Below are 57,671 nucleotides of genomic sequence, written 5' to 3'. Positions count from 1 at the left end.
CTCGGGAGTTTCGGTAAGAATAACGGCCCCGCGCCTCCGGCATGAAACCGGCGGCACGGATTTGACCGGAATCACAGCCGATGTGCCGCGAGGGGTGGTCCCCAGGCTCGGGGGCCACCCCTCACGGTCACTCAGCTGCTACCGGCCGCGATTACTTCTTCGCCAGCTCGGCGGCGTTCTTCTCGAGGTCCTCGATGCCACCGCACATGAAGAAGGCCTGCTCCGGAACGGAGTCGTACTTGCCGTCGGCGATCGAGTTGAAGGCCTCGATGGTCTCCGACAGCGGCACGGTCGAACCCTCGACACCGGTGAACTGCTTCGCCACGTAGGTGTTCTGCGAGAGGAAGCGCTCGATGCGACGGGCACGGTGGACCGTGATCTTGTCCTCTTCGGACAGCTCGTCCATACCGAGGATGGCGATGATGTCCTGGAGGTCCTTGTACTTCTGCAGGATCCCCTTGATACGGACGGCCGTCTCGTAGTGGGTCGCCGTGATGTACCGCGGGTCGAGGATGCGGGACGTGGAGTCCAGCGGGTCGACGGCCGGGTAGATGCCCTTCTCCGAGATCGGGCGCGACAGAACGGTCGTCGCGTCCAGGTGGGCGAAGGTGGTGGCCGGGGCCGGGTCGGTCAGGTCGTCCGCGGGGACGTAGATCGCCTGCATCGAGGTGATCGAGTGACCGCGGGTCGAGGTGATGCGCTCCTGGAGGAGGCCCATCTCGTCGGCCAGGTTCGGCTGGTAGCCCACCGCGGAGGGCATGCGGCCGAGCAGGGTCGACACCTCGGAACCGGCCTGGGTGAACCGGAAGATGTTGTCGATGAAGAGGAGCACGTCCTGCTTCTCGACGTCACGGAAATACTCCGCCATGGTCAGCGCGGAGAGCGCGACGCGCAGACGGGTGCCCGGCGGCTCGTCCATCTGGCCGAAGACCAGCGCGGTCTTGTCCAGGACGCCCGAGTCGACCATCTCGTCGATGAGGTCGTTGCCCTCACGGGTGCGCTCGCCGACACCGGCGAACACCGACACACCACCGAAGTTCTCGGCGACGCGGTAGATCATCTCCTGGATCAGAACGGTCTTGCCGACACCGGCACCACCGAACAGACCGATCTTGCCACCCGTGACGTACGGGGTGAGCAGGTCGATGACCTTGATGCCGGTCTCGAACATCTCGGTCTTGGACTCGAGGTCCTTGAACGCGGGGGCCTTGCGGTGGATCGGCCAGCGGACCTCGACCTGCTTGTCGAACTCCGCCTTGTCGACGTTCAGCACGTCACCGAGGGCGTTGAACACCTTGCCCTTGGTGATCTGGCCGACCGGCACCGAGATGGCGGAGCCGGTGTCGGTGACCTGCGAACCGCGGACCAGGCCGTCGGTCGGCTGCATCGAGATGCCGCGGATCAGGCCGTCGCCGAGGTGCTGGGCGACCTCGAGGGTGAGGGTCTTCTTGCCCGAGCCGTCGGGGTTGTCCACCTCGACGTGCAGGGCGTTGAACATGTCCGGAATCGCGTCGACGGGGAACTCCACGTCGACGACCGGGCCGATGACCCGCGCGACGCGGCCCGTCGCCGTGGTCGGCTCAACAGTGGTGGTCATACTCATTCGCTCCCGCGGCTAGCGTCGGCGAGGGCGTTGGCGCCGCCGACGATCTCGCTGATTTCCTGGGTGATCTCGGCCTGACGGGCCGAGTTGGCAAGCCGCGTGAGCGACTTGATGAGCTCGCCGGCATTGTCCGTCGCGCTCTTCATCGCGCGGCGGCGGGCGGCGTGCTCGGAAGCGGCCGACTGCAGCAGCGCGTTGTAGATCCGGCTCTCGACGTACCGCGGCAGCAGCGCGTCGAGCACGCCCTCCGCCGACGGTTCGAAGTCGTACAGCGGGAAGATCTCCGACTTGGCCGGCGACTGGTCGCTGAGCTGGACCTCGTCCAGCTTCAGCGGCAGCAGCCGCGCCGCGACCGCGTCCTGCGTCAGCATGGACACGAACTCGGTCGAGACCACGTGGAGTTCGTCCACGCCGCCGGTCTCGGCCGTGAAGGCCTCGATCAGCTCGGCCGCCACCGTCTTCGCGTCGCCGTAGGTCGGCTTGTCCGAGAAGCCCGTCCACGAGTTCCCCACCGCCAGGTTGCGGAAGGTGTAGTACGACAGACCCTTCCGACCGACGATGTAGGTCACGACGTCCTTGCCCTCGCCGCGCAGACGCTCGGAGAGCGTCAGCGAGGCCTTGATGGCGTTGGACGAGTAACCGCCGGCCAGGCCGCGGTCCGCCGTGATCAGCAGGACCGCAGCGCGGGTGGCGTTCGGGTTCTCGGTGGTGAGCGGGTGCTTGGCGTTGGACCGGATGGCCACCGCCGTCACCGCCCGGGTGAGCTCATCGGCGTACGGAGCGGAGGCCGCCACCGCGCGCTGCGCCTTGCCGATGCGCGCCGCGGAGATCATCTCCATCGCCTTGGTGATCTTCTTCGTCGCGGTGACAGAGCGGATCCGGCGCTTGTAGACCCGAAGCTGTGCTCCCATGGGTCGTTACGTCCTTTCCCTCGCTACCGGACTCAGGCCTGCTCGGAGAGCAGCTTGCCGTCGGCGGTCTGGTACCCCTGCTTGAACGACTCGATCGCGCCGGTCAGGGCGTCGACGGTGCCGTCGGCCAGCAGGCCGGTCTCGACGATGCCGGCGAGCAGGTCCTTGTGCTGCAGGCGGACGAAGTCGAGGAACTCGCGCTCGAAGCGGCGGATCTCCGCGACCGGGACGTCGTCCAGCTTGCCGGTGGTGCCGGCCCAGATGGAGACGACCTGCTCCTCGACCGGGAACGGCTGGTACTGGCCCTGCTTGAGCAGCTCGACCATGCGCGCACCGCGCTCCAGCTGGGCCTTGGAGGCCGCGTCCAGGTCGGAGCCGAAGCCGGCGAAGGCCTCCAGCTCACGGTACTGGGCGAGGTCCAGGCGCAGACGGCCGGCGACCGAGCGCATGGCCTTGATCTGGGCGGAGCCACCGACGCGGGAGACCGAGATACCGACGTTCACGGCCGGGCGGATGCCGGCGTTGAACAGGTCGGACTCCAGGAAGCACTGGCCGTCGGTGATGGAGATGACGTTGGTCGGGATGTACGCCGAGACGTCGTTGGCCTTGGTCTCGATGATCGGCAGACCGGTCATCGAGCCGCCGCCGAGGGCGTCGTTCAGCTTCGCGCAGCGCTCCAGCAGGCGGGAGTGCAGGTAGAAGACGTCACCCGGGTAGGCCTCGCGCCCCGGCGGGCGGCGCAGCAGCAGGGAGACGGAACGGTAGGCCTCGGCCTGCTTCGACAGGTCGTCGAAGATGATCAGGACGTGCTTGCCGTCGTACATCCACTCCTGGCCGATGGCCGAACCGGTGTACGGCGCCAGGTACTTGAAGCCGGCCGGGTCGGACGCGGGAGCGGCCACGATGGTGGTGTACTCCAGCGCGCCGGCCTCCTCCAGGGCGCCGCGGACGGACGCGATGGTGGAGCCCTTCTGGCCCACGGCGACGTAGATGCAGCGGACCTGCTTCTCCGGGTCGCCCGAGCGCCAGTTGTCGCGCTGGTTGATGATCGTGTCGACGGCCACCGCGGTCTTGCCGGTCTGGCGGTCACCGATGATCAGCTGACGCTGGCCACGGCCGATCGGGGTCATCGCGTCGATGGCCTTGATACCGGTCTGCAGCGGCTGCTTGACCGACTTGCGGGCCATGACGCCGGGGGCCTGCAGCTCAAGGGCGCGACGGCCGCTGGCGGCGATCTCGCCGAGGCCGTCGATCGGGTTGCCCAGCGGGTCCACGACGCGGCCGAGGTAGCCGTCGCCGACCGGAACCGAGAGGACCTCGCCGGTGCGGCGCACGGTCTGGCCCTCTTCGATACCGCCGAACTCACCGAGGACGACGACACCGATCTCGCGGGTGTCGAGGTTCAGCGCGAGGCCGAGCGTGCCGTCCTCGAACTTCAGCAGCTCGTTCGCCATGACCGAGGGCAGGCCCTCGACATGCGCGATGCCGTCCGCCGCGTCAGTGACCGTGCCGACCTCTTCCACAGAAGCGGCGTCCGGCTGGTACGACTGGACAAAGTCGGCCAGCGCGTCCCGGATCTCCTCCGGACGGATCGTAAGCTCCGCCATCAGGCTTCCCTGCTCTCCTAGTTTGCGATCCTCGGCCCGCCGTTGAGGGCCGGCCGCAAGTACTCGACTCTCGGCCGGGTCGTATGAACCGGCCGTACGTTTTGCCGACTCCTTGGGGAGCCGGTTTCCCGACCGAGGGTCGGATGTGCTGCTCGGTCCTGCTCAGCCTTCGAGCGACTGGCGAGCGCCTTCGAGGCGGCTCGACACGGTGCCGTCGATGATCTCGTCGCCGATCTGCACCCGGACACCACCGACGACCTCGGGGTCGACGTCGATGTTCAGGTGGACCTGGCGGCCGTACATCCGGCCCAGAGCACCGCTGAGGCGCTCCTTCTGGGTGTCCGACAGCGGCACCGCGCTGGTGACCAGGGCCACCATGCGGCCGCGGCGCGCGGAGGCGAGCTTCGAGTAGGACTCGAGGCCCTGCTCCAGGCTACGACCACGCGGCGCGTTGACGAGGGCGGTGACCAGCCGCACGGTGCCGGCGTTGGCGCGGCCGCCGAGCAGCTTGTTGATCAGCGCGGCCTTCGCGACGGCGCCGGCCTTCGGCTCGGTGAGCGCGGCGCGCAGCTCGTGCGAGCCGCTCACCACCCGGCCGAAGCGGAACAGCTCGTCCTCGACGTCGTCCAGGGCGCCGGCCTTGTCCGCGGCGATGACCTCGGCGTAGGCGGCGAGCTCCTCGGTCGCGTCCACCAGGTCACGCGCACCCGACCAGCGGGACCGGACCAGGCCGGAGACCAGGTCGACGGTCTCGCCCGAGACCTGACCGGTCAGCAGCGAGGTGACCAGCTGGGCCTTGTCCTGACCCGACCGGGACGGGTCGGTCAGGACGCGGCGCAGCGACACCTCGCGGTCCAGCACGACCGTGACGGCGGCGAGCTCCTCGGCCAGCTTGGCCGCGTCCACCGAGGTGGAGTCGGTCAGGCTGTCCAGGTTCTTCCGGCCGGCGGCGAGCGCCTCGCGGCTGGCGCCGATCACTTGGCCGCGCCCTGAGCCACGGTGGCCTTGGCCTCGAGCTCGTTCAGGAAGCGGTCGATCACGCCGCTCTGCCGGGCGTTGTCCTCGAGGGACTCGCCGACGATGCGGGAAGCCAGCTGGGTGGCCAGCGAACCCACGTCCTGACGCAGGGCGGCAGTCGCCTGCTTCTTGTCGGCCTCGATCTGGGCGTGGCCGGCGGCGACGATGGCCTCGCGCTGACGCTGGCCCTCCTCGCGCATCTCGGTGAGCTGGGCGGCGCCCTGCTCGCGAGCCTGCTCGACGATGCGGGCGGCCTCGTGGCGCGCCTCGGCGAGCTCGGCGCGGTACTGCTCAAGCAGGGCCTGGGCCTCGGCCTGAGCGGCCTCGGCACGCTCCATGCCGCCTTCGATGGCGTCCCGACGCTCCGACAGCACCTTCTCGATGCTGGGGAGGAGCTTCTTGCCGAGCAGACCGAAGACGATGAAGAAGCAGAGCAGGCCGATGATGACCTCGGGCCACGCGGGAAGCAGGGGGTTCATCTTCTCCCCCTCCTCCGCGAGGTTAGCCACGAAACTCATATCTGGACCTTCCTCGAAAGGGTCTAACGGCGGGGAATTACTTGCCGGCGCCGAAGACGAACGGCATGACGATGCCGATGAGGGCGAGCGCCTCGGTCAGCGCGAAGCCGATGAACATGTTGGAGCGGATCAGGCCGGCAGCCTCGGGCTGACGGGCCATGGCCTGGACACCGTTACCGAAGATGAGACCAACACCGATGCCGGGGCCGATCGCGGCGAGGCCGTAACCGATCGAGGCGACGGAACCGTAGACCTCAGCGAGGTTCTGCATTTCAGCTTGTCCTTTGCGGGGTGGTGGACCGGTGGTGGTTGGCCACCGGGCGTTCGGGAGGGGAAGCAGCCGGGGCTGCGAGGCTCAGTGCGCTTCTTCCAGGGCACCGGCGATGTAGCTGCTGGCCAGCATCACGAAGATGTAGGCCTGCAGGAACTGCACCAGCAGCTCGAAGGCGGTGAGGCCGACGGCGACCACGAAGGAGGCCGAGCCGTACAGCGCGCCCAGGGTCGGGCTGAGCAGGTACCAGGAGGCGACGGAGAACATCACGACCAGCAGGTGGCCCGCGAACATGTTCGCGAAGGCTCGGACCGCCAGGGTGAAGGGGCGCACGAAGATGTTCGAGAAGAACTCGATCGGGACCAGGATGAACATGACCCAGCCGGGGATGCCCGACGGCCAGCAGAGGTTCTTCAGACCGCCGACGAAGCCGTGCTTCTTGAAGGTCAGCGTCATGTAGGTGATCCACACGACCGCGGCCAGGCCCGCGGGGAAGGCGATCGACGCCGTCACCGGGAACTGCGCGAACGGGATGATCGACATGATGTTCATCAACCAGACGAAGAAGAACATCGAGACCAGCATCGGAACGTACTTCTCGCCGTTCTTGCCGATCGTCTCCATCACGATGGAGCGCTTGACGAAGTCGTAACCGATCTCGCCGACCAGCTGCAGCTTGCCGGGGACCAGTCGCGGCTTGGCGAAGGCGGCCCAGAAGAACACGACGACCAGCAGCGCGACGATGATCGACAGCAGCATCGGCTTGTTGAAGTCGATGCCGCCGACCGAGAAGATCGGCTTGAACTGGAACTCGTTCAGACCCGGGGCCGGGAAGCCGCAGCCAGCGTCCCCGAAGTGGCAACTGCCTGAGGCGAGGGACGTGAGTTCAGCACTCACCACGGACTCCTTCGTCGTGACGCATGGTTACGGCAACCTCGGTGTGTCGGCGTGGCCTGCGACCACGGAGCGGCACTGGAACTTGATGGGTATCTCGCCGACCCCGCACGACGGCGCGCTGCGCTGCTGCGGGATCATCGAAGACTGCGCGGGTCCGGGGGGCGATCAGTCCGCGATCCGGACAGACCAGGCCTCTTCCCGTACTCCGTTGTTGCGACGGACGATAGCAGCCCGTCAGTGCGGCATAAACACCGCCCCCCTCGTTGGGGGGACAGTTGGGCCTCGTCACTGTTGACGACCCTTGTCGGAGGGCTTGTCACCCTTGCTTTCCGAGGCGTGAGGGTCGACGTAGAACATCTTGGCCTTGAGTGCGCCGCGCACCTGGAAGCCGGTGAAGATCAGCACGCAGCCGATCAGCGTGAACGCGAAGGTCTGCCGGTTGAAGAGGTCGGTGTCCTTGAAGACCGCCAGGACGATGCCGACCAGCAGGATCTGGGTGGTGTACACCAGCAGCGCCGCGGCCATCATGATCTGCGGGTTCGACCTGGTCAGCCGGTCGAGCGCGATCTGGCCGGAGCTGAAGAAGGCCAGGACGAGCAGGGCGCCGAAGAGGGCGCCGAGCAGGCCCTTCCCACCGGCGACGGCGAAGGAGATCGCCATGGCGATGATCCCGGCGACCGCAGTGGGAATCGCGGCGCCTCGGAGGACCCGGGCGTCGGGGGACGGCATGTCGGCAGCTCCGGCGGCATGTCGATGTGGCGGGGGACGGGCACAGATGGTGGCGGGGTGACACCGGACCGAGTGGCCGCCGCCGGACCGCCCGCGGTGAGCGGCGGATCCGTCGAAGGAGACCGACCAGGGACGGAAGTCCTCCACCTGTCAGGTCTTTCGGCGCGTTCTCGGTACTCGTGAACGGTATCACAAACTATTTGATGAGAGCTTTACCATGAATGTGTGGCTCCTGTCACACCGATGGCGCAGCGAATCCGCCGTACGGGTGAGCCCATTTGACGGATCGTCAACTTCGGTGTCACCGGCGGCCGGTGGCCTTGCGGTGGTCGGTGGACGCGGAGGACCCGTGGCCCGCTTCACCCAGAAGTTGCTTGTCCTTCGCCGACAGTTCGGCCATCGGGGCGGACGACGAGCGCCGGCGGTACCGCGGCGGGACGAAGGACTGCACCGCCCGGGGCGCCCGCGGCCGGAACCGCGGCGTCAGCAGGACCACCAGGCCGACCAGGCACAGCCCGGCGAGGGTCAGCACCACCGTGCGGCCGGTCTTGGTCACCGAGAAGGCGACCGTGCCGAAGGCGATCAGCGCGGCCCAGAAGTACATGATCAGCACCGCCCGGCTGTGCGAGTGCCCGACCTGGAGCAGCCGGTGGTGCAGGTGGCGCTTGTCGGCGGCGAACGGGGACTGGCCGGCCCAGGTGCGGCGCACCACCGCGAGCAGCAGGTCGGCCAGCGGCAGCGCGATGACCGTCAGCGGCAGCAGCAGCGGGATGTAGATCGGCACCAGGGTGTGCACGGTGGCGGTCTGCGAACCGGTCTCGCTGTTGATCAGGTCCGGGTCGACCCGGCCGGTGATCGAGATCGCGGCGACGGCCAGCATCAGGCCGAGCATCATCGAGCCGGAGTCGCCCATGAAGATCCGCGCGGGGTGCATGTTGTGCGCCAGGAAGCCCAGGCACATGCCGATCAGCAGCACGCTGAACAGCACGGCGGGGGCCGCGTCGGAGATCGTGTAGCCGTACCAGAGGCGGTAGCTGTACAGGAAGAAGGCCATCGCGGCGATGCAGACCATGCCGCCCGCCAGGCCGTCCAGCCCGTCGATGAAGTTCACCGCGTTGACCATGACGACGACCAGGGTGACCGAGATGACCATGCCCTGGGTCGGGCTCACCGCGACCGAACCGACGCCGGGCACCGGGAGGCTGATCACCGTGACGCCCTGCCAGACCATCACGCCGGCGGCGATCATCTGGCCGCCCAGCTTGACCAGGGCGTCCACGCCCCACTTGTCGTCCAGTACCCCGAGCAGGAACATGATCCCGGCGCCGGACAGCAGCGCGCGGATGTCACTGCCGCCGTTGAACACCTTGCTCAGGTTGTCCAGCTGGGAGGCGACCAGGATGCCCGCGCACAGTCCGCCGAACATCGCGATGCCGCCGAGCCGCGGAGTGGGCTCGCGGTGCACGTCGCGGGCGCGGACCGGGGGCATCGCGCCCGCCGCGATGGCGAACTTCCGGACCGGACCGGTCAACAGGTAGGTGACGGCGGCGGTGCAGAACAGCACCAGCAGATACTCACGCACCACTGGCCTCCTGCATCACTGTCGAACGGGGAGGTACCGAAGGTACTCCCCTGCCTTCCCGGGGTTCGAGGTGCGTCGCCACGGCACACACCTTATTGAGTCGGACGCCCGGGGCGTGCATCGCGGTTCGCCCTCCCGGGTAGGAGATCCGAATACCTGTGGACGCGCGGGCCTCAGACTCCCCCGGCGAAGGCCGCCGCCAGCTCCCGGACCCGCGCCGCGACCGGCCCCGGGGCCTCCCCGGCGAGCAGCCGGGCGATCAGGGCGGCGATCGCGGTCAGCTCCGCCTCCCCCATCCCCTGGCTGGTCACGGTACCCGTGCCCAGCCTGATCCCGGAGGTGTCGGCGGCCGGCGCCGGGTCGTACGGCAGTGCGCACTTGCCGAGCAGCAACCCGGCCGCCGCGCAGCGCCGTTCGGCCTCCGCGCCGGTCACGCCGAGCGGGCTGACGTCGGCGGTCACCAGGTGGGTGTCGGTACCGCCCGTCAGAGGGCGCATTCCGGCCTCTGCGAGCCCGCTGGCGAGCGCCTGCGCCCCGGACACCGCCCGCTGCGCGTACGCCCGGTAGGCGGGCGTCCCGGCCTCCGCGAGTGCCACCGCCTTGCCGGCCACCTCGTTCATCGCCGCGCCGCCCTGGCTGAACGGGAACACCGCCCGGTCGATCCGCTCGGCCAGCTCCGCGGTGGACAGCAGCAGACCGCCGCGCGGGCCGCGCAGCAGCTTGTGGGTGGCGGCCACCGTGACGTCCGCGTACGGCACCGGGGAGGGCGCCACCCCGGCCGCGACCAGGCCGGTGGTCTGCGCGACGGAGGCGATCAGATAGGCGTCCACCTCGTCGGCGATCTCCCGGAAGGCCGCCCAGTCCGGGTGCCGGGGGTGGGAGATCGAACCCGCCACGATGGCCTTCGGGCGGTGCCGCCGGGCCAGCTCGCGCACCTGGTCGAGGTCGATCAGGCCGTCGTCCGCGCGCACGCCGTAGCCGGTGAACTCGAACCAGCGGCCGGAGAAGTTGGCCCGCGAGCCGCAGCTGAGGTGGCCGCCGTGCTCCAGCGACATCGCCAGCACCCCGTCACCGGGCCGCAGCAGCGCCGCGTAGGCCGCGAGCATCGCCGAAGTCGCCGAGCGGGGCTGGACGTTGGCGTGCGGCGCGGCGAACAGCGCGCGGGCCCGGTCGATCGCCAGCAGCTCCGCGGCGTCCGCCAGCGCGCACCCGGTGTGGTGCCGGCGGCCGGGGTAGCCCTCGGCGTACTTGTCGATCAGCGGCCCGGTCAGCGCGGCCAGCACGGCGGGCGTGGTGAGGTTCTCCCCCGCCAGCAGCTGGATCGTTTCGGCGCGCCGCTCGGACTCGGCGGCCAGCAGGTCGGCGATCTGCGGATCCGCCCGGTGCAGCGCCTCGGACGCCCAGGGGCGCCCCGTCGTCGTGGTCGAGCCGGTCGCGGCATCGGTGACGGTCATGGCAGGGCTCCCGGGCGCGGCAGGGACGGTGCCCCCAGCGTAGGACCGTCGCCCCCGTACGGCCCGCCGAGAAGGGGCCGTTCGGCCCCGTTATCCGGCGCTCGGCTCGGGCGGCTCGCTCGGGCGCGTCAGCGCGGCGCGGGAACGCCCGTCAGCGCGGTGACCACCGGGTCGACCGCGTGGAATATCTCCTCGCCGCAGTTGCGGAACATGCCGATCGGAGCGCCGTACGGGTCGTCCACCTCGTCGGACTCCGGGGTCGCGGCCAGCAGCCAGCCGCGCAGCGCGGCGGCGGCCCGCACCAGGGCGCGGGCCCGCTCGGTGACGTCGGCGCCGCGGCGCGGGTCGGGCAGGGTGCCCGGGTCGATCGTCCGGACCAGCCGGGTGAACTCCTTCATCGTGAAGGTGCGCAGGCCCGCCTCGTGGCCCATCGAGATCACCTGGGCGCGGTGGTCCAGGGTCGCGGTCAGCACCAGGTCGGCCTCGACCACGTGCTCGTCCAGCAGTTCCCGGCCGGTGAAGCCACCGCTGTCGGCGCCGTACTCGTCGAGCACGGTCGCCGCGTGGTCCTCCATCGGCGCCCCCACGTGGCCCCAGGTGCCGGCGCTCTCCACCAGAATCCGCCCGGCCACCCGGGGACTCAGCCGGGTGTCCAGCTCACGCCGGGTGAGCCGCTCGGCTATCGGCGAGCGGCAGATGTTCCCCGTACAGACGAACAGGATCCGGAAGTGGTCCAGCGGCCTGGGACCCACGCTCAGGTACGGCGCTATGCCGGGCCCGTCATGGAGCGAGGCGGTGGGTGTCAACTTCCGGCCTCCAGGTCGGGGACGACCTCCCTCAGCTGCTCGATGCTGATCGCCCCGGCCCGCAGGAGCACGGGCACCTTGCCGGTCACGTCGACGATGGACGAGGCGGTGGCGTGGTCGGCCCTGCCACCGTCCAGGTAGACCGAGATCGCGTCGCCCAGCTGGGTCTGCGCCTCGTCACAGGTCGCCGGGGACGGGCCGCCGGTCTTGTTGGCGCTGGAGACCGCGAGCGGGCCGGTGCTGTTCAGCAGCTCGATGGCGACCGGGTGCAGCGGCATCCGGACCGCGACGGTGCCGCGGGTCTCGCCGAGGTCCCAGCGCAGCGAGGGCTGGTGCTTGGCGACCAGGGTGAGACCGCCGGGCCAGAACGCGTCGACCAGTTCCCAGGCCTGCTCCGAGAAGTCGGTGACCAGGCCGTGCAGGGTGGTCGGCGAGCCGACCAGGACGGGCGAGGGCATGTTGCGGCCACGGCCCTTGGCGGCCAGCAGCTCGCCGACGGCCTCCGGGGAGAAGGCGTCCGCACCGACCCCGTACAGGGTGTCGGTGGGCAGCACGACGAGTTCGCCGCGGCGGATGGCCGATGCGGCCTCCCGCAGGCCGGTGGCGCGGTCCCCGGCGTCGGCACAGTCGTAGCGGCGGCTCATCGGTGCGGTCCCCTTCCGGAAAGGCTCATGACGTTCACGGCGAGCTTCACAGCGCGACCCTTCGGGCGGTCGTGCTGTGCTCGATCGTTCACAACCCGACCCTTCGGGCGGTTGTGAAGCGCGGTCGGTTGTTCAGGTCGCGGTGGTCGGCGGTGTCCGTCCACCCGCGTTCCTCGTTGAAGATCCACGGCACCTGGCCGCCCTGCTGGTCGGCGTGCTCGATCACCACCGCACCGCCCGGGCGCAGCAGCCGGGCGGCCACCCGCTCGATGCCGCGGATGGTGTCCAGGCCGTCCTCGCCGGAGAACAGGGACATCTGCGGGTCGTGGTCGCGGGCCTCCGGCGCGACGTACTCCCACTCGGTGAGCGGGATGTACGGCGGGTTGGAGATCACCAGGTCGAAGCGGCCGTCCCAGGAGCGGTCGTCCTCGAAGGCCTTGGTGGCGTCACCGGCGTGCAGGGTGACCCGGGCGCGGTCCGGGCTGGCCTCGATGTTGCGCCGGGTGTACTCCAGCGCCCCCTCGTCCAGCTCGAAGGCGTGCACGGTCGAGCGCGGCAGCTCCTGGGCCAGGGCGAGCGCGATGGCGCCGGAGCCGGAGCACAGGTCGACCACCAGCGGCTCGGCGACGTCCATGTCGCGCACGGCGTCTATGGCCCACTCGACGACCGTCTCGGTCTCCGGCCGGGGCACGAACACCCCGGGGCCGACCGCCAGTTCGAGGTAGCGGAAGAATGCCCGCCCGGTGATGTGCTGCAGCGGCTCGCGGGCCTCGCGGCGCGAGACCGCCTCCCAGTAGCGGGCGTCGAAGTCGGCGTCCTGCACGGTGTGCAGCTGGCTGCGCTTGACGTTGTGGACGTAGGCGGCGAGTTCCTCCGCGTCGAAGCGCGGCGACGGCACGCCGGCCGCGGCCAACCGCTGGGTGGCCTGGGCCACCTCGGCGAGCAGCAGGTTCATCCGTACGACCTCATGTTTCTGCGCTCCGGCTCCGGTCTTGCGTCGGGCTGGGGCGCGCCGGTCTCAGTTCTCTTGGGCCGCGGCGAGCTTGGCCGCCGCGTCCTTGTCGACGCAGGACTGGATCACGGCGTTCAGGTCGCCGTCCAGGACCTGGTCCAGGTTGTACGACTTGAACCCCGTGCGGTGGTCCGAGATGCGGTTCTCCGGGTAGTTGTACGTCCGGATCCGCTCGGAGCGGTCCACCGTGCGGACCTGGCTGCGACGCGCGTCCGAGGCCTCCCGCTCGGCCTCCTCCTGCGCGGCGGCCAGCAGCCGCGAACGCAGGATGCGCATCGCCTGCTCCTTGTTCTGCAGCTGGCTCTTCTCGTTCTGGCAGGACGCCACGATACCGGTCGGCAGGTGGGTGATCCGGACCGCCGAGTCGGTGGTGTTGACCGACTGGCCGCCGGGGCCGGAGGAGCGGTAGACGTCGATCCGCAGGTCGTTCGCGACGATCTCGACCTCGACCTCCTCCGCCTCGGGGGTGACCAGCACGCCCGCCGCGGAGGTGTGGATGCGGCCCTGCGACTCGGTGGCGGGGACGCGCTGCACGCGGTGCACGCCGCCCTCGTACTTCAACCGGGCCCAGACGCCCTGGCCGGGCTCGCTGTTGCCCTTGGTCTTCACGGCGACCGAGACGTCCTTGTAGCCGCCGAGGTCGGACTCGTTGGAGTCGATGATCTCGGTCTTCCAGCCGATCCGCTCGGCGTAGCGCAGGTACATCCGGAGCAGGTCGCCGGCGAACAGCGCGGACTCCTCGCCGCCCTCACCCGCCTTGATCTCCAGGATGACGTCCTTGTCGTCGCTCGGGTCGCGCGGGACGAGCAGCAGCCGCAGTTCCTCGGTCAGCTCGTCGCGGCGCGCCTCGGACTCCTTCACCTCGGAGAGGAACTCCGGCTCCTCGGCGGCGAGTTCGCGCGCGGCCTCGATGTCCTCGCCGGCCTGCCGCCACTGCCGGTACACCCGGGTGATCGGGGTCAGCTCGGCGTACCGCTTGGCCAGCTTGCGGGCGTTGTTCTGGTCCGCGTGGACGGACGGGTCGGCCAGCCTCGTTTCGAGGTCGGCGTGCTCGACGAGGAGCTCTTCGACTGCCTCGAACATGGGGTGGCCTTCTTCCCGGTGACTCGGATCGTGCGGAGGGCGGAGCTGTGCGGAGGGCGGAGCTGTGCGGAGGGCGGAGCTGTGCGGAGCTGTGCGGTACGCGCTGGGACGCGAACGGCGCCGGCCCCCAGCGCCCCCGACAACGAGTACGGGGGCACCGGGAACCGGCGCCGAGGGAGCGCTAGGCCTTCGCGCTGTGCTGCTTGCCGAAGCGGGCCTCGAAGCGGGCCACGCGGCCACCGGTGTCGAGGATCTTCTGCTTGCCGGTGTAGAACGGGTGGCACTGCGAGCAGACCTCGGCGCGAATCACGCCGCTGGTCTCGGTCGAGCGGGTGGTGAACTCGGCGCCGCAGGTGCAGGTCACGTTGGTGACCACGTACTCCGGGTGAACGTTGGACTTCAAGGGGTTCTCCTAGTTTTCGGGAGGGCACCGGGTCGGCGGCTGGGAATGCCGCACGTGAACCGGGACCGACGGACCAGTCTGCCAGGACCGGCCGCATCTTCCCAAACCGGGGCCCGCCGCGGCTTATTCCGGGGGACATTCCGGATGCTTCGGACCGGCCTCCCGGACGGTGGCGCGGGCGCGGGCGGGCCGGCGGCTCAGCGGACGGCGGAGGCCTTCGCGGTGGGCTGCGAGGACGACTTCACGGACGGTTTCACGGACGGCCCGGCGGCGCCCGCCGCCGGGGCCGTGGGGGCCGCCTGGGCGGGGTTCTCCGGCTGGGCCGAGACGACCGCCTGCGGGAGGGGCCGGTCGGCCTTGAGCGCCGCCCAGACGTTCCCGGCCTGCGGCTGCTGCTCGACCACCCGGTTGGGGTCGCTGGGCGCGGTCACCACCGGCAGGGTGACCATGGACAGCTGGTCCGGCCCGATCCCCTTGAGCTCCTGCACCAGCCCGACCAGGGAGTTCACCGAACCGAGCGCGGAGTCGGTGGTGACGCTCTTGGTCATGGTGTCGCCGATCGACCACAGCTTGACCGGGTTGGAGAACAGTCCGATCCCGCCGGCCTGCTGGAGCAGCGACTTGACCATCTGCTTCTGCAGCTCGATCCGGCCGAGGTCGCTGCCGTCGCCGACACCGTGCCGGGTGCGCACGAAGGCCAGCGCCTGCTGCCCGTCCAGGTGGTGCTCGCCGGCCGGCAGGTCGAGCCCGCTGTCCTTGTCGTGGATGGCCACCGTGGTCGTCACGGTGGCCCCGCCTATCGCGTCCACGACCCGGGCGAAGCCGGCGAAGTCCACCTGGAGGTAGTGGTCCATCCGCAGCCCGGTGAGCTGCTCGGTGGTCTTGACGGCGCAGGTCGCGCCGCCCGCCTCGAAGGCGCTGTTGTACATCGCGCGCTTGGCCGCCGGGACGGCCTTGCCGGCGCCGTCGGTGCACTGCGGGCGGTCGACCAGGGTGTCGCGCGGGATCGAGACGATCGAGGCCCTGGAGTGGTCCTGGTAGACGTGGACCACCATCGCGGTGTCGGAGCGGGCGGAGTCGCCGGTGTCCCCGCCGGCCAGGTCGCCGTTCTCGCCGACCCGCGAGTCGGAGCCCAGCACCAGGATGTTGAAGGAGCCGTCGGTGGCGGCCGGGGGCCGCGCCTCGCCGAGGCGGGAGTCGATGTCGACGCTCTTGATGTTGCCGTTGAGCTTCAGGTACGCGTACGCCCCCGCGCCGCCGCCGGCGACGACGAGCGCGGCGACCGCGCAGGCGGACCACCGCAGGACCTTGCGGCGGCGACTCGGGACCCTCTTGTGCTCGGCCATACGGTCCAGAGTAAATCGGACAAGAAGATCAAATAGTCCCAAGCTGTCCCAACTCTGGAACAAAGCGGCCATGAACGCACGGAACCCCGGACCGCTCGCGCGATCCGGGGTTCCGTGCTGTGCAGCGGAGTCCGCCTACGGTCAGTCGCCCGAACCGGGGGTGGTCTTGGCGATCTGCATCAGGAACTCGGCGTTGCTCTTGGTCTGCTTCATCTTGTCCAGGAGCAGCTCGATCGCCTGCTGCGAGTCGAGCGCGTGCAGCACCCGGCGCAGCTTCCAGACGATGGCCAGCTCCTCGCTGCCGAGCAGGATCTCCTCCTTGCGGGTGCTGGAGGCGTCCACGTCGACGGCCGGGAAGATGCGCTTGTCCGAGAGCTTCCGGTCGAGCTTGAGCTCCATGTTGCCGGTGCCCTTGAACTCCTCGAAGATCACCTCGTCCATCCGCGAGCCGGTCTCGACCAGCGCGGTGGCCAGGATGGTCAGCGAGCCGCCGTTCTCGATGTTGCGCGCGGCACCGAAGAACTTCTTCGGCGGGTACAGCGCGGTCGAGTCGACACCACCGGACAGGATGCGGCCGGAGGCCGGCGCCGCCAGGTTGTAGGCGCGGCCCAGGCGGGTGATCGAGTCCAGCAGGATGACCACGTCGTGGCCCAGCTCGACCAGGCGCTTGGCGCGCTCGATGGCCAGCTCGGCGACGGTGGTGTGGTCCTCGGCCGGACGGTCGAAGGTCGAGGAGATGACCTCGCCCTTGACCGACCGCTGCATGTCGGTGACCTCTTCCGGACGCTCGTCGACCAGGACGACCATCAGGTGGCACTCGGGGTTGTTGTGGGTGATCGCGTTGGCGACCGCCTGGAGCACCATGGTCTTACCGGTCTTCGGCGGCGCGACGATCAGACCGCGCTGGCCCTTGCCGATCGGCGACACCAGGTCGATGATCCGGGTGGTCAGCACGCCCGGGTCGGTCTCCAGGCGCAGCCGCTCCTGCGGGTACAGCGGGGTGAGCTTGTTGAACTCGGGGCGGCCGCGGCCGGTCTCCGGGTCCATGCCGTTGACGGAGTCCAGCCGCACCATGGCGTTGAACTTCTCGCGGCGCTCGCCCTCGCGCGGCTGGCGCACGGCACCGGTGATCGCGTCACCCTTGCGCAGGCCGTTCTTGCGGACCTGGGCGAGCGAGACGTAGACGTCGTTCTGGCCCGGCAGGTAGCCGGAGGTGCGCACGAAGGCGTAGTTGTCGAGGATGTCGAGGATGCCCGCGACCGGGATCAGGACGTCGTCGTCGCCGATCTGCGTGTCGACCGCCGGACCGGCCTCGAAGCCGTCACGGCCGCGACGGCCCCGACGGTCGCGGTAACGGCCCCGACGGCCGCGACGGCCGTCGCCGAACTCGTCGTCGTCGTAGCCGCCCTGCTGGACCTGCGGCTGCTGGGCCTGCTGGCCCTGGCCGCCCTCGCGGCGCTGCTGGCCGTCGCCCTGGGCCTGCTGCTGGCCCTGCTGGCCCTGGCGGTCGGTGCGCTCGCGGCGGTTGCGGCGGTCGCGACGCGACTCGCGGCCGTCGGCGTCCTGCCCGGCCTGGGCCTCGCCGGCGTCCTGACGCTCGGTGCGCTCGGTGCGCTCCGTACGCTCGCCGCCGTCCCGGCGGTCACGGCGCTCGCGGCGGTCGCGACGGGTCTCGCGACCCTCCTCGCGGCCCTCGAAGGCGCGGGTCTCGGCCGGACGGTCGGCCTGCTTGGGCTCGGCCACCGCGACGGTGGCGGCCTCGGCGGCGGCCTCCGCGGCCGCGACGGGCGCGGTCGGGGCGCCGGCGGCCGAGGTGGCGCGGCGGCGGGTGCGCTCGGCACGGGCCGGCGCGGCGGTCTCGGCGGCGGCCTGGACCGGGATCTCGATCTGGGCCTGCGGCTCGGCGGCCGGGGCCGCGGCAGCGGCGGCGGCGGCCTTGGTGCGGCGGGCCGGCTTCTCGGCCGGGGCCTCGGCGTCCGCCTTGGCGGCGGTGCGCTTGGCGGCCGGGGCGCCACCGGCGGCGAGCAGCGGGTCCCCGCCGCTCTTCTCCTTGATGGTCTCGATCAGCTGGCTCTTGCGCATGCGTCCGGTACCGGTGATGCCCAGGTCCGCGGCGAGCTTCTGCAGCTCGGCGAGGACCATGCCGTCCAGGCCCGCGGCGGCACTGCGGCGGCGGCGAGCCGGGGCAGCGGGGGCGGCGGTCGCGTCCGACGCTTCGGCGTCCGGGCGCGCGCCCATCAGATCGGTGGAGTCGCTCACTAAGGGTCCTTCCCTGGAGCGGACGTCGGCCTGTCTGGCTCGGCGACCGGTTGTGCTGTCCTGACCAACGCTCGACTGCGTCGGTCCGAGGCGGTGATCCCTCGAATGGCGGGAGCCCGTCGAGGGAGAGCTGCGAGGTGCGGTGCGTGAAGCACGGTGGTGCTGAGGTGGCGCGTGGGCCGGTCGTGTGTCGACCTCCCCAGAGGGCGTTGCGCCCACGCTGCCTGCGAATCCCGGGCCCCCGTCGCGTGACGGTGGCCCGCGCTCCGCCCGTCCTGGCCCCTAGTGGGAGGCCGCGGGTGGGAGTCAGGTGCCGTCACGGCTTCGGGATGCGACCGCTTGTCGCGCAGGCAGGCTGCGTACGCGCTGCGGTGGGCTCCCGGAGAATCGTCGCCCCGGACCTCGCGGCGGTTCCACGGCAGTGGAACGCTGGGATCGGGACGCGGCGCACCTAGCCCCGGAGGGCACCTGGTGCAGCAATGAGGTTAACACTACCGACCCCCTCAGACATTCCCCGACCTCGAGCTTGCCAATCGTGTCCGGACGGCCCGGCTCTGCGCCGGGCCGAACCGGCAGCTCAGACGCCCAGTGGGAGCACGGTGGCCCCGGTGCGGTCGACGTCGAGCCGGTGCGCGGCGAACGCCGGGTCGCCGCCGTGGCCGTGGTGCCCGGCGAAGGAGAGCACCTTGTCGACGCCCGCCTCGTCGGTGAGCGCCAGCACGGTCGGGCCGGCCCCGGAGATGACCGCGGGGACGCCCTCCGCGCGCAGCGCGCCGACCAGCGCGGCGCTGTCCGGCATGGCGGAGGAGCGGTAGTCCTGGTGCAGCCGGTCCTCGGTGGCGGCGAGGAGCAGTTCGGGGCGCCTGGTCAGGGCCTCCACCAGCAGGGCGGAGCGGCCCGCGTTGACGGCGGCGTCGGCCAGCGGGACGGTCTTCGGCAGCAGGCCGCGGGCGGTCTCGGTGAGCACCTCGCCGGCCGGCACGAACACCACCGGGACGACCTGCGCGGAGGGCTCCAGGGCGACCGCCTTGGCCGACTCCTCGTCGGTCCAGGCGATGGTGAAGTTGCCGCGCAGGCAGGCCGCGACGTTGTCCGGGTGGCCCTCCAGCTCGGAGGCGAGGGCCAGCAGCGCGTCGTCGTCCAGCGCGGACGGGCCGCCGATGGTGACGGCGCGGGCGGCCACGATCCCGGCGCAGATGGCGGCCGAGGAGGAGCCCAGGCCACGGCCGTGCGGTATCCGGTTGGCACAGACCACTTCGAGGCCGCGCGGCTGACCGCCGAGCCGGTCGAAGGCGGCCCGCATCGAGCGGACCAGCAGGTGGCGCTCGTCCCGCGGCAGCGTCTGCGCGCCCTCGCCGGCGATGTCGACGGAGAGGCCGGAGTCGGAGACCCGGACGACGACGTCGTCGTACAGGCCCAGCGCGAGCCCGAAGGCATCGAAGCCCGGGCCGAGGTTGGCGCTGGTCGCGGGAACCCGGACCCGGACGGCGGCGGCACGGAACGCAGGACCGGCCATGCGGTGGACTCTCCTGGGGAAATCGGGCGGCGCGGAGCGCGTCGTCGGTGCGAGGTGGGGAAAGGGCCGCGGCCTCTCGGGCCTGGCGGTCGCTGTCGTCGGCGCGGCCCGTACCAGGACGGGCCCGGGGCATGTGCCACACGGCCGGTCCCAGAGTATCGAAGAGAGGTTCCCCAGTGGTACACCCCGTGGGCCTTCGATCTGGTGTGTTGCCGGTTCTGGCCGGAATGCGCACCCCCCGCGGTCAGGGAGTGGGGTGGAATCGGATCGGAATGCGCAGCGGAATTGACACAAAAGTGTCACCGGAGAACTGTGACGGGCCGACCCCCGAAAGGGTCGGCCCGTCGAACTGTCAGGCCCCGCCGTCAGTCCAGCAGTCCGAGCCGCTGGGCCGCGGCCTCCGGGTCGACCGGGACGACCTGCGGCTGCGGCGCGCCGGCCACCGCCCAGTCCGGGTCCTTGAGGCCGTTGCCGGTCACCGTGCAGACGATCCGCTGGCCCGGGTCGACCAGTCCGGCCTCCGCCTTGGCCAGCAGGCCGGCCACCGAGGCGGCCGAGGCGGGCTCCACGAAGACGCCCTCCTGCGCGGCCAACAGCCGGTAGGCGGCGAGGATCTGACGATCCGTCACCTTGTCGATGAGGCCGCCGGACTCGTCCCGCGCGGCGAGCGCGAAGTCCCAGGAGGCCGGGTTGCCGATCCGGATCGCGGTGGCGATGGTCTGCGGCTTGAGGACGGGCGCGCCGTCCACGATCGGGGCCGAGCCGGCGGCCTGGAAGCCCCACATCCGCGGGGTGCGGGCGGCCATCCCGTCGGCGGCGTACTCCCGGTAGCCCTTCCAGTAGGCGGTGATGTTGCCCGCGTTGCCGACCGGCAGGACGTGGATGTCCGGGGCGTCGCCGAGCATGTCGACGATCTCGAAGGCCGCCGTCTTCTGGCCCTCGATCCGCACCGGGTTCACCGAGTTGACCAGCGCCACCGGGTACTTCTCGGACAGTTCGCGGGCGAGCGTCAGGCAGTCGTCGAAGTTCCCGTCGACCTGGAGGATCTTCGCGCCGTGCACCAGCGCCTGGCCCATCTTGCCCAGGGCGATCTTGCCCTGCGGGACGAGCACGGCGGAGACCATCCCGGCCCGCACCGCGTAGGCGGCGGCGGAGGCCGAGGTGTTGCCGGTGGAGGCGCAGATGACGGCCTGGGCGCCCTCCTCCTTGGCCTTGGAGATGGCCATCGTCATCCCGCGGTCCTTGAAGGAACCGGTCGGGTTGGCGCCCTCGACCTTGAGGTAGACCTCGCAGCCGGTGCGCTCGGAGAGCACCTGGGCCGGTACCAGGGGCGTGCCGCCCTCCAGCAGGGTGACCACCGGGGTGGCCGCGGTGACCGGCAGGCGGTCCCGGTACTCCTCGATCAGGCCGCGCCACTGGTGGGTGTGCGCGCCTCGGACGACGTTCTCGGCAACGGCGTTCATGGCTGGTTCCTTATTCCCCTTCGACCCGCATGATGCTGGCCACGTCCCGCACGCTGTCCAGCGCGCGGAGCTTGTCGACCGTCGCCGACAGCGCGGCGTCGGTGGCACGGTGGGTGACCACGACGAGCGAGGCGTCGCCGTCGCGGCCCTGCTGGCGCACGGTGTCGATGGAGACGCCGTGCTCGGCGAAGACGGACGCGACCTGGGCGAGCACGCCCGCACGGTCGTCCACGTCCAGGCTGACGTGGTAGCGGGTGACCACCTCGTCCATCGGCTTGGCGGGCAGCTGCGTGTACACGGAGTCACCGGGGCCGGTGGACCCGGCCAGCTTGTTGCGGCAGACCGCGACCAGGTCGCCGAGCACCGCGGAGGCGGTCGGCGAGCCGCCCGCGCCCGGGCCGTAGAACATCAGCCGGCCGGCCGCCTCGGCCTCGACGAACACCGCGTTGTACGCCTCGCGGACGGACGCCAGCGGGTGCGAGAGCGGGATCATCGCCGGGTGGACCCGCGCGGTGACGGACGCGCCGTCGGCGGCCCGCTCGCAGATCGCCAGCAGCTTGACCACGCAGCCCATCGCCTTGGCGGAGGCGATGTCGGCGGCGGTCACCTCGGTGATGCCCTCGCGGTAGACGTCCGCCGCGGTGACCTCGGTGTGGAACGCGATCCCGGCCAGGATGGCGGCCTTGGCGGCGGCGTCGAAGCCCTCGACGTCGGCCGTCGGGTCCGCCTCGGCGTAGCCGAGCGCGGTGGCCTCCTCCAGCGCCTCCGAGTAGCCGGCGCCGGTGGTGTCCATCTTGTCGAGGATGAAGTTGGTGGTGCCGTTGACGATGCCCAGCACCCGGTTGACCTTGTCCCCCGCGAGGGACTCGCGCAGCGGGCGCAGCAGCGGGATCGCGCCCGCCACCGCGGCCTCGTAGTACAGGTCCACGCCGGCCGCGGCGGCCGCCGCGTGCAGCTCGGTGCCGTCCTTGGCGAGCAGCGCCTTGTTGGCGCTGACCACCGAGGCGCCCTTCGCGAAGGCGGACAGGAGCAGCGATTTGGACGGCTCGATGCCGCCCACCACCTCGACCACGACGTCGATGTCGCCGCGGCCCACCAAGGCCTCGGCGTCGGTGGTGATCAGGTGCTCGGGCACCCCGGGGCGCACCCGGCCGGCCCGGCGGACCGCGATCCCGGCGAGCTCGACCGGGGCACCGATGCGAGCGGCGAGGTCGTCGGCCGTCGTCGTCATGATGCGCGCCACCTCGGAGCCCACCACACCACAACCCAGCAACGCCACCTTCAGCGGGCGCGTACGCATCATCCGACTCCGCTCTGCATTCTTCGTGCTTCGGTATTTCCGGCGGTTTTCAGGGGCCGCCGGTCACTTCGGTCCGTACCAGTCTCGGGGACTTTCCGCACGGATCTACGGTCGTTCCATGATCTGAGACGAGAATTTCGTCATCCGATATCCAGGCGCAGGAGATCCTCCTCCGTCTCGCGCCGGACGATCACCCGGGCCGCGCCGTCCTTGACGGCGAGCACCGGAGGCCTGAGGGCGTGGTTGTAGTTGCTCGCCATCGAGCGGCAGTAGGCGCCGGTGGCGGGCACCGCGACCAGGTCGCCCGGGGCCAGGTCGGACGGCAGGAAGGCGTCCCGGACGACGATGTCACCGGACTCGCAGTGCTTTCCGACCACCCGCACCAGCATCGGCTCGGCGTCGCTGGTGCGCGACACCAGGGCCACCGAGTACTCGGCGTCGTACAGCGCGGTGCGGATGTTGTCGGACATCCCGCCGTCCACGCTGACGTAGGTGCGCAGGCCCTCCAGCGGCTTGACCGTGCCGACCTCGTACAGCGTGAACGCCGTCGGGCCGACGATCGCCCGGCCCGGCTCCACGCTCAGCCGGGGGGCGTTCAGGTCGGCGGCCGCGCACTCCCGGCGGACGATCTCGGCCAGGGCGGCGGCGATCTCGGCGGGCTCGCGCGGGTCGTCCTCGCTGGTGTAGGCGATGCCCAGGCCGCCGCCCAGGTCGATCTCGGGCAGCTCGACGCCGTGCTCGTCGCGGATCCCGGCCAGCAGGCCGACCACCCGGCGGGCGGCGACCTCGAAGCCCGCCATGTCGAAGATCTGCGAGCCGATGTGCGAGTGGATGCCGCGCAGCTCCAGGCTGTCGTGGCCGAGCACCCGGCGCACCGCCTCGGCGGCCGCTCCCCCGGTGAGGGACAGGCCGAACTTCTGGTCCTCGTGCGCCGTGGCGATGAACTCGTGGGTGTGCGCCTCGACGCCGACGGTGATCCGGATCAGCACCTGCTGGCGCACGCCCTGGCGGGCGGCGATCGCGGCCAGCCGCTCGATCTCCGCGTAGGAGTCGACCACGATGTGGCCGACGCCGGTCTTCACGGCGTGCTCCAACTCGTCCACCGACTTGTTGTTGCCGTGCAGCGCGATCCGCTCCGCCGGCATCCCGGCGGCCAGCGCCACCGCCAACTCCCCGGCGCTGCACACGTCGAGGTTGAGGCCCTCCTCGTGCAGCCAGCGCACGACCGCCTTGGAGAGGAAGGCCTTGCCGGCGTAGTAGACGTCCGCGTCGGTGCCGAAGGCGTCCCGCCAGGCGCGGGCCCGGCTGCGGAAGTCCTCCTCGTCCAGCACGTAGGCCGGGGTGCCGAACTCGGCCGCCAGCCGCTTGACGTCGATCCCGCCGACGGTGGCCACGCCCTCGGCGTCGCGGGCGACGGTGCGCGACCAGACCTTGGGGTCGAGCGCGTTCAGATCGGCCGGCGGGGCCTGGTAGTGGCCCTCGGGCAGGACGTCACCGTGGCGGGGGCCTGCGGGGTGTGCGGAACGACTCATTGTCCGAAGTCCTTCGAGACCTATGGCGAGGGGCGGCGACGGTCCTCGTTGACCGTCAGCCGCCCCCGCTGTGCGCTTGGGGGTGGTGCTTACATCCGCTCGGGCGCCGTCACGCCCAGGAGCGTGAGGCCGTTGGCGAGCACGGTGCGCGTCGCCTCGACCAGCCAGAGGCGGGCGTGCGTGAGGTCGGTGACCTCCTGGTCGCCCTTGGGCAGGACCTGGCAGTTGTCCCAGAAGCGGTGGTACGCGCCGGCCAGGGTCTCCAGGTACACGGCGACCCGGTGCGGCTGGCGGAACTGGCCGGCGTCGGCCAGGACTTCGGGGAACGCGGCGAGCTGACCGAGCAGCTCGTTCTCCCACTCCGTGCCCAGCAGCTCCGGTTTGAAGTCCGCCGAGCGCGTGATGCCCAGGTCGGCGGCCTTGCGCTGGAGCGAGGACATCCGGGCGTGGGCGTACTGGACGTAGAAGACCCGGTTCTCGTTGGTCTGGCTCGTCAGGATGTTGATGTCGAGCGTGATCGTCGAGTCCGTGGAGGAGCGCGCCAGGGTGTAGCGGGCGGCGTCGACGCCGATCCAGTCGACCACGTCGTCGATCGTGATGATGTTGCCGGCCCGCTTGGACATGCGGACCTCTTCGCCGTCGCGAAGCATCTTCACGAACTGGCCGATCTTCACCTCGATGTTGCGGTCCATGTCGTCGCCCGCGCAGGCCGCGATGGCCTTGAGGCGGTTGACGTAGCCGTGGTGGTCGGCGCCCAGCATGTAGAGCGCGACCTCGGCGCCGCGGTCCCGCTTGGACAGGTAGTACGCGGCGTCGGCGGCGAAGTAGGTCTTGTCGCCGTCGGCCTTGATCAGGACGCGGTCCTTGTCGTCACCGAAGTCGGTGGTGCGCAGGAAGACCGCGCCGTCCTTGTCGAAGACGTGGCCCTGCTCGCGCAGCCGCTCGATGGCCTTCTCGACGGCGCCCGAGTCGTGCAGCGTCTTCTCCGAGAACCACACGTCGAAGTGGGTGCCGAACTCGTCCATCGAGCGCTTGATCTCGGCCACCATGAGCTTGAGGCCCTCGGTGCGGAAGACCTCCAGCTGCTCGGCCTCGGGCAGGTCGAGCACGCCCGGGATCGCGTCGGTGAGCGCCTTGGCGATGTCGACGATGTACTCGCCGACGTAGCCGCCCTCGGGCACCTCGCGGCCGTTCGCGGCGGCCTGGAGCGAGGCGGCGAACTTGCTGATCTGCACGCCGGCGTCGTTGAGGTAGTACTCGGTGGTGACGTCGGCGCCGGAGGCCCGCAGCACGCGCGCCAGCGAGTCGCCGACGGCGGCCCAGCGGACGCCGCCGATGTGGATCGGGCCGGTGGGGTTGGCGGAGACGAACTCCAGGTTGATCTTGAGGCCCTTGAGGGCCTCGTTGCGGCCGTAGGCCTCGCCCGCCTCGACGACGGTGCGGGCGAGCGCACCGGCGGTGGCGGTGTCCAGGGTGATGTTCAGGAAGCCCGGACCGGCGATGTCGACCTTGGCGACGCCGGTGATCCCTCGCAGGCGCTCGGCCAGGGCCTCGGCAACGGCTCGCGGCGGCTTGCCGGCCGCCTTGGCGAGCTGGAGGGCCACGTTCGTCGCGTAGTCGCCGTGGTCCCGGTTCTTGGGCCGCTCGACCGTCACGTGCTCGGGCACGGCGACGGCCAGCTCGCCCGCCTCGACGGCGGAGCTCACTGCGGCCTGGATTGCCTGGGAAAGGTCTGCGGGGGTCACGACGCCAAGCGTAGGCGAGACGGGGTACCCGCCCGCCACCCGGTTTGCCGGTTGAGACGCCGCAGGACGGCGCCCCCTGGGGTGTCAGCCGCGATCCGCACGCCCTGTTCGCTCAGGGCGAAACCCGGCGGGCCGTTCCGCGGCCGGCATCAGGCGCCGGACCAGGGCCACCAGGTCGGCGGGGTCGAAGGGCTTGCCGAGGTAGCCGTCCACCCCGACCGCCTCCCCCAGATCGAGGTCCGCCGGGGTGCAGGCGCTCACGATCGCGATCGGCAGCCTGCTGGTGTCCGGGGTCGCGCGCAGCCGGGCCGCCGTCCGCAGGCCGTCCAGCCGCGGCATCACCACGTCCAGCGTCACCACGTCGGGCTTCACCCGGCGGACGACCTCCAGGCACTCGGCACCGTCGGCGGCGGTCACCACCTCGAAGCCCTCGAGCTCCAGGTTGACCCTGATCAGCTGGCGGATCACCTCGCTGTCGTCCACCACGAGGACCCGCCCGGACACGACCGACACCTCACCGAGGGTATCGGCGGCCCCGCCGCCCCGTCCGGCCTTTGGGCACTTCCGCCCGCCGGGCGGCCGCCCGGCGCCCCGACGATCTTTCCGGAAACCCGTGCACGGACCCTGCTGGAAGCCTGGTAGTGTTCATCCCGTCGGAACGCGCGAGTGACCGACAGGCCAACCGGCCCCCGTAGCTCAGGGGATAGAGCACCGCCCTCCGGAGGCGGGTGCGTAGGTTCGAATCCTACCGGGGGCACTTCGCAGGAAGTGCAATAGAGGCCCAGATCAGTGGAGTTGATCCACGGATCTGGGCCTTCGTCATGTCCGGGCGCGGACGCCCCGGACGGGGCGCCGACGGGCCCGGGCCCCGGGGGGAGGGACCCGGACCCGTCGGGTCAGGGGGCGCTGCCCTCGACCTGGGTGTAGAGGGTCGCGATGGTGTGGTCGAAGTAGGCGCTGTACGAGGTGTCGTCGCTGTCGCCGCCCTGCTGGTAGCCGCCGATCGCGCCGACCACGTCCCCGGTCGCGGTGTTGATCCAGGGGCCGCCGCTGGTGCCGGACGGGTACGCCGGGCAGTCGATCACCCGCTGGTAGGCGCTCTGCTGGGCGGTGGTGTTGGTGCAGAGGCTGGGCGTCTCGGCGCCGGCCGGGTAGCCGTAGAGGCGGACGGTCGCGCCGAAGGACTCGTCGGTGCCGAGCTTGTTGCCGCCGACCACGTCCTCGACGTTGCGGCCGTTGCTGGGGGCGGTCTCCAGGATCGCGAAGTCCTCGTCCACGTCGCCGTCCTGGGACCAGCCGCTCGCCGTGTGGACCGCCGTCACCTGCCAGGTGCCGTACGGCGCGGAGCCGTCCCGGTAGCCGGGGGCGAAGGTCACCCCGCCGGGGCTGCTGACGCAGTGCGCGGCGGTCAGCAGCAGGTTGCCGGTGGCGCTGTGCAGCACGCTGGCGGTGCAGAAGTGGTTGCCGGGCCCGACCGGGCCGCTGAACAGGGCGCCGACGGTGGAGGACTCCCGGTCGTCGGCGGGGGCGGCGGCGGTCCTGCCGAGCGCGGCGCTGCGCACGTCGGGTGCGGCGGGCGTGGTCGGGGCGGGGGCCGTCGGGGTGTCCGTCGCGGTCGGCGTCCCGGTCGGTGTCCCGGTGGGCGTCGGGGTGTCCGTCGGGGTCGGGGTCGCGCTCGGGGTGGTGTCCGCGGCCGGGCCGGGCGAGGCCGGCGCCGCGGTGGCGGTGGCCTGCTCCGGGACGACGGCCCGGGTGCTGCGGGCCACCTTCCCGGCGGCCGTCGCGTCGGACAGGCTGAATCCGTGCGTCCCGGCCAGCACGGCGGCCACCACGAGGGCCGCCAGCGCGGTGAACAGCGAGGGGGCGAGCAGACGGTGACGGCGCGACCTCTCGCGGCTGTGCTGGCCCATTCCTGACTCCCCTGCCCTGGTCGGTGGCGCCTCGTTCGGTCAATGACTATGGCGCCCCAGCCTGGAAGCCTCGTTACCGTCGGCTTGGAGCTCGATGAGAAAAGCGCCCACCGGAGCAGGAGCGTAACCGGAACGGGCCCTGCGATGAAGGCGGTGGACGTCGAAGGGGATGGACGTCGAAGACCGTGGACGGCGAAGGGCGGTGGACGTCGCGGCACGGCGGCGCCCCCTCGCTCCCCCGGCGGTGGCCGGGGAGCGAGGGGGCGCGAGGGTTGCGGTGCGCCGCCGCGGTCAGTCGGCCGGCGGCCGGTCCGACCCCGCCTCCGCACGGACCTCCGCCGCCGGCTTCACGTTGGCCTTCACGTCGGCCATGGCCGCGGCCCGCGGGCTCGGCCGGCCGTCCACGGCCGCCGGTGCGGCCGCCGCCGCCTCCACGCCGCCCGGAACGGCGGTCGCCTCGGCGGGCGCCGGCCGGTGGTCGATCATCAGGAAGGCGACCAGGGCGGCCAGCAGCAGCACGCCCATCGCGACCCAGGTCGCGACCACGTAGCCGTGCACCGCACCCTGGGCCCGCACCAGCGGATCGCTGGTGATCCGGGTGGCCAGGTACGTCGCGGTGGCGCTGGCGGCGATCGTGTTCAGCAGCGCCGTGCCGAGCGAACCGCCCACCTGCTGGGCCGAGTTGATGGTGGCCGAGGCCGCGCCGGCCTCGTGCGGGGCGACCCCGAGGGTGGCCAGGCTCATCGCCGGCATGAACACCAGGCCCATGCCGAAGCCGATCAGCAGCACCGAGGGCAGCACCATGGCGGCCCACGGGCTGTCCACCTTCATCTGGGTCAGCCAGGCCATGCCGCCCGCGGCCAGCAGCAGCCCGGGGGTGATCAGGTTCCGGGACGGCACCCGGGTCATCAGCCGGGCCGCGACGCCGGTCGAGCTCAGGATGATGGCCGCCGTCATGGGCAGGAAGGAGACGCCCGAGACCACCGGCGAGAAGTGCTTGATCGCCTGCATGTAGTAGGTCAGGAACAGGAACAGGCCGAACATGCCGACCATGGCCAGGCCCACCGAGAGGGCGCCGCCGCCGCGGTTGCGCTCGGCCACGATGTGGATCGGCAGCAGCGGGTGCGCGGAGCGCTTCTCGACCAGGACGAACGCCCCGAGCAGCGCCACGCCCAGCAGCAGCGAGCCGATCACCAGACCGTCGCTCCAGCCCCGGGTGACGGCCTCGGAGGTGCCGAACACGATGGCCAGCAGGCCGCCGCAGCCGAGCAGCGCCCCGGGCAGGTCCAGCTTGATCCGGCGCCCCTTCTCGACGTGGTCGCGGTTGAGCACCCGGAAGGCCGCGAAGGCGGTCACCACGGCGATCGGGGTGTTCACGAACAGGCACCAGCGCCAGTCCAGGTACTCGGTGAGCAGCCCGCCGGCGATGAAGCCGATCGCGGCGCCGCCACCGGCGATCGCGCCGAAGATGCCGAAGGCCGTACTGCGTTCCTTCGGGTCGGAGAAGGTGGTGGAGAGCAGCCCCAGCGCGGACGGGGCGAGCAGGGCGCCGAACGCGCCCTGGAGGGCGCGGGCGCCGAACAGCATGGCCGGGTCGACCGCCGCGCCGCCGAGGGCGGAGGCGAGGGCGAAGCCCAGCAGGCCGACGATGAAGACGCGCTTGCGGCCGAAGAGGTCGCCCAGCCGGCCGCCGAGCAGCAGCAGGCCGCCGAAGGCGAGGGTGTAGGCGGTGATCACCCATTGCCGGTTCGCGTCGGTGATGCCCAGGTCCCGTTGGGCCGACGGCAGCGCGATGTTCACGATGGTGATGTCGAGGACGATCATGAGCTGGGCGATGGCGATGACCGTCAGCGCCCACCAGCGGCGACTGTCGGCGGTCCCATGACCGATGGCGGCGGGTTGAGCAGACACGGTCGAGCCTTCCGGAGGGGGTACGGAGAGGTCACGCAGTCGCCTTCCAGCCAAACGCCGACGTCGGCGAATGGCAAGGAAAAACCTCACCAAATCGACCTTTGTCGGACAAAAGGACCAGGACCCCGGGACTCGCGACCGAGTCCCGGGGTCCTGGTCCCCACCACGCGCTCCGGCGCGCCGACGGCTCCGCTCAGGGCACCGACGGCCCCGCTCAGAGCGCCGAGAGCTCCGCGACCAGGTCGTCCAGCCCCAGCGAGCCCTGCGAGAGCGCCGCCATGTGCCAGGCCTTGAGGTCGAACTCCTCGCCGCGCGCCTCGTGCGCCGCCCGCGCCGCCGCCCGGCCCCGGAGCCAGGCCCGCTCGCCCAGCTTGTAGCCGATCGCCTGGCCGGGCATGCCCAGGTAGCGGACCAGCTCGCTGTCCAGGAAGTCGGCGGACAGGCCGCAGTACCGGCCGAAGAACTCCCGCCCGTGCTCCGGGCTCACCGGCTCGCCCGGCCGGTACGGGGAGTCCGCCGGGAAGTCCAGGCCGACGTGCATGCCGATGTCGACGATGACCCGCAGCGCCCGCATCATCTGGGCGTTGAGGAAGCCCAGCCGGTGGCCCGGGTCGGTGAGGTAGCCGAGCTCGTCCATCAGGCGCTCGGCGTACAGCGCCCAGCCCTCCAGGTTGGCGCTCACCCCGCCGAGGCTCACCTGGTAGCTGGAGAGCCGGTCGGCGACGTACACCCACTGCGCGAGCTGGAGGTGGTGGCCGGGGACGCCCTCGTGGTACCAGGTCGACACCAGGTCCCAGACCGGGAAGCGCTCCTCGCCGAGGACCGGCAGCCAGGTCCGGCCGGGGCGGCTGAAGTCCAGGGCGGGCTGGGTGTAGTACGGCGCGGCGGCGCTGCCGGGCGGGGCGATCCGCGACTCGACCCGGGTGACCGGCTCGGCCAGGTCGAAGTGGGTGCCCTGGAGGTCCCGGATGGCCTGGTCCATCAGGCCCTGGAGGTACTCCCGGGCGGCCTCGGCGCCCTCGATCGCCGGACCGTCCGTCTCCAGCCACTTCATCGCGGCCATCGGGCCGACGCCCGGGCGGACCTTCTCGGCCTCGGCCTCCATCTGGGCGAGCAGGTCGTGGAACTCGCTCCAGGCCCATGCGTACGCCTCGTCCAGGTCCAGGTCCGCACCCGTCCAGTAGCGCACCCAGCGGGCGTAGCGCTCCCGCCCGGCGGTGTCCGGGGTGCCGGCGGCGGCCGGGCCGTACACGTCGCGCAGCCAGTCGCGCAGCGCGGCCAGCGCCTCGGCGGCGGCCACCGCGTGCACCGACAGCTCGGCGCGCACGCCCTCCGGGGCGTCCTGGACGAACTCACCGAACCATCCGCCCGGGACGTCCCCGGCCAGCCACTCGCCGAACTGGCCGACCACCGTCTCGACCTGGCGCGGGCCGGACAGCAGCCCGCGCTCGATGCCCTCGGTCAGCGTCCGCCGGTACTGCTCCAGCGCCAGCGGTACGCGGGCCAGCCGGCGGCCGATCAGCTGCCACTCGGCCTCTGTGTCGGTGGCCATCAGGGTGAAGGCCTCCCGGGTGTTGTGCACCGGGGAGCCGAGGTTGCGCACCGCCCGGTAGTCCTCCCCGGCGTCGTGCACGGCGAGTTCGGCGGTCAGCCGCTCGCGCAGCAGGCGGGCGCAGCGGCGCTCGGCCTCGTCGTCGGCGGCGCCGGCCCGCTCGGCCTCGTCCAGCCGGGCCAGGGTGCGGCGGGCGAGGTCGGCGATCCGCTCGGCGCCGTCCGGGGAGAGGTCGGGCAGCCGGTCGTCCTCGGGGTTGAGGCCGAGGTAGACGGCGGTCAGCGGGTCGAGGTCGGCCAGCGCCTGGACGTAACCGTCGGCGATGCGGCGGGGGGTGTCGCCGCCGGTGGTGATCAGTTCTTCAACCATTCGGACATCATCGCGGTGCCCGGGCCGAATGCAAGCCCCCGTCATCGACCGTTGACCGGCTGGGCTCAGGGCTCTGACACAGGGTGAGCGGGCCAAACACCCGTTCGGAGAGATCCGGTGCGCGACAGGTCCCGATCGGTACGACGCCCATTACGCTGACGGCCATGGAAGCCCGCCCCACCTCGGCAACCGACCCGGCCGCCCCCGGACCGCGCCCGCGCCGCTCCGGCTACCGGCGACTGCCGGTCGAACAGCGGCGCGAGCAGCTGATCGCGGTCGCCCTGGAGCTGTTCGCCGTCCGACCGCCCGAGGAGGTCAGCCTGGACGACGTCGCCGAGGCCGCCGGCGCCTCCCGGCCGCTGGTCTACCGCTACTTCGCGGGCGGCAAGCAGCAGTTGTACGAGGCCGCGCTGCGCACCGCGGCGGACGAGCTGACCGGCCGGTTCGCCGTTCCGTCGACCGGGCGGCCGTCCGAGCAGCTGGCCGCCGCGCTGGACGGCTACTTCGCCTTCGTGGCCGAGCACGACGCGGGCTACTCGGCGCTGCTGCGCGGCGGTTCGGTGGTGGAGACGGCCCGGACCACGGCCATCGTGGACGACGTCCGGCGGGCGGCGCTCCGGCGGACCCTGCGGCACCTGGGCGTACGGGAGGCCGGGCCGCGGCTGACCCTGCTGGTGCGCTCCTGGATCGCGGTCGTCGAGGGCGCGTCGCTGAGCTGGCTGGACGAGGGGCGCGCGCTGCCGGTGGAGGGCCTGCGGGACTGGCTGGTGGACCAGTTCACGGCGATGGCTGCGGCGACGGCGCTGCACGATCCGCAGACGGCGGAGGTGCTGGCGGGGCTGCTCGCGCTGGAGGGGCCGCGGGCGGAACGGGCCGAGCGGCTGCGGGCGGTGCTGGGCGGTACTCCCCCGGACGGGACCTGAGGGCCTCCCGACCCCCGTGCCAAGGGTCGGGCGGCGCACGCCCTACGCCTTGCCGAGCACCTGGCGCTGCCGGCCGAGGCCGTCGATCTCGATCTCGACGACGTCGCCCGGGGCCAGGAACGGCGTGCCCGGGTGGCCCAGGGTGACCCCGGCCGGGGTGCCGGTGACCATCACGTCGCCGGGCTCCAGCACCATGAACTGGCTCGCGTAGCGGACGAGTTCCAGCACCGGGAAGACCATCTCCGCGGTGCTGCCGTGCTGCCGCCGCTCACCGTTGACCCAGAGCCGCAACGTCAGGGCCTGCGGGTCGGCCACCTCGTCGGCGGTGACCAGCCAGGGCCCGAGCGGGGTGAAGGTCTCCGCCGACTTGCCCTTGTCCCACTGGCCGCCGCGCTCGAACTGGAACGCCCGCTCGGTGACGTCGTTGGCGATCGTGTAGCCGGCGATCACGGCGGCGGCCTCGGCGTGCGAGTCCAGGTAGCGGGCGGTGCGGCCGATCACGATCGCCAGCTCGGCCTCGTAGTCGGTCTTCTCACCGCCGCGCGGCACCAGCACCTCGTCGTAGGGGCCGACCACGGTGGAGCTCGGCTTGAGGAAGATCACCGGCTCGTCCGGGATCGCGGCCCCGGCCTCGGCCGCGTGGTCGCGGTAGTTGAGCCCGATGCCGACCACCTTGCCCGGCCGGGCCACCGGCGCACCCACCCGCAGGCCGGCCAGGTCCACCACCGGCAACGCGCCGGCGGCCACCTCCCGGGCCAGCTCGGCGGTGTCCAGTCCGGCCAGGAAGGCCCCGTCGAGGTCGCGGGCCCGCCCGGAGAGGTCGTACGCGGTGCCGTCCTGGCCCAGCACGACCGGGCGCTCGGCGCCCGGGGGTCCGACGCGGAGGAGCTTCATCGATCCGTCACCAGCCTTTCGTCGCAGCTCACCGGGGCGGCGCGGACACCGCTCCCGAGTCTGGCAACGAGGTATATCAACGGCCCGGGCCGGTGGACCAGACCGTCCCGATGGGCGGATTCCCATCAAATCGCACGAAGGCACGGGGGCCCGAATAGGTGGCCCGTACGGTTGACAGACCTCCCGGTCCGGCGGATCAGCCGGACCGGGAAGCACGCCCAGGGCGAACGTCCGTGTGCCGAGGCGCCGCGGCGCGCAGGATCCGGGGCATGGAGATCACCCGGGTACGCGACGAGTTGCACATGATCACCCTGGAGTTCGGCACCGCCTACCTCTGGCAGGACGACCACGGACCGACCCTGATCGACACCGGCATCGCCGGGTCGGCGGACGGCATCGAGAAGGCGATCCGCACCATCGGACCGGAGCCGACGGCCGTACGCCGGATCGTGCTCACCCACCACCACGAGGACCACACCGGCTCCGCCGCCGAGCTGGCCCGCCGCTGGTCCGCCGAGGTGGTGGCGCACCGGCTGGAGGCGCCGGTGGTACGGCGCGAGCAGCCCGCGGTGCCGCCCGTGCTCAGCCCCTTCGAGCAGCAGCTGTGGGACGGGCTGCCGCCGATCCCGCCGGCCGAGCCCTGCCCGGTGCACCGCGAGGTCGAGGACGGGGACGTGCTGGACATCGGCGGCGGCGCCGTGGTCGTGCACGTGCCCGGGCACACCGACGGCAGCATCGCCCTGCACCTGCCCGGGCCCGGGGTGCTGTTCACCGGGGACCTGGCGTCCAACGTCCGGGGGCGGACCGGGCCGGGGGTGTTCCACACCGACCCGGCGCTGGCCCTCGCCTCCTTCCACCGGCTCGCCGCACTGCCGGTGGAGACCGCCGTCTTCGGGCACGGCGACCCGATCGCCGCCGGCGCCTCAGCCGCGCTGCGCGCCGCCGCCGAGCAGCACCCGCAGGTCTAGCGACGGCCCCTGGCCCGGGCCGAGCCGCTCGGCCTCCCCCCGCCAGTGCGCGAGGTCGCGCCGCAGGTCGGCCCGGGCCTCCGGGGCGGTGCCGGGCTGCTCGGCCAGCGCCTCCAGCAGGGCGACGGCGGCGGCCCGGCGGTCGGCCCGGGCCAGCCAGAGGGCCAGGTCGTGGCAGGTGCGCAGGGTGCGCGGGTCAGCCGGGCCGCAGGTCCGGGCGAAGTCGGGGACGAGCTGGAGCAGCATGTCCACCGCGTCCCCGGGCCGGCCCTCGGCGCCGTGCTGCCAGGCCTGGTCGGCCCGCCGGCGCAGCTGCTCCGGGCTCGGCCCCGGCCCCTGCACCCCGGGGCGGACGGCCCGCAGCCGCTCCAGCACCTCGGCGGCGTCGGCGGGCCGGTCCGCGGGCCGCTTGGCGAGCAGCCGGGCGACCAGCTCGGCCAGCGCCGGGTCCGTGCCGCGCACCCGGGGCGGAGTCTCGTCCATGTGCTTGCGCATGTACTCGTACGGCGAGTCCGCGCGGAACGGCCGCCGGCCGGTGCTGACCTCGTACAGCATCACGCCGAAGGCGTAGAGGTCGGCCCGGCCGTCCACGGTGCCGCCGGACCAGCACTCGGGCGCCAGGTACGGGACGGTGCCGACCACGCTGCCGGTGGAGGTGAGCCCGACCGACTGGGTGAGCAGCCGGGCGATGCCGAAGTCCAGCACCTTGGCCCGGCCCCCGCCGTCCAGGATCATGACGTTCTCCGGCTTGATGTCCCGGTGGATCACCCCGCTGCGGTGCGCGACGTCGAGCGCCTCGCAGACCTGGGTCATCCAGGCCAGCGCCAGTCCGTGCTCCGGCTGCCCGTCCTTGAGCACCGCGGACAGCGGGCGGCCGCGGACCAGCTCCATCACCAGGTAGTGGACCTCCCCCTCGACACCGACGACCCGGCCGTAGTCGTGCACCGTGACGATGTGCGGATGGGACAGGTTCCCGGCCAGCTTGGCCTCGCGGACGAACCGGCCGACGGCCTCCTGGTCGGCCGCGTGCTCGGCCAGCAGCAGCTTGACCGCGACCGGCCGGTCCAGCACGGTGTCGGTCGCCCGCCAGACCACGCCGAAGCCGCCCTTGCCCAGCCACTCCTCCAGCCGGAAGCGACCGCCGAGCACCTCACCCTTGCGCATGCCCTCCCCCAACGTGCCCCCGCCCGAACGGCGTTCGCCGTCGGAGGGGTCACCATAGCGGCGGGCGGGGACGAACGGGTGAACGGAGCGACCTCCGGTGTCACGGCTCGGTCCGCCGTGCTGTCACGCCTTGGGCTTGGGCAGGCCGACGGGGTTGATCTCGGAGGTCTGGACGGCCTCGTTCTCCAGGCCCCAGCGCTTGAGCACCTGCCCGTACGTCCCGTTCCTGATCAGCTCGTTGATCGCGCCGTTGAGCGCCTTGACCAGGCCGTTGTCCTTGTGGGTGGTGGCCGCGATCTTGCCGAGGACGTCCGCGCCGCCGCCCGAGTAGGTGCCGACCACCTCGGTCTCGCCGGTCTGCACGGCGTGGAAGGCCAGGCTGGGGTTGGGGCCGGTGTAGACGTCGATCCGGCCGGAGGAGAGCGCCAGGTAGTACTCGGTGCCGGAGAAGTACTTGATGTCGATCGGCTTGAGGCCGTTGCGGACGTTCTCCTCGCTCCAGGAGATCAGCAGCTTCTCCTGGTTGGTGCCGGTGGCGACGCCGACGGACCGGCCGGCCAGGTCCTTGGCGCCGGTGACCTTGATCCCGCTGCCCTTCTTGGTCTCGAAGCCGAGGACGTCCAGCCGGTAGGTGGCGAAGTCGTACTTCTCCTTGCGCTCCTCGGTGACGGTGATGTTGGACAGGCCGGCGTCGTACTTGCCGCTGTCCAGGCCGACGAAGATGTTCTCCCAGGAGACCGGGTTGAACTCGACCTTGAGGCCGAGCACGTCGCCGATGAGCGAGGCGATGTCCGGTTCGATGCCGATGATCGTCTTGTCGTCGTTGGCGTAGAAGTCCAGCGGCGGGGTGGTGCCGATCGAGTCGACGACCTTCAAGGTGCCTCTCCTGCGGATCTCCTCCGGGACCAGCGCCGCGATCGCGTCGACCTTGGCCGTCGAGACCCGGTTCTGCTGCGGCGACAGGTTCACCACGGTGCCGTTCGGCGCCGTGCTGCCCTTGGCCGGGGCGAGTTCCGCCGAGGCGCCGTTCGCGCCGCTGCCGCAGCCGGCCAGGACGAGGGCGGCGGCGAGCGAGCCGGCGGCGGTCACGAGGGCGCGACGGGGTAGGGACATGGCGGAACTCCTGCTCGGGTGAAGGGGGTTCGGGGAGAGGGGGCGGCGGCGGGCGAGTGGCGGGCGACGGGCGGCGCTCGGACGGGGTGCTACAGCACCTTGGCCAGGAAGGCCCGGGTGCGCTCCTGCCGCGGACGGTCCAGGACCTCGGAGGGCGGCCCCTGCTCGACCACCACACCGCCGTCCATGAAGACCACGGTGTCGGCGACCTCGCGGGCGAAACCGATCTCGTGGGTGACCACGATCATCGTGGTGCCGCTGCGGGCGAGGTCCTTGATGACGTCCAGCACCTCGCCGACCAGTTCGGGGTCGAGCGCCGAGGTCGGCTCGTCGAACAGCAGCACCTTGGGCTCCAGGGCCAGCGCCCGGGCGATCGCCACCCGCTGCTGCTGGCCGCCGGAGAGCTGCCGGGGGTAGGCGGCGGCCTTGTCGGCCAGGCCGACCCGTTCCAGCAGCGCCAGCGCCGCCGCCCGGGCCTCGGCCCGCGGGCGGCCCAGGGCGGCGATCGGCGCCTCGACCAGGTTCTCCAGCACGGTCAGGTGCGGGAACAGGTTGAAGTTCTGGAACACGAAGCCGATGCCGGTGCGCTGGCGCAGCACCTCGCGCTCCTTGAGCTCGTACAGCCGGTCGCCGGAGCGCCGGTAGCCGATCAGCTCGCCGTCGATGGCGACGTGGCCGCGGTCCAGCTTCTCCAGGTGGTTGATCGCCCGCAGCAGGGTGGACTTGCCGGAGCCGGACGGGCCGAGCACCACGGTGACCGAGCCGGCCGGGACGTCCAGGTCGACCCCGCGCAGCACCTCCAGCCGGCCGAAGCTCTTGTGCAGGCCGCGGACCTGCACCATCGGGGCGGTCCCGGCCGGGTCCGCGCGGTCGGCCGGGTCGGCGCGGTCGGCCGGAGGGGTCGAGTCGGCCTTGGTCGGCGTGGTCACGGGGTCCCTCCGGGGGTGCGGGCGTCGGTACGGGTGGGCAAGGTGCGGAGGAAGGCCCGCAGGCGGTGCAGCGGGCCGGGCGGCGGGGTGCGGCGGGAGCCGCGGGCGAAGTAGCGCTCGACGTAGTACTGGCCGATCGACAGCACCGTGGTCAGCACCACGTACCAGACGGTGGCCACCATCAGCAGCGGCACCACCCGGCCGGTCCGGCCGTAGATCACCTGGGCCTGGTAGAAGAGCTCGCCGATGGCCATCACGTAGACCACCGAGGTGCCCTTGAGCAGCGAGATCACCTCGTTGGCGGCGGCCGGCAGGATGCCGCGCATGGCCTGCGGCAGCACGATCCGCCAGGCCTGCCGCCAGCGCGGGATGCCGAGCGCGGCGGCGGCCTCGCGCTGGCCGGCCTCCACCGCGATGATGCCGCCGCGGATGATCTCGGCGGCGAACGCGGCCTGGTGCAGCCCGAGGCCGAGCACCGCGGCGCCGAGCGCGCCGAGCACCCCGACCGTCTCGAACTCGCCGAAGGTCGGGCCGAACGGGATGCCGAAGCCGAACCGCTTGTAGAGGTAGGAGAGGTTGAACCAGAACACCAGCTGGACGATCAGCGGGATCGAGCGGAACACCCAGACGTACGCCCAGGCGATGGTCCGCAGCACCGCGCTGCGGGACAGCCGCATCCCGGCCACCACGGCGCCGAGCACGAAGCCCAGCACGGTTCCGTAGGCGGTGAGTTCGAGGGTGCGGCCGATCGCCTGGAGGATGGTGTCGGCGGTGAAGTAGAGGCGGAAGGTGGCCCAGTCCCAGCCGGGGTTGGTGGCCAGGCCGTGCAGGAACTGGAGCAGGACGACGAGGGCGGCCGCCCCGGCCGCCCAGCGCCACGGGTGCCGGGCGGGGACGGTCCGCAGGCCGGCCAGCTCGGCGGCGTCGAGGCCGGGGCCGGTCGCGGGGCCGGGGCCAGGGGCGGCCGCGGGTCTCGGCGGGGACGGCGGCGCCGGGGTACTGGTGGTCATCGGAGGACTCCTTCGACAGGCCCTGCGGTCACGGGTGTTCGGGCGGGCTGATCTGCGACTCCTTGATCGCCGAGTCGGCGAGCCCCCACTTGCGGAGGATCCGCTCGTACGTCCCGTCCTTGATCAGCTGGTTGACCGCCGCCTGGAAGGCCGGGGTGAGCGGGGAGCCCTTCTTGAAGGCGAAGCCGACGTCCAGGCGGTGGAACTCGTTGAGGAAGCGCACCCCGGCGGCCTCCTGCGCGGCCTGGTGGCGCAGCCCGTTGATGGTGGACATCTCGACGTCCACCCGGCCCTGCTGGAGGCCGGTCAGCAGGGCGCCGCCCTCGCTGAACGCCTTCACCTCGTACGGCTTCTTCCCGGCGTCGGTGCAGACGTTCTTCTTGTTGTTGAGCGTGGTCTCGAAGGTGGTGCCGGCGCCGGTGCCGATGGTCAGCCCGCAGAGCTGGGCCAGGTCGGTGACCGGCTGGACCGACGTGTTGTCCTTCTGCACCGCGAAGCCCTGGCCGTCGTCGATGTAGGTGACGAAGTCGATGGTCTTCAAGCGGGCGGTGGTGACCCCGAAGTTGCCGGTGCCGACGTCGAACTTGCCGCTGTCCAGGGCGGGCAGGATGGTCTCGAAGGCGGCGTCCTGGCGCTGCACGGTCAGGCCGAGGACCTTGGCGACGGCGTCGGTGAAGTCCACGTCGACCCCGACCGGCTTCTTGGTGGTCTGGTCGGCGTAGTAGGCGCTGGGCGGGGTGCCGAAGGACGAACCGAACTTCACCACCCCGGACTTGCGCACCTCCTCGGGCAGCAGCGCGGCGGCGGACTCCGACCTGCCCAGGCCGGAGACGACGTCCTCGGTGGCGGTGGCGGCCGGTCCGCCCGCCCCGGCCGCGCCCGCGATCTTCGGGTCCGAGCCGCACGCGGCCAGGGCCAGGACCGGCAGCAGCGCGGTGGTCGCGAGGAGGCGGCGGCGGACGGTGGTGGTTCTCACGAGGGGCCTTTCAGTGGGACGGGACCAGTACGGGCAGGGGCTTCTCGAAGGGGAGCGGGCCGATGGTCAGGGGATCGGCCGCGACGTCGAACAGCGGGGTGTAGCCGGCCGCCAGGTAGAGGCCCTTGGCCTCGGGCTGGCGCGGGCCGGTGGTGAGGTAGATCCGCCGGTAGCCGGCGGCCGCGGCGGTCCGCTCCAGTTCGGCGAGCACCCGGCGGGCCAGGCCCCGGCGGCGGTGCGCGGAGTGGGTCCACATCCGCTTCACCTCGGCGGTCCGCTCGTCGTACCGCTTGTACGCGCCGCCGGCCACCGGCTCGCCGTCCTCCAGCAGGAGCAGCAGCACTCCGTGCGGCTCGGCGAAGGCGTCGTCCGGGTAGCGGGTCATCTCCTGGTGGGCCTCGGGGCCGTAGCGGGTGACGTACTCGTGGGTGAGCTCGCGCAGCAGCGGTTCCACCAGCGGGTCCGCCAGGGTGACCCGGCGGAACTCCCACCCCGGAACCGGGCTCACGCCTGCACCGCGATCAGCTGGTGCCGGTCCCGCTCGGCGCGGGCCGCCGCCTCGGCCTCGGCCCTGGCCGCGTCGCGCTTGGCGACCTCCTCGCGGACGATCGGGATCACGTACCGGCCGAAGTCGATCGCGTCGTCCAGCAGGTCGTAGCCGCGCGCGGAGAGGATGTCCACGCCGAGGTCGTAGTAGTCCAGCAGCGCCTGGGCGACCGTCTCCGGGGTGCCGACCAGCGCGTTGGAGTTGCCGGCCCCGCCGGTGGCCGCGGCGGTCGGGGTCCACAGCGCGCGGTCGTAGCGCTCGCCGGCCTCGGCGATCTCGATCAGCCGCTGCGACCCGGTGTTCTCCGGGGCCCCGCCGACCGGGCGGCGCCTGGTCACCGGCTCCCCGCTCTCCCGGCGGGCCCGGATGGCGGCCACCGTGCGGTGCGCCTTCTCCCAGGCCAGTTCCTCGGTGGGCGCGATGATCGGCCGGAACGCCACCTGGATCCGCGGCAGGTCGGTCCTCCCGGCGGCCCGGGCCGCCTCCCGCACCCGCTCGATCTGCTCGGCGGTGCGGGCCAGCGGCTCGCCCCACAGGCAGTAGATGTCGGCCTCGGCCCCGCCGGCCGCGTAGGCGGCGTCCGAGGAGCCGCCGAAGGAGACCGCCGGGCGCGGCTGCTGGACCGGGAAGACGTCGGAGACGAAGTCGTGGAAACGGTAGTGCGGGCCCTCGTGGTCGAAGGGCTCCCGGCTGGTCCAGGCCTTCTTCACGATGCCGATGTACTCACGGGTGCGCTCGTAGCGCTGGTCCTTGGTGAGGAAGTCGCCCTCGCGCTGCTGCTCGTGGTCGGTGCCGCCGGTGATGAAGTGGACGGTCAGCCGGCCCTCGCTGACCTGGTCGAGGGTCGCGAAGGTCTTGGCGGCGAAGGTCGGGTAGGAGACGTTCGGCCGGTGGGCGAGCAGGATCTGCAGCTTGTCGAGGTGCGAGGCGAGGAAGGCCGCCGCGGCCGCGGGCTCCGGGGAGCCGGAGCCGTACGCGAAGAGCACCCGGTCCCAGCCGTGGTCCTCGTGCGCCCGGGCCAGCCGCAGGGTGTAGTCGCGGTCGAAGGCGGCGGTGGTGCGCGGGTTGGTCTCCGAACCGTCGCCGGTGGCGGCGATGCCGAGGAATTCGACGGGCATGGCGGAACCTTTCGGGTGACTGACTCCGGTGGGCTGCGGGTGGGCAGGCCGGAGGCGGCCGCGGCGGGGCGCGGCCGTCGGGCGCGGGGCGGTGGAGCGGGCATGCGGTGGCGCGGACGCGAGAGGAGGAGCGGACGCGAGAGGAGGAGCGCGGGAGGAGGGCGGACGCGAGCGGAACTGCCGGAGCGCAGAACGAGGGCGGTGGAGGCGAGGCGGCAGCGTGCGCCTGACGATCCGTCAACTACCGCGACGGACCGTGGTTCCCGGCCCGCGACGGGGCACACCGAGGGAGGTCTCCCCGAAGGGATTCAGGGCCGGACGGGCGGCCCGCTGCCGGGTCAGCCGCGACACGCCGCGGACCACACCCGACCGAAGTCGATGTGGTCGCGGGTGACCAGGGGCTGCTCGGCGTACATGGCCTCAAGTTGAGCAGTCGGCCGAGCGGTACGTCAACCGTGCATCATTGCCGCACTGTTGCGATCTCCTGTCGCTTCTCCCCCCACCCCCGGGCGGCCCCGACCGCACCCCGGCCGGCCCCCGATCACCCTTGACAGCCGTCGATCGCGCATGCGTACGATCGACGCGGAGTGCAGTGCGCTGCGCCGGACGCGTTGAGGGACGCGGGCCGGTGCCCGAGGGCCCGTACGTGATCACACCCGTACCTCTCCCCGCCCGCACTCCGCCCAGGAGCCGCCGCCATGGCCACCCCGCAGGACGTCCTGCCCGCCCTCGCACCCGCCCCCGCACCCGCCCCCGCACCCACACCCACCACACCCGCCGAGAGCCCGCCACCACCCCCCGAGGCCCGGATCGTCGCCCGCCGCAGGCCCGGGCAGTGGATCGCCGCGGCCGTCGCCCTGCTGCTGGCCGCGATGGCGGTCGGCTCGGTGGTCCGCAACAAGGCCTTCCAGTGGGGCGTGGTCGCCGAGTGGTTCACCGCCCGGTCCGTCCTCGACGGCCTGACCCTCACCCTGTGGCTGACCGCCGTCACCCTCGCCCTCGGCTTCGTCCTCGGCACCGTCCTCGCCACCATGCGGCTGTCCACCAACCCGGTGCTGCGCACGCTCAGTTGGGGCTACATCTGGATCTTCCGCTCCACCCCGCCGCTGGTGCAGCTGCTGTTCTTCTTCAACATCGGCGCGCTCTACCCGACGCTCGGCCTCGGCATCCCCTTCGGCCCCGAGTTCGTCACGGTCAGGACCGTCAACCTGATCGGCCCCACCCTGACCGCCGTCATCGGCCTCACCCTGCTGGAGAGCGCGTACGCCGCCGAGGTGATCCGCGGCGGCATCCTCTCCGTCGACCGCGGCCAGTTGGAGGCGGCCGCCGCGCTCGGGCTCGGCCGGTGGCGGGTGCTGCGCCGGATCGTGGTGCCGCAGGCGATGCGCGCGATCGTGCCGAGCGCCGGGAACATGCTGATCGGGGCGCTCAAGGGCACCAGCATCGTCAGCGTGCTGGCCGTCTCCGACCTGCTCTACTCGGTGCAACTGGTCTATCTGCAGTCCTACCGGGTCATCCCGATGCTGATGGTCGCCACCCTCTGGTACCTGGTGGTCACCACCGTGCTGTCGATCGGCCAGTACTACGTCGAACGCCACTTCGCCAGGGGCGCCAGCCGGGACGGCCTGCCGCCCACCCCGCTCCAGCGCGCCCGCGCCGCCCTCGCCCGGGTGGTCCGGGCATGACGACGACGCTCGTGATCGTCGGCGCCGGGCCGCGCGGCACCGGACTGCTGGAGCGGATCGCCGCCAACGCGGCCGAACTCCTGCCCGCCGACCGTCCGTTGGAGATCCACCTGGTCGACCCGTACCCGCCCGGCGCGGGCCGGATCTGGCGCCACGACCAGTCCCCGCTGCTGCGGATGAACTCGATGGCCGAGGACGTCACCATGTTCACCGACGAGCGCTCCACCGTCGAGGGCCCGGTCCGCCCCGGCCCCTCACTGGCCGAATGGGCCCTGCGGCAAAGGGAGTTCGCGCCCTACCGGGAGGTCGCCGACCCGGCCGTACGGGCCGAGCTGAGCACCCTGGCGCCCACCGACTTCCCCACCCGGCGCGCCCAGAGCGCCTACCTGGACTGGGTGTTCCGCCGCGCCGTCGCCGACCTGCCGGCCCACGTCACGGTCACCGTCCACCGGGGCACCGTCCGGCGGATCGACGGACCGGCCGACGGCCCGCAGACCGTCCACCTGGACGGCACCACCCTCACCGCCGACCACGTCACCCTCACCCTCGGCCACCTCGACTCCGCCCCGCACCCCCGGTACGCCGAGGACGCCGCCTTCGCCGCCCGGCACGGCCGCTTCCACCTGCCACCCGCCTACTCCGCCGACATCGAGGCCGAGTTGGCCCGGATCGCCCCCGGCGAGCAGGTGGCGCTGCGCGGCTTCGGCCTGGCCTCCGTCGACCTGGTCGCGATGCTCACCGAGGGGCGCGGCGGCCGCTTCGAACCCACCGGGGACGGGCCCGCCCTGCGCTACCTCCCGTCCGGCCGCGAACCGGTGCTGCACCTGGGCTCCCGGCGCGGCGTGCCCTACCACTCCAAGACCGACTACCGGCTCCAGGGGCCGCCCGCCCCGCTCCCCCGGTACTTCGACGCGGCCGCCGTGGACGCCCTGCTCGCCACCGGCCGACCGCTGCGGCTGCGCCGTGACGTCTGGCCGTCGATGGCCAAGGAGGTCGGCTTCGGGCACTACCACGAGCTGTTCCACGCCCACCCGGAGCGCACCGCGCTGCCCTGGACCGCGTTCCTCGCCCGGTACGACCGGCACGACTGGTACTCACCCGAACTGGCCGCACTGGTCGCCGAGGCCGTCCCCGACCCGGCCGACCGGATCGACTTCGAACGGCTCGACCACCCACTGGCCGGGCTCGAACTCGGCTCCACCGAGGAGCTCCAGGCCCACCTGCGCGCCTACGTCACCGCCGACGCCGACCGCCGCGCCGACCCGGCCCACAGCGCCGACCTGGGCGCCTTCCTCGCCCTGCTGTCGCTGTTCGGCCAGCTCCCCCGGATCCTCGCCTCCGGCCGGCTCACCGCCCGCTCGGTCGCCGAGGACGTCGACGAGTGGTTCTTCGGCTATTTCAGCTTCCTCGCCTCCGGCCCGCCCGGCTTCCGGCTGCGCCAACTGCTCGCACTCTCCGAGGCCGGGGTGGTGCGCTTCCTCGGCGCGGGCGTGCGGATCGAGCGGGACGAGGCCACCGGCACCTGGCAGGCCTCCGGCGCCACCGTGCCCGGCCACACCGTCACCGCCACCGCGCTGGTCGAGGCGTACCTGCCCAAGCACGCGCTGGCCCGCACCCTCGACCCGGTGCTGGACTCGCTGCACCGCACCGGGCGGGTCGCGGAGGAGGTGGTGAGCGACGCGGAACACACCCACCGGTCCGGACTGGTCACCATCGACCCCGCCGACAGCCGCCTGATCGACCCGGCCCTGGGCGGTGTCCCGCACCCGCGCCGCACCGCGCTCGGCCCGCACACCAGCCTCCGGGCGGCCGCCGCCTTCGCCCGGCCCCGCACCAACGCCCCGGGCTTCCGCCAGAACGACGCCGCCGCCCGGGCCCTGCTCCGCGCCCTGGCCGCACTCCCGGCGGCGGCCCTGGTGGGGTGAGGCCGGGAGGCGGTGGCCGGCCCCGGGGTTCAGGGGTTCAGGGGTTCAGGAGTTCAGGGGTTCAGGGGTTCAGGGGTTCAGGGGTTCAGGGGTTCAGGGGCCGAGGATCTCCGCCACCAGGTCCTCGTCCGTGACGAAGGGCGGCGCGGCGATCACCCGTTCCCCGGCACCCTTGACCCCCGTCCCGCGCTCCAGCTCGCGGACCAGCTCCGGGACGGGCTCCTGGCCGGCCTTCCGGATCCACCCGACCAGCCCCAGCACCCGGTCGCGGTCGATCCGCGCCCGCCAGGCCCGGGCGAGCCGGTTCGGCCCACGGTGGGACCGGGCCCGCTGCCGGTACTCCGCCAGGTCCAGCCGGGCCTGGGTGCACCGCCGGTCGGTCGGGCCGAAGGCCTCGACCAGCTGGGGCAGCAGCTCCTCCAGCCGGGCCACCGCGCCCGCGAAGTCGCCCCGCCCGGCCTGGCAGGCCGCGAGGTCGGACCCGGCCTGGAGGACGAGCGGACCGCGCGGGCCCTGGGCCGACCTCAGTGCGGGCAGCAGCGCGGTCAGCAGCCGGATCGCGGTGACCGGGCGGCCGCTCTCCCGGACCAGTGCGGTCAGCGCGTACCGCGCGTCCAGGGTGACGGGATCGATCGGCCCGGACGCCGAGGTCAAGTCCTCGATCAGGCCCTCCAGTTGCCGGACCCCATCGGCCGGGCGGCCGGACCGGCCCAGGTACCACGCGAGGTCCCGCCGGGCGGCGACCACCTCCGGATCGGCCCCGCCGAGCGCCCGTACGGCGGCCTCCACCACCGGTCGCAGCTGGTGCGCGGCCAGCGCGGGACGCTCGTCCCGCACCGCCCGTACGACCCGCTCCAGCCGGGCCCGGACGACCGCCGCATCCTGGACCGGCACGGGCGGTTCGACGGGGCGCCCGATCTGCCGGGGCGCCGGGTACAGCAGCGCGGGCCGCCCCACCGGCCGGAGCCTCGGCTCCCGGGCCGGAGCACGCCGTCGGACGGGCGCGGGCCGCTTCACCGGCGCCGCTTTCGGGGCGGCCGGTTCCGGGACGGCCGGTTCCGGGACAGTCGGGTCCGGGGCAGCCGGTCCCAGGGCAGCCGCTTCCGACCCGACCCGGTCGACCGGTGCCGCCGTCGGCGGCAACTCCCGGCCCTCCGCCAGGTCCGCGAAGCACCGGGCGACCGTCCGGGCGTCGGCCGGCCGCTCCGCCGGGTCCTTCGCCAGCAACCGGCCCAACAGCTCGGGGAGCCCGCGCGGCAGACCGTACTTCACCGGATCCACCGCCGGGGGCGGCTCGTTGAGGTGCTGGTACATCAGCACCGGCGTCGAGTCACCGGTGAACAGCCGCTTCCCGGTGAAGAGTTCGACCAGGACGCAGCCCAGCGCGTAGAGGTCCGCCCGCCCGTCCACCCGGCCGCCGGTCCACCGCTCCGGCGCCATGTACGGCGGGCTGCCGATCACCGTTCCGACGGTGGTCAACCCGCTGGCCCCGACGTCCAGTTGGGCGATGCCGAAGTCCAGCACCTTGGGCAGGCCGTCCTCGGTGATCATCACGTTGTCGGGCTTGATGTCCCGGTGGACCATCCCCGCGTCGTGCGCGGCCGCCAGCGCCTCGCAGATCTGCCGGGCCCAGCGCAGGCCCACCTGCGGATCCGGCCGGCCCTCCCGGATCACCTGGGTCAGGGTACGGCCGGTGAGCAACTCCATCACCAGGTAGGTGACCTGCTGCTCGTCGGCCTCGCCATGGCCGAGGTCGTGCACCGTGACGATGTGCGGGTGCGACAGGTTGCCCGCCGCCGAGGCCTCCCGGGCGAACCGCAGCGCGGCCTTCGCCTGGTCGCCGTCGTCGTGCCGGATGACCTTGACCGCCACCGGCCGCCCGACCCGGGTGTCCTGAGCCCGCCAGACCACCCCGAACCCGCCCTGGCCGAGCTTCTCCTGGAGCTCGTACCGGTCGTCGAGGACGTCACCGACCCGCACCTGCCCTCCCCCCATCGGCTGTGTACCCACCGACTCTAGCGAGCGGCCCGGGCAGCGTCCCGCCCCGCCCTCAGGGACCGAAGATCTCCTCCACCACGTCCTCGTCCGAGACGTGGTCCGGCGCCGCGAACACCAGGTCCGCGACGCCCTTGAGGCCGATGCCCCGCTCCAGCGCGTCGACGCAGGCGGCCGCCTCCTGGTCGGTGCCGAAGTCCCACACCCGCAGCCGCCGGACCAGCACCAGGGCCTCGATCGGGCTCATCCGCGGCGCCCGGCGGCGGTGGCCGCCGCCCTTGCGGCCGGACTGCGCGAGCCGCTGCTGGTAGCCGGCCAGGTCCTGCCAGGCCTGGACGGTGCTTGGGTGGTGGTCGCCCAGGGCCCGGGCCAGCTCGGGCAGCAGCGCGTGCAACTGCACCACCGCGCCCTGGAGGTCGCCCCGGTTGGCCTGGTGGACGGCGAGGTCGTGCCGGGCCTTGAGGACCCGGCCGTCCTGCGGGCCCCAGACCGCGGCCAGGTCGGGCAGCAGTTCGCGCAGCAGCCGGACCGCGGTGACCGCCAAACCGCTCTCGCCGATGCACCAGGCGAGGTGGTAGCGGGCGCCGAGGGTGTCCGGGTCGGTCGGGCCGAGCGCGGAGCGCATGTCGGCCACCACGCTGGAGAGCAGCCGGATCGCGCCGTCCAGGTCCCCGGTCCGGCTGAGGTACCAGGTGAAGTCCCGCCAGGCGCCCAGGGTGTCCCGGTCGGCCGCGCCGAGCGCGGTGACGCTCTCCTGGGCGACCGCCTGCAGCAGGATCGCCGACTCGCCCGCCGTCGCGGCCCGGTACGCGGCCGCCCGGCGCTCGCGCAGCCCGGCCCGGACGGCGTCCCCGGACGCGGGGGTCGCGACCACCGGCGGGGTGGTCAGCGGGGACAGCACGGAGGGCGCCGCGGGAACCGCGGGAGCCGCGGGCGGCACCGAAGGCGGCGAAGGCACCGAAGGCACCGAAGGCGCCGGCGGTACGACCGGCGGCACCGCGGGCGGCGCGGGTGGCACGGCCGGAGCAGCGGGCACAGCAGGGGCAGCAGGGGCAGCAGGCACGGCAGGGGCGACGGGTACAGCAGGCATGGCCAGCTCGGCGAGCCGCCGCTCGACCGTACGGGCATCGGCCGGCCGCTCCGCCGGCTCCTTCGCCAGCAGCTCCGCGACCAGCCCGGCCACCTGCGGCGGCAGCCCGAACCGGGCCGGGTCGAGCGCCGGGGGCGGCTCGTTGAGGTGCTGGTACATCAGCACCGGCGTCGAGTCCCCGCCGAACGGCCGTGCCCCGGTGAAGAGTTCGACCAGGACGCAGCCCAGCGCGTAGAGGTCCGCCCGCCCGTCCACCCGGCCGCCGGTCCAGCGCTCCGGCGCCATGTAGGCGGGGCTGCCGACGATCGTGCCGGTGGTGGTCAGCCCGCCGGCGCCGGTGTCCAGCTGGGCGATGCCGAAGTCCAGCACCTTGAGGTGCCCGGCGTCGGTGATCATCACGTTGTCCGGCTTGATGTCCCGGTGCACCATGCCCGCGTCGTGCGCGGCCGCCAGGGCCCCGCAGATCTCCCGCCCCCAGCGCAGGCTGAGCGCGGGCTCGGGCGGTCCGGCCCGGAGCACCTCGGTCAGGGTGCGGCCGGTGAGCAGCTCCATCACCAGGAAGGTGACCTGCTGGTCGCCGAGTTCGCTCTGCCCCAGGTCGTGCACGGTGACGATGTGCGGGTGCGAGAGGTTCCCGGCCGCGCAGGCCTCCCGGACGAAGCGCAGTGCGGCCTTCGCCCGGTCGCCGCCGTGGTGCCCGATGACCTTGACCGCCACCGGCCGCCGCATCCGGGTGTCCTGGGCCCGCCAGACCACTCCGAACCCGCCCTGGCCGAGCTTCTCCTGCAGCTCGTACCGGCCGTCCAGAACGTCCCCGACTCGCACGCGCCCCTCCCCCTCCCGTGGTGACGCCCAGACTCTACCGACGGCCCTCCCCACCCGACGGCCCTCCCCACCCGACGGCCCAGGTGGAAGGATGGACGGAGAGCCCGCGACGGTGCGACGGCTCCACCCGTACAGCCCGAGGAGCGCAGTCATGGCCAAGCAGGCCCCGCAGAGCGACCCGGCGCAGGACGCCCCCGAGGTGTCCGCGCCCCAGCACGCGGCCGCCGGCCTGCCCGCCGTCGGTCACAGCCTGCGGATGGCCGCCGAGCAGATGGGCGCCCGGCGCACCCTCGCCACCCTGCGCAAGGTCAACCAGCCGGACGGCTTCGACTGCCCCGGCTGCGCCTGGCCGGAGCCGGGGAAGACGCACACCGCCGAGTTCTGCGAGAACGGCGCCAAGGCCGTCGCCGAGGAGGCCACCGAGCGCCGAATCCGGGCCGAGTTCTTCGCCGCCCACCCGGTCGCCGACCTGGCCGACCGCTCCGGCTACTGGCTGGGCCAGCAGGGCCGGCTCACCGAGCCGATGCTGCTGGAGGAGGGCGCCACCCACTACACCCCGGTCTCCTGGGACGACGCCTTCGCGCTGATCGCCGAGGAGCTGCGCGCCCTGGACACCCCGGACGGCGCCGCCTTCTACACCTCCGGCCGCACCAGCAACGAGGCCGCCTTCGCGTACCAGCTGTTCGCCCGCCGACTCGGCACCAACAACCTGCCGGACTGCTCCAACATGTGCCACGAGTCGTCCGGTTCGGCGCTGACCGAGACGCTCGGCGTCGGCAAGGGCAGCGTCGGCCTCAAGGACCTCTACCAGGCCGACCTGATCATCGTGGCCGGCCAGAACCCGGGCACCAACCACCCCCGGATGCTCTCCGCGCTGGAGCGCGCCAAGCGGGCCGGCGCCACCGTGGTGAGCGTCAACCCGCTGCCGGAGGCGGGCCTGGAGCGGTTCAAGAACCCGCAGAACGCCCGCGGCCTGGTCGGCCACGGCACCAAGCTGACCGACCTCTTCCTGCAGATCCGCCTCGGCGGCGACCTGGCGCTGTTCCGCGCGCTCAACCGGATGATCCTGGAGGCGGACGGCGTCGACCGCGCCTTCGTCGCCGAACACTGCCACGGTTTCGAGGAGTTCGAGGAGCAGGCCGGGAAGACGGACCGCGACGAGGTGCTCGCGGCGACCGGTCTGCCCTGGGAGCAGATCGAGGAGCTCGGCCGGCTGGTGCTGGCCTCGAAGAAGATCATCGTCTGCTGGGCGATGGGCCTCACCCAGCACAAGCACGCGGTGCCGACCATCCGCGAGGTGGTCAACTTCCTGCTGCTGCGCGGCAACGTGGGCCGCCCCGGCGCCGGGGTCTGCCCGGTGCGCGGGCACAGCAACGTCCAGGGCGACCGCACCATGGGCATCTTCGAGCGGCCCGCCAAGGCCTTCCTCGACGCGCTGGAGAACGAGTTCGGCTTCGAGCCGCCGCGCGCGCACGGCCTCGACTCGGTGGACACCATCCGCGCGATGCGCGACGGCAAGGTCAAGGTGTTCTTCGCGATGGGCGGCAACTTCGTCGCCGCGACCCCGGACACCGAGGTCACCGAGGCCGCGATGCGCCGCTGCCGGCTGACCGTCCACGTCTCCACCAAGCTCAACCGCTCGCACGTGGTCACCGGCGCCCGCGCCCTGATCCTGCCCACCCTGGGCCGCACCGACCGGGACGTCACCGCCGCCGGCGCCCAGTTCGTCAGCGTCGAGGACTCGATGGGCCAGGTCCACTCCTCGCGCGGCGGACTGCGCCCGCCCGCGCCGGGACTGCTCTCCGAGACGGCGATCGTCTGCCGCCTCGCCCGCGCCGTCCTCGGCCCGCGGGACACCCTGCCGTGGGAGGACTTCGCGACCGACTACGACACCCTGCGCACCCGGATCGCCCGGGTGGTGCCGGGCTTCGAGGACTTCAACGAGAAGGTCCGCCGCCCCGGCGGCTTCACCCTCCCGCACGGCCCCCGGGACACCCGCACCTTCCCCACCGCCACCGGGAAGGCCAACTTCACGGTCAACCCGCTGACCGCCCCCGAGGTCCCGCCGGGCCGACTGCTGCTGCAGACCCTGCGCTCGCACGACCAGTACAACACCACGATCTACGGCCTGGACGACCGCTACCGCGGGATCAAGGGCGGCCGCCGCGTCGTCCTGGTCAACCCGGCGGACGCCGCCGAACTCGACCTCGCCGAGGGCCGGTACGTCGACCTGGTCAGCGAGTGGACGGACGGCACCGAACGCCGCGCCCCGCACTTCCGGGTCGTCCACTACCCCGTCGCCCGCGGCGGCGCGGCGGCCTACTACCCCGAGACCAACGTGCTGGTGCCGCTCGACTCCACGGCCGACATCAGCAACACCCCGACCTCCAAGGCCGTGGTGATCCGCTTCGAGCCCGACACCGGCGCGGCCGGGTAGGGCCCTTCCCCCGGCCCGGCACGGGGGAGGCCGCCCGGCGTCCTGGGACGCGGGGCGGCCTCCTCCGTGCCGAGCCGTACGCGGTCAGTGCAGCAGGCCGCCCAGCGGCAGCGTCGCGCTGGGGCTGCCCGGCGCGGGGGCGCTCGCCGAGCCGGTGCCGCTCGGGCTGCCGGTGCCGGAGGGCGTCCCGGTGCCGGTCGGGGTGCCCGTCGGGGTCTGGGTGGGCTTGTCGCTCGGCGTCTGGGTCGGGGTGCCCGTCGGCGTCTGGGTCGGGGTGCCGGTGGGCGTCCCGGTCGGCGTGCCCGGGTCGGTCGGCGTCTGGGTCGGGGTGCCGGTGCCGGACGGCGTCCCGGTCGGCGTGCCGGTGCCGCCCGGGGTGGGCGTGGCCGGGGTGCCGCCGGGGGCCGGCGGGGCCGGGGTCTGGTTGGCCGGGCTCGGCGCGATCGGGGTGACGGTGTCCCAGCCCTTGGGCAGGTCCGGCACCTTCCAGGCGCCGCCGGCGTCGTCGGACGCGCCGTCCGGGTCGGGGCGGACGGCGCCGAGGATCGCCATCGAGCCGACCGGCGAGACCTTGATGAACGCACCCGGCCGGGGCGCCTGGACGACGAGTCCGCCGCCGATGTACATCGCGACGTGCGAGGCGTCCTGGAAGTAGACCACCAGGTCGCCGGGCCGCAGCTGGTTCAGCGGGACGTGCGGCAGCTGCGCCCACTGCTCCTGGCTGGTGCGCGGGATCGGCTTCCCGGCGTGCAGCCAGGCCTGCGAGGTGAGGCCGGAGCAGTCGTAGGAGTCCGGGCCGGTGCCGCCCCACAGGTACGGCTTGCCGAGCTGGGCGAGCGCGAAGGCGACGGCGCCGCGGCCGGCCAGCGAGGGGGTGCGTTCGCCCTTGCCGAGGGCGCCCGAGGCGAGGAAGGCGAGCTGGGCCTCGTCGGCCTTGGCCTTCTCCAGCTGTTCGAGTTCGGTGCGCTGGGCGCCGGTGAGCGAGGAGACCAGCTGTTCGACCGAGGCGAGGTCGGCCGTGACCTTGGCCTTGGCGGCGTCCTGCTGGACGACCAGCGCCTGCGAGGTCTTGAGGGCTTCCTCGGTCTGCTTCTTCAAGCCGTCGAGCGCGTCCCGGTCGGCCTTCAGCTTGTCCAGGAACTCGGACTGCGAGCGGCTGGCCGCGGCGAGCAGTTCGGCGATGGTGACGGCCTCGTACGGGTCCTTGGAGAGCAGCAGCTCGGCGTAGGCGGAGGAGGCGCCGTTGCGGTACTGGGCGGCGGCGAGCTGGGAGGCGATGTCCGTCCCGGCGTCGACCTGCTTCTGCTGCTTGTCGAGCTTGCCCTGGAGGTCGGTGAGCGTGGTCTGCTGCTCGGTGACCTTGGCGACCGCGCCGTTGTACTGCTCGGTGGCGGCCTCGGCGCTCTGGTAGAGCCCGTGCAGCTGGTCGAGCAGCGGGCCGAGGGTGGCCTTGGCCGCGGCCAGCGGGTCGGCTCCGGGCGCGACGGCGATGCCGGCGCCCGGGTCGGGTGCGGCGTACGCGGCCTGGGCGGCGACCGGCAGCGCGAGGGCGGCGGCCGCGAGGACGACTCCGCACCTCAGGGCGGCCCGCACCCAGGGGCGCACTCCTGACGTCTCCGTGCGCTGTGCAGCCCCGCCCATGGGTGGTCCTCCCCGCCCTTGCCCTGCCCTGCCCCGGTGGCGCCGTCCGCGGGCTCCCCGGGGACGATCCCGCAGATCCTCCCACGGGTTACTCGCCGGAAACAGGGCGCACGCGGACCAGGAGGTTAATTCTCGATTGATCTGTTGATCCGCACGGCAGTTGTGAGACAGGTCTCAGCAAACAGGGGCGAAACAGGACGTTCTCCGCTAATGTCCAGCTCAGCGCGGCCCAGGTCACCCCTCTGAAAGCTCCCGGACACCGGTGGGCCACCAGCGGAACCACGATTCCCGGCTCAGTTCACCTTCCGTTTACCCAACAGACCTACGGTCGCGACGTCATCAACGTCCGTGCGACAACTACGACGATTGTTTGGGTATGGAACACATCTCGTTCCTGGTAGCCGTTGTGATCATCACGGCGCTCGCCTTCGACTTCACCAACGGGTTCCACGACACCGCCAACGCGTCCGCCACCGCGATCGCGACCGGGGCCCTTCGTCCGAAGGTCGCGGTCACCATCGCGGCCCTGCTGAACTTCGCAGGCGCGTTCCTGTCGGTGAAGGTCGCCACCACCATCTCCGGTGGCATCGTCAACGAGAAGGCCGGCATCCACCCCGAGGTGATCTTCGCCGCCCTGGCGGGCGCGATCCTCTGGAACCTGCTGACCTGGCTGCGCGGCCTGCCGTCCAGCTCCTCGCACGCCCTGTACGGCGGCCTGATCGGCGCCACGATCGTCGGCGTCGGGATGAACGGCGTCAACTTCGACACCGTGATCACCAAGATCATCATCCCGGCGGTCGCCTCCCCCCTGGTCGCCGGCCTCGCCTCCTGGGGCGCCACCAAGCTGGCCTACGCGATCACCCGCAAGGGCAACGGCGCCGCGACCGACAAGGGCTTCAAGACCGGCCAGATCTTCTCCTCCTCGCTGATCTCGCTGGCGCACGGCACCAACGACGCCCAGAAGACGATGGGCATCATCACCCTGACCCTGGTCTCGGTCGGCGCCCTGCCGCACGGCGCGCTGCCCCCCACCTGGGTGATCGTCTCGGCGGGCGCCGCGATCGCGCTCGGCACCTACATGGGCGGCTGGCGGATCATCCGCTCGATGGGCAAGGGCCTGGCGGACATCAAGCCGCTGCAGGGCTTCGCCTCCGAGTCGGCCGTCTCCACCGTCATCCTGACCTCCTCGCACATGGGCTTCGGCCTCTCCACCACCCAGGTCTGCACCGGCGGCATCATGGGCGCCGGCCTCGGCGGCCCGAAGCCGGAGCTGCGCTGGAGCCTGGTCCGCCGCATGGTCTACACCTGGGGCCTGACCCTGCCGGCCGCCGGCCTGGTCGCCGGCGGGGCCGCCGCGCTGGCCCGCCAGGGCGCCTGGGGCGTCGCCCTGGTCGGTGCCGTGCTGGTGGCCGGTTCGGCCACGATGTGGATGATCTCCCGCCGCCAGCCGGTCGGCGCGGACAACGTCAACGACGTCCCCGAGGTCACCCCGGTCGAGGTCGCCACCACCCCGGCCACCGCCGTCCCCACCCCCGCCTCGACCACGGTCGCGGCCTGAGCGCCGTCGATCGAGGAGCCTTCACCATGCACATCAAGTGGAACGCCCTGGCCCAGACCGCCGGCATCAGCTTCGGCGTCACCGTCGCCGTGGTCGCCGTCTTCGCCCTCGGCATCCTGGCGCTGTCCCGCCGGGAGGCCGCGCTGAGCTCCCGTGAGGCGGGCGGTCAGGCGGCCGGCGGCGGCAAGCCGGCCCTGCTGGCCGGCGCGTACGCCTGCTTCGCGCTCTGCGCCTGCGCCGTGGTCTACGGCCTGGTGCTGATCGCGGCGCCGTAAGGCGTCACGGCACCGAGCAACGCCGACGGGCCGGGGAGAGTTCGACTCTCCCCGGCCCGTCGGCGTTCGCGCCCGCGCGTTCCCCGTCCCCGGTCAGCTCTCCTGGGTGGTCCGCAGCGCGGTCTCCCGGATGAACAGCACGGTGACGAAGGCCAGCGCCGCGAAGGGCGCGGCCCACAGGAAGACCGTGCCGACGCCGTGGCCGAAGGCGTCGGTGACCAGCGGCAGGATCGGGGCCGGCAGCTTCGCCAGGTCCGGGATGCCGCCGCCGGAGGCCGCGGCACCGGCCGGGATGTGCGCCGCGGCGAGGTTCTCGGCCAGGTAGTGGCCGACCTTGTTGGACATCAGCGCGCCCAGCGCGGAGACGCCCATCGCGCCGCCCATGGTGCGGAAGAAGGTGACGACGGAGCTGGCCGCGCCGAGCTCGTGCCGGGGCACCGTGTTCTGCACCGCGAGCACCAGGTTCTGGCTGGTCAGGCCGAGGCCGATGCCGGTGAGCGCCATGTAGAGGGAGAGCAGCCCGTAGTCGGTGTCGGCCCGGGCGGTGCCGAGCAGGCCGAAGCCGATCGCGAGCAGCGCGGTGCCGGCGACCAGGTAGGCCTTCCACTTGCCGTACTTGGTGATCAGCCGGCCGGCCACCGCGGAGGAGACCGCCAGGCCGATGATCATCGGCAGCGTCATCAGGCCGGCCGTCGTCGGGGACTTGTCCCGGGCCAGCTGGAAGTACTGGCTGAGGAAGGTGGTCGCGCCGTACATCCCGACGCCGACCAGCACGCTCGCGATCGCGGCCAGGGTGACGGTGCGGTACTTGAACAGCGACGGCGGGATGACCGGCTCGGCGGCGCGGCGCTCGACCACGACGGCCAGCGCGGCCAGCAGCAGGCCGCCGCCGACCATGGCCGCGGTCTGCCAGGACAGCCACGGGTAGTTGGTGCCGGCCAGCGTGATCCAGATCATCAGCAGGCTGACGGCGCCGGTGATGACCAGCGCGCCCAGGTAGTCGATCTTCGCCGGGCGCTTGACCACCGGCAGCTTGAGGGTGCGCTGCACCACCAGGATCGCGGCCAGCGCGAACGGGATGCCGACGTAGAAGCACCAGCGCCAGCCGAGCCAGGAGGTGTCGACGATGACGCCGCCGATCAGCGGGCCGCCGATGGTGGCGAGGGCGAACACCGCGCCGAAGTAGCCGCTGTACCGGCCGCGCTCGCGCGGCGGGACCATCGCGGCCAGGCAGATCTGGCCGAGCGCGACGACGCCGCCGGCGCCGATGCCCTGGAGGGCGCGGCAGGCGATCAGTTCGCCGGTGTTCTGCGAGAGGCCGGCCAGCGCGGAGGTGGCGATGTAGATCAGCAGGGCGATCTGGAGCAGCAGCTTCTTGCTGGCCAGGTCGGAGAGCTTGCCCCAGATCGGGGTGGAGGCGGTCAGCGTGAGCAGGGCCGCGGTGATCACCCAGGTGTAGGCGGACTGGCCGCCGTGCAGGTCGGTGAGGATGTGCGGCAGGGCGTTGGAGACGACGGTCGACGAGAGCACGGCCACGAACAGGCCGAGCAGCAGGCCGGACAGCGCCTCCATCACCTGCCGGTGGGTCATCGGGCGGTCGTCGTCGACGGCGGCTGCGGCTCCGGTCGAGGCCTGGGCGGTCACGGTCATCTGGGTCCTTCGCGCGGGAAAATTCGTTGCCTTAAGCAACCATACGACCGATAGTTGAGTAAGGCAACCTTCTTCAAGTCCAAGTAAAGCCCCGTCCGACATGAGAGTTCCGCCACTCTCGCGCGGCCCCGCCTGGCCCCGCCCCGCCCCGACCCTCCGCCGCCACCAGGCGTTCCCCGCCCGTCACGGCATCGGCACCGCCCGCCGGCGGTGGCCGAGAACCGGCGCGGGAGGTAGGACAAGCCAGTTAGTTCATGGTATTAAGTATCCGTTTTCCGCCGATACGCAAGGAGATGTGGATGACCGCCCCGGGGCAGGGATTCGTCGCCGAACTGAAGGGCGCGGTCACACCGCGTGCGGCACTGCTGGTGATCGGCGTGCTGCTGCTGCAGCTCGGGTTCATCACCTCGTACGTCGGGGCGCTGCACCACCCGGCCCCGCACAAGCTGTCGATCGCGGTGGTCGCCCCGCCGCAGGTCACGCCCAAGCTGGTCCAGGCCCTGGAGTCGGTGCCGGACGAGGCGGTCAAGCCGGTCACCGCACCGGACGCCGAGACGGCGACCCAGCAGATCAAGGACCAGAAGATCTACGCCGCGCTGGTCGTGAACCCGACCGGCACCGAGGACACCCTGCTGACCGCCGGCGCCCGCGGCACCTCGGCCGCCAAGGCCGCCGAGAGCATCTCCACCGCGCTGGACAAGTCCCAGGGCCGCACCGTCAAGGTCGAGGACGTCGTGCCGCTCGCCAAGGGCGACACCAACGGCCTGACCGCCTTCTACCTGGTCATCGGCTGGTGCGTCGGCGGCTACCTGGTCGCCTCCATCCTCGGCATCAGCGCCGGCTCCAAGCCGGCCAACCTCCACCGCCTGCTGATCCGCCTCGGCGTCCTCGCGCTGTACTCGGTCGGCGCCGGCCTCGGCGGCACGCTCATCGCCGGGCCGGTGCTGGACGCGATGCCCGGCTCGATCCTGTCGCTGACCGCCATCGGCGCCCTGGTGGTGTTCACCGTCGGCGCCTTCACCATGGCCCTGCAGTGCCTGTTCGGCATCATCGGCATCGGCCTCGCGGTGCTGGTCTTCGTGGTGCTCGGCAACCCGAGCGCCGGCGGCGTCTACCCGGCCCCGATGATGCCGCCGTTCTGGCGGGCGATCGGCTCGCTGATCCCCAACGGCGCCGGCACCAGCGCCACCAAGTCGATCGCCTACTTCGGCTCCACCAACCTGGGCATGCCGATCCTGGTCCTGGTGGTCTGGGCGCTGGTCGGCATCGCCGTCGCCTTCCTGGCCGTCCTGCGCACCCCGCGCGAGGCCGGGCGCGAGCTCGACGCCGAGGCCCCCGCCGCGGCCTGAGCCACCACTCCCCCGCGTACCACCGGGCCCCGCGCCGCGCTCGCGGCGGGGGGGCCCGGCGCGCCAGCGGGGGCGGGGCGCAGCCCCCCCGGGGCGGGCCCCGGGGGGCGCCGGACGGGCGCACCGCCCCCCCCCCCCCCCCCCCCACCAGGCGCATAT

At 72.4% G+C, this 57,671-nt stretch carries 46 protein-coding genes and 1 tRNA gene; 9 read left to right on the top strand and 38 right to left on the bottom strand.

Going from position 1 to position 57,671, the window contains the following annotated elements; genetic code table 11:
- Positions 1-151 precede the first annotated feature (151 nt).
- The 23 genes from atpD to ACFV8H_RS05615 all read right to left on the bottom strand — a co-directional run bounded on the left by atpD (position 152) and on the right by ACFV8H_RS05615 (position 26,202).
- Complete coding sequence (gene atpD / locus ACFV8H_RS05725; protein ID WP_380396760.1) at positions 152-1,597, bottom strand: F0F1 ATP synthase subunit beta; 1,446 nt, start codon at positions 1,595-1,597, stop codon at positions 152-154.
- 2 nt (positions 1,598-1,599) lie between these two features.
- The gene (locus ACFV8H_RS05720; RefSeq protein WP_380396759.1) at positions 1,600-2,514 is read right to left on the bottom strand and encodes a F0F1 ATP synthase subunit gamma; all 915 of its coding nucleotides are present in this window, start codon (positions 2,512-2,514) and stop codon (positions 1,600-1,602) included.
- Positions 2,515-2,546: 32 nt separating this feature from the next.
- Positions 2,547-4,121: a F0F1 ATP synthase subunit alpha gene (gene atpA / locus ACFV8H_RS05715; RefSeq protein WP_375892972.1), complete on the bottom strand. Its 1,575-nt coding sequence runs from the start codon at positions 4,119-4,121 to the stop codon at positions 2,547-2,549.
- Positions 4,122-4,283: 162 nt separating this feature from the next.
- Positions 4,284-5,099, bottom strand: coding sequence for a F0F1 ATP synthase subunit delta (locus ACFV8H_RS05710; protein ID WP_380396757.1), 816 nt, complete (start codon positions 5,097-5,099; stop codon positions 4,284-4,286).
- Positions 5,096-5,656, bottom strand: coding sequence for a F0F1 ATP synthase subunit B (locus ACFV8H_RS05705; protein ID WP_375892975.1), 561 nt, complete (start codon positions 5,654-5,656; stop codon positions 5,096-5,098). Before ACFV8H_RS05705 ends, ACFV8H_RS05710 begins: the two co-directional genes overlap by 4 nt.
- A 37-nt stretch (positions 5,657-5,693) precedes the next feature.
- Complete coding sequence (gene atpE / locus ACFV8H_RS05700; protein WP_350504378.1) at positions 5,694-5,927, bottom strand: ATP synthase F0 subunit C; 234 nt, start codon at positions 5,925-5,927, stop codon at positions 5,694-5,696.
- A gap of 84 nt (positions 5,928-6,011) precedes the next feature.
- Positions 6,012-6,824 (bottom strand): F0F1 ATP synthase subunit A, encoded by an 813-nt coding sequence (gene atpB, locus ACFV8H_RS05695; RefSeq protein ID WP_375892976.1) that lies wholly within the window; start codon positions 6,822-6,824, stop codon positions 6,012-6,014.
- Positions 6,825-7,109: 285 nt separating this feature from the next.
- Positions 7,110-7,553 (bottom strand): hypothetical protein, encoded by a 444-nt coding sequence (locus ACFV8H_RS05690; RefSeq protein ID WP_375892977.1) that lies wholly within the window; start codon positions 7,551-7,553, stop codon positions 7,110-7,112.
- 301 nt (positions 7,554-7,854) lie between these two features.
- Positions 7,855-9,135 (bottom strand): MraY family glycosyltransferase, encoded by a 1,281-nt coding sequence (locus tag ACFV8H_RS05685; RefSeq protein ID WP_380396754.1) that lies wholly within the window; start codon positions 9,133-9,135, stop codon positions 7,855-7,857.
- Positions 9,136-9,308: 173 nt separating this feature from the next.
- Positions 9,309-10,589, bottom strand: coding sequence for a serine hydroxymethyltransferase (gene glyA / locus ACFV8H_RS05680; RefSeq protein ID WP_380396752.1), 1,281 nt, complete (start codon positions 10,587-10,589; stop codon positions 9,309-9,311).
- 128 nt (positions 10,590-10,717) lie between these two features.
- On the bottom strand, positions 10,718-11,359 hold the full coding sequence (locus ACFV8H_RS05675; protein WP_360233710.1) for a protein-tyrosine-phosphatase: 642 nt from the start codon (positions 11,357-11,359) through the stop codon (positions 10,718-10,720).
- Positions 11,360-11,391: 32 nt separating this feature from the next.
- Complete coding sequence (locus tag ACFV8H_RS05670) at positions 11,392-12,039, bottom strand: L-threonylcarbamoyladenylate synthase (protein WP_380396750.1); 648 nt, start codon at positions 12,037-12,039, stop codon at positions 11,392-11,394.
- Positions 12,040-12,127: 88 nt separating this feature from the next.
- Positions 12,128-12,994: a peptide chain release factor N(5)-glutamine methyltransferase gene (gene prmC / locus ACFV8H_RS05665; RefSeq protein WP_375892984.1), complete on the bottom strand. Its 867-nt coding sequence runs from the start codon at positions 12,992-12,994 to the stop codon at positions 12,128-12,130.
- Positions 12,995-13,057: 63 nt separating this feature from the next.
- A complete protein-coding gene (gene prfA, locus ACFV8H_RS05660) occupies positions 13,058-14,134 on the bottom strand; it encodes a peptide chain release factor 1 (RefSeq protein ID WP_380396748.1) in 1,077 nt (358 codons plus the stop codon).
- A gap of 181 nt (positions 14,135-14,315) precedes the next feature.
- Positions 14,316-14,537 carry a 50S ribosomal protein L31 gene (rpmE, locus tag ACFV8H_RS05655; protein WP_350504385.1) on the bottom strand — a complete coding sequence of 74 codons (222 nt, stop codon included), beginning with the start codon at positions 14,535-14,537 and terminating at the stop codon, positions 14,316-14,318.
- A gap of 197 nt (positions 14,538-14,734) precedes the next feature.
- Complete coding sequence (locus ACFV8H_RS05650; RefSeq protein ID WP_380396746.1) at positions 14,735-15,883, bottom strand: LCP family protein; 1,149 nt, start codon at positions 15,881-15,883, stop codon at positions 14,735-14,737.
- A 141-nt stretch (positions 15,884-16,024) separates the two neighbouring features.
- Positions 16,025-18,142: a transcription termination factor Rho gene (gene rho / locus ACFV8H_RS05645; protein ID WP_380396744.1), complete on the bottom strand. Its 2,118-nt coding sequence runs from the start codon at positions 18,140-18,142 to the stop codon at positions 16,025-16,027.
- A gap of 577 nt (positions 18,143-18,719) precedes the next feature.
- Entirely contained in the window at positions 18,720-19,658 is a 939-nt protein-coding gene (gene thrB, locus ACFV8H_RS05640) for a homoserine kinase (protein ID WP_380396742.1), read from the bottom strand.
- Between the two features lie 365 nt (positions 19,659-20,023).
- Positions 20,024-21,121 (bottom strand): threonine synthase, encoded by a 1,098-nt coding sequence (gene thrC / locus ACFV8H_RS05635; protein WP_375892994.1) that lies wholly within the window; start codon positions 21,119-21,121, stop codon positions 20,024-20,026.
- A gap of 10 nt (positions 21,122-21,131) precedes the next feature.
- Positions 21,132-22,424, bottom strand: a complete 1,293-nt coding sequence (locus tag ACFV8H_RS05630; protein ID WP_375892996.1) for a homoserine dehydrogenase — start codon at positions 22,422-22,424, stop codon at positions 21,132-21,134.
- A 137-nt stretch (positions 22,425-22,561) separates the two neighbouring features.
- Positions 22,562-23,953 carry a diaminopimelate decarboxylase gene (gene lysA, locus ACFV8H_RS05625; protein WP_380396740.1) on the bottom strand — a complete coding sequence of 464 codons (1,392 nt, stop codon included), beginning with the start codon at positions 23,951-23,953 and terminating at the stop codon, positions 22,562-22,564.
- Positions 23,954-24,042: 89 nt separating this feature from the next.
- Complete coding sequence (gene argS / locus ACFV8H_RS05620) at positions 24,043-25,698, bottom strand: arginine--tRNA ligase (protein ID WP_380396738.1); 1,656 nt, start codon at positions 25,696-25,698, stop codon at positions 24,043-24,045.
- 84 nt (positions 25,699-25,782) lie between these two features.
- On the bottom strand, positions 25,783-26,202 hold the full coding sequence (locus ACFV8H_RS05615; protein ID WP_380396909.1) for a response regulator: 420 nt from the start codon (positions 26,200-26,202) through the stop codon (positions 25,783-25,785).
- A 181-nt stretch (positions 26,203-26,383) separates the two neighbouring features.
- On the opposite strand from ACFV8H_RS05615, the gene ACFV8H_RS05610 reads away from it, so the two are divergent.
- Positions 26,384-26,455, top strand: a tRNA-Arg gene (locus tag ACFV8H_RS05610).
- A 139-nt stretch (positions 26,456-26,594) separates the two neighbouring features.
- Here ACFV8H_RS05610 and ACFV8H_RS05605 read toward each other — a convergent pair.
- From ACFV8H_RS05605 to ACFV8H_RS05595, 3 genes are all read right to left on the bottom strand, one after another.
- Positions 26,595-27,608 (bottom strand): trypsin-like serine peptidase, encoded by a 1,014-nt coding sequence (locus ACFV8H_RS05605; protein ID WP_380396736.1) that lies wholly within the window; start codon positions 27,606-27,608, stop codon positions 26,595-26,597.
- A gap of 291 nt (positions 27,609-27,899) precedes the next feature.
- The gene (locus tag ACFV8H_RS05600; RefSeq protein WP_380396734.1) at positions 27,900-29,519 is read right to left on the bottom strand and encodes an MFS transporter; all 1,620 of its coding nucleotides are present in this window, start codon (positions 29,517-29,519) and stop codon (positions 27,900-27,902) included.
- Between the two features lie 214 nt (positions 29,520-29,733).
- Positions 29,734-31,440 (bottom strand): DUF885 domain-containing protein, encoded by a 1,707-nt coding sequence (locus tag ACFV8H_RS05595; protein ID WP_380396732.1) that lies wholly within the window; start codon positions 31,438-31,440, stop codon positions 29,734-29,736.
- Between the two features lie 164 nt (positions 31,441-31,604).
- On the opposite strand from ACFV8H_RS05595, the gene ACFV8H_RS05590 reads away from it, so the two are divergent.
- Positions 31,605-32,363: a TetR/AcrR family transcriptional regulator gene (locus ACFV8H_RS05590; RefSeq protein ID WP_380396730.1), complete on the top strand. Its 759-nt coding sequence runs from the start codon at positions 31,605-31,607 to the stop codon at positions 32,361-32,363.
- A gap of 42 nt (positions 32,364-32,405) precedes the next feature.
- Here ACFV8H_RS05590 and ACFV8H_RS05585 read toward each other — a convergent pair whose 3' ends face one another.
- On the bottom strand, positions 32,406-33,257 hold the full coding sequence (locus ACFV8H_RS05585; RefSeq protein ID WP_375893008.1) for a fumarylacetoacetate hydrolase family protein: 852 nt from the start codon (positions 33,255-33,257) through the stop codon (positions 32,406-32,408).
- 269 nt (positions 33,258-33,526) lie between these two features.
- Between ACFV8H_RS05585 and ACFV8H_RS05580 the strand changes: the two genes are divergently transcribed.
- Entirely contained in the window at positions 33,527-34,225 is a 699-nt protein-coding gene (locus tag ACFV8H_RS05580; RefSeq protein ID WP_380396728.1) for an MBL fold metallo-hydrolase, read from the top strand.
- Here ACFV8H_RS05580 and ACFV8H_RS05575 read toward each other — a convergent pair.
- From ACFV8H_RS05575 to ACFV8H_RS05545, 7 genes are all read right to left on the bottom strand, one after another.
- Positions 34,181-35,389: a serine/threonine-protein kinase gene (locus ACFV8H_RS05575; protein WP_380396726.1), complete on the bottom strand. Its 1,209-nt coding sequence runs from the start codon at positions 35,387-35,389 to the stop codon at positions 34,181-34,183. The two genes, ACFV8H_RS05580 and ACFV8H_RS05575, sit on opposite strands and share 45 nt — an antisense overlap.
- A gap of 123 nt (positions 35,390-35,512) precedes the next feature.
- Positions 35,513-36,502, bottom strand: coding sequence for a transporter substrate-binding domain-containing protein (locus tag ACFV8H_RS05570; protein WP_380396724.1), 990 nt, complete (start codon positions 36,500-36,502; stop codon positions 35,513-35,515).
- An 89-nt stretch (positions 36,503-36,591) separates the two neighbouring features.
- Positions 36,592-37,344: an amino acid ABC transporter ATP-binding protein gene (locus ACFV8H_RS05565; protein WP_380396907.1), complete on the bottom strand. Its 753-nt coding sequence runs from the start codon at positions 37,342-37,344 to the stop codon at positions 36,592-36,594.
- Between the two features lie 83 nt (positions 37,345-37,427).
- On the bottom strand, positions 37,428-38,441 hold the full coding sequence (locus ACFV8H_RS05560) for an amino acid ABC transporter permease (RefSeq protein ID WP_380396722.1): 1,014 nt from the start codon (positions 38,439-38,441) through the stop codon (positions 37,428-37,430).
- Between the two features lie 28 nt (positions 38,442-38,469).
- Positions 38,470-39,417, bottom strand: a complete 948-nt coding sequence (locus ACFV8H_RS05555) for an ABC transporter substrate-binding protein (RefSeq protein WP_380396720.1) — start codon at positions 39,415-39,417, stop codon at positions 38,470-38,472.
- 10 nt (positions 39,418-39,427) lie between these two features.
- Positions 39,428-39,925 (bottom strand): GNAT family N-acetyltransferase, encoded by a 498-nt coding sequence (locus ACFV8H_RS05550; RefSeq protein WP_380396719.1) that lies wholly within the window; start codon positions 39,923-39,925, stop codon positions 39,428-39,430.
- A complete protein-coding gene (locus tag ACFV8H_RS05545; protein ID WP_380396717.1) occupies positions 39,922-41,082 on the bottom strand; it encodes an LLM class flavin-dependent oxidoreductase in 1,161 nt (386 codons plus the stop codon). The genes ACFV8H_RS05550 and ACFV8H_RS05545 overlap by 4 nt, the downstream gene beginning before the upstream one ends.
- A gap of 698 nt (positions 41,083-41,780) precedes the next feature.
- Between ACFV8H_RS05545 and ACFV8H_RS05540 the strand changes: the two genes are divergently transcribed.
- A complete protein-coding gene (locus ACFV8H_RS05540; protein ID WP_380396715.1) occupies positions 41,781-42,767 on the top strand; it encodes an amino acid ABC transporter permease in 987 nt (328 codons plus the stop codon).
- The gene (locus ACFV8H_RS05535) at positions 42,764-44,692 is read left to right on the top strand and encodes an FAD/NAD(P)-binding protein (RefSeq protein WP_380396713.1); all 1,929 of its coding nucleotides are present in this window, start codon (positions 42,764-42,766) and stop codon (positions 44,690-44,692) included. The genes ACFV8H_RS05540 and ACFV8H_RS05535 overlap by 4 nt, the downstream gene beginning before the upstream one ends.
- Before the next feature lie 93 nt (positions 44,693-44,785).
- Here ACFV8H_RS05535 and ACFV8H_RS05530 read toward each other — a convergent pair whose 3' ends face one another.
- Positions 44,786-46,672 (bottom strand): protein kinase, encoded by a 1,887-nt coding sequence (locus tag ACFV8H_RS05530; protein WP_380396711.1) that lies wholly within the window; start codon positions 46,670-46,672, stop codon positions 44,786-44,788.
- 70 nt (positions 46,673-46,742) lie between these two features.
- Entirely contained in the window at positions 46,743-48,602 is a 1,860-nt protein-coding gene (locus tag ACFV8H_RS05525; protein ID WP_380396709.1) for a protein kinase, read from the bottom strand.
- Between the two features lie 151 nt (positions 48,603-48,753).
- On the opposite strand from ACFV8H_RS05525, the gene ACFV8H_RS05520 reads away from it, so the two are divergent.
- Positions 48,754-51,039: an FdhF/YdeP family oxidoreductase gene (locus tag ACFV8H_RS05520; protein WP_380396707.1), complete on the top strand. Its 2,286-nt coding sequence runs from the start codon at positions 48,754-48,756 to the stop codon at positions 51,037-51,039.
- A gap of 84 nt (positions 51,040-51,123) precedes the next feature.
- Here ACFV8H_RS05520 and ACFV8H_RS05515 read toward each other — a convergent pair whose 3' ends face one another.
- Positions 51,124-52,632 carry an NlpC/P60 family protein gene (locus tag ACFV8H_RS05515; protein WP_380396705.1) on the bottom strand — a complete coding sequence of 503 codons (1,509 nt, stop codon included), beginning with the start codon at positions 52,630-52,632 and terminating at the stop codon, positions 51,124-51,126.
- A 424-nt stretch (positions 52,633-53,056) separates the two neighbouring features.
- On the opposite strand from ACFV8H_RS05515, the gene ACFV8H_RS05510 reads away from it, so the two are divergent.
- Both ACFV8H_RS05510 and ACFV8H_RS05505 read left to right on the top strand, forming a co-directional pair.
- Positions 53,057-54,238 (top strand): anion permease, encoded by a 1,182-nt coding sequence (locus ACFV8H_RS05510; protein WP_380396703.1) that lies wholly within the window; start codon positions 53,057-53,059, stop codon positions 54,236-54,238.
- Positions 54,239-54,264: 26 nt separating this feature from the next.
- Positions 54,265-54,513, top strand: coding sequence for a hypothetical protein (locus tag ACFV8H_RS05505; protein ID WP_360233519.1), 249 nt, complete (start codon positions 54,265-54,267; stop codon positions 54,511-54,513).
- A gap of 93 nt (positions 54,514-54,606) precedes the next feature.
- Here ACFV8H_RS05505 and ACFV8H_RS05500 read toward each other — a convergent pair whose 3' ends face one another.
- Positions 54,607-56,163 (bottom strand): MDR family MFS transporter, encoded by a 1,557-nt coding sequence (locus ACFV8H_RS05500; RefSeq protein WP_375893033.1) that lies wholly within the window; start codon positions 56,161-56,163, stop codon positions 54,607-54,609.
- Positions 56,164-56,462: 299 nt separating this feature from the next.
- Here ACFV8H_RS05500 and ACFV8H_RS05495 point away from each other — a divergent pair, with 299 nt between their 5' ends.
- Positions 56,463-57,512, top strand: coding sequence for an ABC transporter permease (locus ACFV8H_RS05495; RefSeq protein WP_380396701.1), 1,050 nt, complete (start codon positions 56,463-56,465; stop codon positions 57,510-57,512).
- The last annotated feature ends 159 nt before the right edge of the window (positions 57,513-57,671 follow it).

The sequence above is a fragment of the Kitasatospora sp. NPDC059827 genome (genome assembly GCF_042731675.1).
Taxonomy (GTDB): domain Bacteria; phylum Actinomycetota; class Actinomycetes; order Streptomycetales; family Streptomycetaceae; genus Kitasatospora.
This window is presented reverse-complemented; position numbering and strand designations above follow the sequence as displayed.

Coding starts and splice junctions, on each gene's coding strand:
- atpD (WP_380396760.1), bottom strand. CDS start 1,597: ATGACCACCACTGTTGAGCCGACCACGGCGACGGGCCGCGTCGCGCGG.
- ACFV8H_RS05720 (WP_380396759.1), bottom strand. CDS start 2,514: ATGGGAGCACAGCTTCGGGTCTACAAGCGCCGGATCCGCTCTGTCACC.
- atpA (WP_375892972.1), bottom strand. CDS start 4,121: ATGGCGGAGCTTACGATCCGTCCGGAGGAGATCCGGGACGCGCTGGCC.
- ACFV8H_RS05705 (WP_375892975.1), bottom strand. CDS start 5,656: ATGAGTTTCGTGGCTAACCTCGCGGAGGAGGGGGAGAAGATGAACCCC.
- atpE (WP_350504378.1), bottom strand. CDS start 5,927: ATGCAGAACCTCGCTGAGGTCTACGGTTCCGTCGCCTCGATCGGTTAC.
- ACFV8H_RS05690 (WP_375892977.1), bottom strand. CDS start 7,553: ATGCCGTCCCCCGACGCCCGGGTCCTCCGAGGCGCCGCGATTCCCACT.
- glyA (WP_380396752.1), bottom strand. CDS start 10,589: ATGACCGTCACCGATGCCGCGACCGGCTCGACCACGACGACGGGGCGC.
- ACFV8H_RS05670 (WP_380396750.1), bottom strand. CDS start 12,039: ATGAGCCGCCGCTACGACTGTGCCGACGCCGGGGACCGCGCCACCGGC.
- prmC (WP_375892984.1), bottom strand. CDS start 12,994: ATGAACCTGCTGCTCGCCGAGGTGGCCCAGGCCACCCAGCGGTTGGCC.
- prfA (WP_380396748.1), bottom strand. CDS start 14,134: ATGTTCGAGGCAGTCGAAGAGCTCCTCGTCGAGCACGCCGACCTCGAA.
- ACFV8H_RS05650 (WP_380396746.1), bottom strand. CDS start 15,883: ATGGCCGAGCACAAGAGGGTCCCGAGTCGCCGCCGCAAGGTCCTGCGG.
- thrB (WP_380396742.1), bottom strand. CDS start 19,658: ATGGCCGGTCCTGCGTTCCGTGCCGCCGCCGTCCGGGTCCGGGTTCCC.
- thrC (WP_375892994.1), bottom strand. CDS start 21,121: ATGAACGCCGTTGCCGAGAACGTCGTCCGAGGCGCGCACACCCACCAG.
- ACFV8H_RS05630 (WP_375892996.1), bottom strand. CDS start 22,424: ATGATGCGTACGCGCCCGCTGAAGGTGGCGTTGCTGGGTTGTGGTGTG.
- lysA (WP_380396740.1), bottom strand. CDS start 23,953: ATGAGTCGTTCCGCACACCCCGCAGGCCCCCGCCACGGTGACGTCCTG.
- ACFV8H_RS05605 (WP_380396736.1), bottom strand. CDS start 27,608: ATGGGCCAGCACAGCCGCGAGAGGTCGCGCCGTCACCGTCTGCTCGCC.
- ACFV8H_RS05595 (WP_380396732.1), bottom strand. CDS start 31,440: ATGGTTGAAGAACTGATCACCACCGGCGGCGACACCCCCCGCCGCATC.
- ACFV8H_RS05590 (WP_380396730.1), top strand. CDS start 31,605: ATGGAAGCCCGCCCCACCTCGGCAACCGACCCGGCCGCCCCCGGACCG.
- ACFV8H_RS05585 (WP_375893008.1), bottom strand. CDS start 33,257: ATGAAGCTCCTCCGCGTCGGACCCCCGGGCGCCGAGCGCCCGGTCGTG.
- ACFV8H_RS05580 (WP_380396728.1), top strand. CDS start 33,527: ATGGAGATCACCCGGGTACGCGACGAGTTGCACATGATCACCCTGGAG.
- ACFV8H_RS05575 (WP_380396726.1), bottom strand. CDS start 35,389: ATGCGCAAGGGTGAGGTGCTCGGCGGTCGCTTCCGGCTGGAGGAGTGG.
- ACFV8H_RS05570 (WP_380396724.1), bottom strand. CDS start 36,502: ATGTCCCTACCCCGTCGCGCCCTCGTGACCGCCGCCGGCTCGCTCGCC.
- ACFV8H_RS05565 (WP_380396907.1), bottom strand. CDS start 37,344: ATGGTGCAGGTCCGCGGCCTGCACAAGAGCTTCGGCCGGCTGGAGGTG.
- ACFV8H_RS05560 (WP_380396722.1), bottom strand. CDS start 38,441: ATGACCACCAGTACCCCGGCGCCGCCGTCCCCGCCGAGACCCGCGGCC.
- ACFV8H_RS05545 (WP_380396717.1), bottom strand. CDS start 41,082: ATGCCCGTCGAATTCCTCGGCATCGCCGCCACCGGCGACGGTTCGGAG.
- ACFV8H_RS05540 (WP_380396715.1), top strand. CDS start 41,781: ATGGCCACCCCGCAGGACGTCCTGCCCGCCCTCGCACCCGCCCCCGCA.
- ACFV8H_RS05535 (WP_380396713.1), top strand. CDS start 42,764: ATGACGACGACGCTCGTGATCGTCGGCGCCGGGCCGCGCGGCACCGGA.
- ACFV8H_RS05520 (WP_380396707.1), top strand. CDS start 48,754: ATGGCCAAGCAGGCCCCGCAGAGCGACCCGGCGCAGGACGCCCCCGAG.
- ACFV8H_RS05510 (WP_380396703.1), top strand. CDS start 53,057: ATGGAACACATCTCGTTCCTGGTAGCCGTTGTGATCATCACGGCGCTC.
- ACFV8H_RS05505 (WP_360233519.1), top strand. CDS start 54,265: ATGCACATCAAGTGGAACGCCCTGGCCCAGACCGCCGGCATCAGCTTC.
- ACFV8H_RS05500 (WP_375893033.1), bottom strand. CDS start 56,163: ATGACCGTGACCGCCCAGGCCTCGACCGGAGCCGCAGCCGCCGTCGAC.
- ACFV8H_RS05495 (WP_380396701.1), top strand. CDS start 56,463: ATGACCGCCCCGGGGCAGGGATTCGTCGCCGAACTGAAGGGCGCGGTC.